Source organism: Embleya sp. NPDC025285 (assembly GCF_055558835.1).
On sequence record NZ_JBVHLU010000004.1, the window covers coordinates 168,804 to 211,385 of the forward strand.

Annotated in this window: 44 protein-coding genes and 1 pseudogene (1 of these 45 cut by a window edge); 22 read left to right on the forward strand and 23 right to left on the reverse strand. The window is 71.3% G+C overall.

The features are described from left to right. From ACZ4FV_RS04580 to ACZ4FV_RS04590, 3 genes are all read right to left on the reverse strand, one after another. Positions 1–239 carry the start of a hypothetical protein gene (locus ACZ4FV_RS04580; protein WP_465321832.1) on the reverse strand. 1,723 nt of this gene lie to the left of the window's left edge, so 239 of the gene's 1,962 nt are visible here — the first part of the coding sequence; it begins with the start codon at positions 237–239; the stop codon falls past the left edge of the window. Positions 240–551: 312 nt separating this feature from the next. After that, positions 552–1,019, reverse strand: coding sequence for a hypothetical protein (locus ACZ4FV_RS04585; protein WP_020554288.1), 468 nt, complete (start codon positions 1,017–1,019; stop codon positions 552–554). A gap of 15 nt (positions 1,020–1,034) precedes the next feature. Beyond that, complete coding sequence (locus tag ACZ4FV_RS04590) at positions 1,035–1,175, reverse strand: hypothetical protein (RefSeq protein WP_465321833.1); 141 nt, start codon at positions 1,173–1,175, stop codon at positions 1,035–1,037. Between the two features lie 987 nt (positions 1,176–2,162). Between ACZ4FV_RS04590 and ACZ4FV_RS04595 the strand changes: the two genes are divergently transcribed. Continuing rightward, on the forward strand, positions 2,163–2,879 hold the full coding sequence (locus ACZ4FV_RS04595; RefSeq protein WP_465321835.1) for an HAD family hydrolase: 717 nt from the start codon (positions 2,163–2,165) through the stop codon (positions 2,877–2,879). Between the two features lie 31 nt (positions 2,880–2,910). Here the strand turns inward: ACZ4FV_RS04595 and dnaN are convergent, their stop codons facing one another. Then, positions 2,911–4,137, reverse strand: coding sequence for a DNA polymerase III subunit beta (gene dnaN / locus ACZ4FV_RS04600; protein ID WP_465321837.1), 1,227 nt, complete (start codon positions 4,135–4,137; stop codon positions 2,911–2,913). A 1,093-nt stretch (positions 4,138–5,230) separates the two neighbouring features. Further along, complete coding sequence (locus ACZ4FV_RS04605) at positions 5,231–6,541, reverse strand: amidohydrolase family protein (RefSeq protein ID WP_465321839.1); 1,311 nt, start codon at positions 6,539–6,541, stop codon at positions 5,231–5,233. A gap of 190 nt (positions 6,542–6,731) precedes the next feature. Here ACZ4FV_RS04605 and ACZ4FV_RS04610 point away from each other — a divergent pair, with 190 nt between their 5' ends. After that, a complete protein-coding gene (locus tag ACZ4FV_RS04610) occupies positions 6,732–7,262 on the forward strand; it encodes a MarR family winged helix-turn-helix transcriptional regulator (protein WP_395859059.1) in 531 nt (176 codons plus the stop codon). A gap of 153 nt (positions 7,263–7,415) precedes the next feature. On the opposite strand, the gene ACZ4FV_RS04615 is transcribed toward ACZ4FV_RS04610, so the two are convergent. Then, the gene (locus ACZ4FV_RS04615; RefSeq protein ID WP_465321840.1) at positions 7,416–8,552 is read right to left on the reverse strand and encodes a DUF4328 domain-containing protein; all 1,137 of its coding nucleotides are present in this window, start codon (positions 8,550–8,552) and stop codon (positions 7,416–7,418) included. Between the two features lie 371 nt (positions 8,553–8,923). Between ACZ4FV_RS04615 and ACZ4FV_RS04620 the strand changes: the two genes are divergently transcribed. Both ACZ4FV_RS04620 and rox read left to right on the forward strand, forming a co-directional pair. After that, positions 8,924–9,709: an isochorismatase family protein gene (locus tag ACZ4FV_RS04620; protein ID WP_395859061.1), complete on the forward strand. Its 786-nt coding sequence runs from the start codon at positions 8,924–8,926 to the stop codon at positions 9,707–9,709. A 40-nt stretch (positions 9,710–9,749) separates the two neighbouring features. Next, a complete protein-coding gene (gene rox, locus ACZ4FV_RS04625; protein WP_465321841.1) occupies positions 9,750–11,192 on the forward strand; it encodes a rifampin monooxygenase in 1,443 nt (480 codons plus the stop codon). Between the two features lie 34 nt (positions 11,193–11,226). Here rox and ACZ4FV_RS04630 read toward each other — a convergent pair whose 3' ends face one another. Then, complete coding sequence (locus ACZ4FV_RS04630) at positions 11,227–11,454, reverse strand: NAD-dependent epimerase/dehydratase family protein (protein ID WP_465321843.1); 228 nt, start codon at positions 11,452–11,454, stop codon at positions 11,227–11,229. 189 nt (positions 11,455–11,643) lie between these two features. Here ACZ4FV_RS04630 and ACZ4FV_RS04635 point away from each other — a divergent pair, with 189 nt between their 5' ends. Beyond that, complete coding sequence (locus tag ACZ4FV_RS04635) at positions 11,644–12,240, forward strand: TetR/AcrR family transcriptional regulator (RefSeq protein WP_395859063.1); 597 nt, start codon at positions 11,644–11,646, stop codon at positions 12,238–12,240. Positions 12,241–12,357: 117 nt separating this feature from the next. Here the strand turns inward: ACZ4FV_RS04635 and ACZ4FV_RS04640 are convergent, their stop codons facing one another. From ACZ4FV_RS04640 to ACZ4FV_RS04650, 3 genes are all read right to left on the reverse strand, one after another. Further along, on the reverse strand, positions 12,358–13,005 hold the full coding sequence (locus ACZ4FV_RS04640) for a formylglycine-generating enzyme family protein (protein WP_395859064.1): 648 nt from the start codon (positions 13,003–13,005) through the stop codon (positions 12,358–12,360). A gap of 151 nt (positions 13,006–13,156) precedes the next feature. Then, a complete protein-coding gene (locus tag ACZ4FV_RS04645; RefSeq protein ID WP_465321845.1) occupies positions 13,157–13,675 on the reverse strand; it encodes a GNAT family N-acetyltransferase in 519 nt (172 codons plus the stop codon). A gap of 357 nt (positions 13,676–14,032) precedes the next feature. Further along, positions 14,033–14,833 (reverse strand): MBL fold metallo-hydrolase, encoded by an 801-nt coding sequence (locus ACZ4FV_RS04650; RefSeq protein ID WP_465321846.1) that lies wholly within the window; start codon positions 14,831–14,833, stop codon positions 14,033–14,035. 86 nt (positions 14,834–14,919) lie between these two features. Between ACZ4FV_RS04650 and ACZ4FV_RS04655 the strand changes: the two genes are divergently transcribed. Both ACZ4FV_RS04655 and ACZ4FV_RS04660 read left to right on the forward strand, forming a co-directional pair. Further along, positions 14,920–15,591: an ABATE domain-containing protein gene (locus tag ACZ4FV_RS04655; RefSeq protein ID WP_465321847.1), complete on the forward strand. Its 672-nt coding sequence runs from the start codon at positions 14,920–14,922 to the stop codon at positions 15,589–15,591. A 58-nt stretch (positions 15,592–15,649) separates the two neighbouring features. Then, complete coding sequence (locus ACZ4FV_RS04660; RefSeq protein WP_395859068.1) at positions 15,650–15,919, forward strand: hypothetical protein; 270 nt, start codon at positions 15,650–15,652, stop codon at positions 15,917–15,919. Positions 15,920–16,127: 208 nt separating this feature from the next. Here ACZ4FV_RS04660 and ACZ4FV_RS04665 read toward each other — a convergent pair whose 3' ends face one another. From ACZ4FV_RS04665 to ACZ4FV_RS04680, 4 genes are all read right to left on the reverse strand, one after another. Then, positions 16,128–17,126 carry an ADP-ribosylglycohydrolase family protein gene (locus tag ACZ4FV_RS04665; RefSeq protein WP_465321849.1) on the reverse strand — a complete coding sequence of 333 codons (999 nt, stop codon included), beginning with the start codon at positions 17,124–17,126 and terminating at the stop codon, positions 16,128–16,130. A gap of 193 nt (positions 17,127–17,319) precedes the next feature. Continuing rightward, positions 17,320–17,997 (reverse strand): haloacid dehalogenase-like hydrolase, encoded by a 678-nt coding sequence (locus tag ACZ4FV_RS04670; protein ID WP_395859070.1) that lies wholly within the window; start codon positions 17,995–17,997, stop codon positions 17,320–17,322. Between the two features lie 173 nt (positions 17,998–18,170). Then, complete coding sequence (locus ACZ4FV_RS04675) at positions 18,171–18,464, reverse strand: NAD(P)-dependent oxidoreductase (RefSeq protein ID WP_465321850.1); 294 nt, start codon at positions 18,462–18,464, stop codon at positions 18,171–18,173. A gap of 47 nt (positions 18,465–18,511) precedes the next feature. Continuing rightward, positions 18,512–18,811: an NAD(P)-dependent oxidoreductase gene (locus tag ACZ4FV_RS04680; RefSeq protein WP_465321852.1), complete on the reverse strand. Its 300-nt coding sequence runs from the start codon at positions 18,809–18,811 to the stop codon at positions 18,512–18,514. Positions 18,812–19,008: 197 nt separating this feature from the next. On the opposite strand from ACZ4FV_RS04680, the gene ACZ4FV_RS04685 reads away from it, so the two are divergent. The 8 genes from ACZ4FV_RS04685 to ACZ4FV_RS04720 all read left to right on the forward strand — a co-directional run bounded on the left by ACZ4FV_RS04685 (position 19,009) and on the right by ACZ4FV_RS04720 (position 28,138). Beyond that, on the forward strand, positions 19,009–19,506 hold the full coding sequence (locus tag ACZ4FV_RS04685) for a MarR family winged helix-turn-helix transcriptional regulator (RefSeq protein ID WP_465321853.1): 498 nt from the start codon (positions 19,009–19,011) through the stop codon (positions 19,504–19,506). 125 nt (positions 19,507–19,631) lie between these two features. Continuing rightward, positions 19,632–20,156 (forward strand): SRPBCC family protein, encoded by a 525-nt coding sequence (locus tag ACZ4FV_RS04690; RefSeq protein ID WP_395859073.1) that lies wholly within the window; start codon positions 19,632–19,634, stop codon positions 20,154–20,156. 256 nt (positions 20,157–20,412) lie between these two features. After that, the gene (locus ACZ4FV_RS04695) at positions 20,413–21,600 is read left to right on the forward strand and encodes an ROK family transcriptional regulator (protein ID WP_395859074.1); all 1,188 of its coding nucleotides are present in this window, start codon (positions 20,413–20,415) and stop codon (positions 21,598–21,600) included. Positions 21,601–21,912: 312 nt separating this feature from the next. After that, complete coding sequence (locus ACZ4FV_RS04700) at positions 21,913–23,415, forward strand: APC family permease (protein ID WP_402231498.1); 1,503 nt, start codon at positions 21,913–21,915, stop codon at positions 23,413–23,415. A gap of 91 nt (positions 23,416–23,506) precedes the next feature. Further along, a complete protein-coding gene (locus ACZ4FV_RS04705) occupies positions 23,507–24,718 on the forward strand; it encodes an alanine racemase (RefSeq protein WP_402231499.1) in 1,212 nt (403 codons plus the stop codon). Beyond that, positions 24,715–25,773 (forward strand): ROK family protein, encoded by a 1,059-nt coding sequence (locus tag ACZ4FV_RS04710; RefSeq protein ID WP_465321854.1) that lies wholly within the window; start codon positions 24,715–24,717, stop codon positions 25,771–25,773. The genes ACZ4FV_RS04705 and ACZ4FV_RS04710 overlap by 4 nt, the downstream gene beginning before the upstream one ends. A 374-nt stretch (positions 25,774–26,147) precedes the next feature. Next, positions 26,148–27,191, forward strand: coding sequence for an SIS domain-containing protein (locus ACZ4FV_RS04715; RefSeq protein WP_465321855.1), 1,044 nt, complete (start codon positions 26,148–26,150; stop codon positions 27,189–27,191). Between the two features lie 452 nt (positions 27,192–27,643). Then, positions 27,644–28,138 carry a metallophosphoesterase family protein gene (locus ACZ4FV_RS04720; RefSeq protein WP_402231504.1) on the forward strand — a complete coding sequence of 165 codons (495 nt, stop codon included), beginning with the start codon at positions 27,644–27,646 and terminating at the stop codon, positions 28,136–28,138. Between the two features lie 111 nt (positions 28,139–28,249). Here the strand turns inward: ACZ4FV_RS04720 and ACZ4FV_RS04725 are convergent, their stop codons facing one another. Then, complete coding sequence (locus ACZ4FV_RS04725; RefSeq protein ID WP_395859080.1) at positions 28,250–28,609, reverse strand: winged helix-turn-helix transcriptional regulator; 360 nt, start codon at positions 28,607–28,609, stop codon at positions 28,250–28,252. Positions 28,610–28,723: 114 nt separating this feature from the next. On the opposite strand from ACZ4FV_RS04725, the gene ACZ4FV_RS04730 reads away from it, so the two are divergent. Next, on the forward strand, positions 28,724–29,275 hold the full coding sequence (locus ACZ4FV_RS04730; protein ID WP_395859081.1) for a carboxymuconolactone decarboxylase family protein: 552 nt from the start codon (positions 28,724–28,726) through the stop codon (positions 29,273–29,275). Here the strand turns inward: ACZ4FV_RS04730 and ACZ4FV_RS04735 are convergent. Next, a complete protein-coding gene (locus tag ACZ4FV_RS04735; protein ID WP_465321857.1) occupies positions 29,260–30,114 on the reverse strand; it encodes an alpha/beta fold hydrolase in 855 nt (284 codons plus the stop codon). The two genes, ACZ4FV_RS04730 and ACZ4FV_RS04735, sit on opposite strands and share 16 nt — an antisense overlap. Positions 30,115–30,213: 99 nt before the next feature. Between ACZ4FV_RS04735 and ACZ4FV_RS04740 the strand changes: the two genes are divergently transcribed. Together ACZ4FV_RS04740 and ACZ4FV_RS04745 are read left to right on the forward strand one after the other, a co-directional pair. After that, positions 30,214–30,816, forward strand: a complete 603-nt coding sequence (locus ACZ4FV_RS04740; RefSeq protein WP_395859083.1) for a TetR/AcrR family transcriptional regulator — start codon at positions 30,214–30,216, stop codon at positions 30,814–30,816. A 286-nt stretch (positions 30,817–31,102) separates the two neighbouring features. Next, a pseudogene (locus ACZ4FV_RS04745) lies at positions 31,103–31,609 on the forward strand (TetR/AcrR family transcriptional regulator); the annotation flags it as partial. A gap of 70 nt (positions 31,610–31,679) precedes the next feature. Here the strand turns inward: ACZ4FV_RS04745 and ACZ4FV_RS04750 are convergent. Together ACZ4FV_RS04750 and ACZ4FV_RS04755 are read right to left on the reverse strand one after the other, a co-directional pair. Beyond that, positions 31,680–32,108 carry a DUF3291 domain-containing protein gene (locus ACZ4FV_RS04750; RefSeq protein WP_465321870.1) on the reverse strand — a complete coding sequence of 143 codons (429 nt, stop codon included), beginning with the start codon at positions 32,106–32,108 and terminating at the stop codon, positions 31,680–31,682. A 152-nt stretch (positions 32,109–32,260) separates the two neighbouring features. Continuing rightward, positions 32,261–33,235, reverse strand: coding sequence for an ArsR/SmtB family transcription factor (locus tag ACZ4FV_RS04755; protein ID WP_465321858.1), 975 nt, complete (start codon positions 33,233–33,235; stop codon positions 32,261–32,263). Between the two features lie 54 nt (positions 33,236–33,289). Here ACZ4FV_RS04755 and ACZ4FV_RS04760 point away from each other — a divergent pair, with 54 nt between their 5' ends. Further along, positions 33,290–34,573, forward strand: a complete 1,284-nt coding sequence (locus ACZ4FV_RS04760; protein ID WP_465321859.1) for an MFS transporter — start codon at positions 33,290–33,292, stop codon at positions 34,571–34,573. A gap of 66 nt (positions 34,574–34,639) precedes the next feature. Here the strand turns inward: ACZ4FV_RS04760 and ACZ4FV_RS04765 are convergent, their stop codons facing one another. Together ACZ4FV_RS04765 and ACZ4FV_RS04770 are read right to left on the reverse strand one after the other, a co-directional pair. After that, entirely contained in the window at positions 34,640–35,128 is a 489-nt protein-coding gene (locus ACZ4FV_RS04765) for a beta-class carbonic anhydrase (protein ID WP_465321860.1), read from the reverse strand. Between the two features lie 280 nt (positions 35,129–35,408). Further along, positions 35,409–36,065, reverse strand: a complete 657-nt coding sequence (locus ACZ4FV_RS04770; protein WP_465321861.1) for a hemerythrin domain-containing protein — start codon at positions 36,063–36,065, stop codon at positions 35,409–35,411. 182 nt (positions 36,066–36,247) lie between these two features. Between ACZ4FV_RS04770 and ACZ4FV_RS04775 the strand changes: the two genes are divergently transcribed. Continuing rightward, complete coding sequence (locus ACZ4FV_RS04775; RefSeq protein ID WP_402231517.1) at positions 36,248–36,925, forward strand: class I SAM-dependent methyltransferase; 678 nt, start codon at positions 36,248–36,250, stop codon at positions 36,923–36,925. Positions 36,926–37,015: 90 nt separating this feature from the next. Here the strand turns inward: ACZ4FV_RS04775 and ACZ4FV_RS04780 are convergent, their stop codons facing one another. The 3 genes from ACZ4FV_RS04780 to ACZ4FV_RS04790 form a co-directional block, all read right to left on the reverse strand. Beyond that, positions 37,016–38,083, reverse strand: coding sequence for a Gfo/Idh/MocA family protein (locus tag ACZ4FV_RS04780; RefSeq protein WP_402231519.1), 1,068 nt, complete (start codon positions 38,081–38,083; stop codon positions 37,016–37,018). Between the two features lie 102 nt (positions 38,084–38,185). Next, positions 38,186–39,166 (reverse strand): AraC family transcriptional regulator, encoded by a 981-nt coding sequence (locus ACZ4FV_RS04785; RefSeq protein ID WP_402231521.1) that lies wholly within the window; start codon positions 39,164–39,166, stop codon positions 38,186–38,188. A gap of 207 nt (positions 39,167–39,373) precedes the next feature. Further along, positions 39,374–39,802, reverse strand: coding sequence for an OsmC family peroxiredoxin (locus ACZ4FV_RS04790; RefSeq protein WP_395859091.1), 429 nt, complete (start codon positions 39,800–39,802; stop codon positions 39,374–39,376). Between the two features lie 311 nt (positions 39,803–40,113). On the opposite strand from ACZ4FV_RS04790, the gene ACZ4FV_RS04795 reads away from it, so the two are divergent. Both ACZ4FV_RS04795 and ACZ4FV_RS04800 read left to right on the forward strand, forming a co-directional pair. Continuing rightward, complete coding sequence (locus ACZ4FV_RS04795) at positions 40,114–40,998, forward strand: sigma-70 family RNA polymerase sigma factor (RefSeq protein WP_402231524.1); 885 nt, start codon at positions 40,114–40,116, stop codon at positions 40,996–40,998. A gap of 115 nt (positions 40,999–41,113) precedes the next feature. After that, a complete protein-coding gene (locus ACZ4FV_RS04800) occupies positions 41,114–42,550 on the forward strand; it encodes a GuaB1 family IMP dehydrogenase-related protein (protein ID WP_395859093.1) in 1,437 nt (478 codons plus the stop codon). Positions 42,551–42,582: the final 32 nt, after the last annotated feature.

Consider the following 42,582-nt stretch of genomic DNA (forward strand, 5'->3'; position numbering starts at 1 on the left):
TAGCGGGCGATGGTGGTCAGGTCGGCGATGCAGCCGGGCTGATTCGGGCCGGCCGCGAGATGGCCGACCTTGGCGGCGAAGACGAAGGCCAGGTCGCTGTACGCCTCGCCGGTCACCACACACAGCGGGACCTTGACGGAGGCGCGGCGGACCGAGTCCGGCATGGTCGGATCGACGCCTCGGGCGCCACCGACGCGAACGCGCGCGGCGCGCAAGGCGGCGCGGACCCGAGCCTGCATCGTGAATCCAGAGGATTCGGGCACACTTGAAGAGGGCAAGGACCTGGCTGAAGACAGCACTGGGCCTGCCTCGGGGATCGCAGGTATGATCTGCTCCTGAAGCTGGTGAAGAGAAAGAGGTATGGCTGACCCGACCGTTCGGCGCGTGGAAGTACCGGAACGGCTGGGTCTCACTGTTCGGTTGTGTAAGCGGCTGACAGGCCTCCTTTCTCCGACGGCGCCCTTAGGGGCGCTGAGCTGCGAGCGAGTGGACTAGGGCTGGACTCCTAGGCCACTCGCTCTGCTTTTGCGGCCGATTCCGCCGCGGGGTGGTCAGGCGGCACCGTGGCGTCGTCCGACCTGCTCCTGTTCGGCGGCGAGGGCCCGCAGAGCCTGCTGAGCCCACGCGCCGAGCGTGAGGTACTGGTAGGGCGTGTTCTCTTCGACGAACCGCAGCGCGAGCGCGGCGTGTTCACTCGGTCGAACGGCCAGGTCGGCACCCGAGGGGTGCACGTAGAGGCCGGTCATCGGGTCGACATCGGCGAGATCGCCCACTCGTGAGTGCTCGATGGCCAGGTGTTCCCACAGGCGCAGACGTTGTGGCGTGTTGCGCGCATAGTTCTCGCCCGGCCAGCTGATCCTTCGCAAAGCCTCGAAGGTGAGCAGGGGCAATACATCGCTGGGCGAGAGCACCGTCGGGTGCAGCACGTTTCGGTCCCGTGCCTCGTAGCCCACCTTGCTGGGCAGACCCGCGATGGCCGCGAGCCTCGCCACGGTCCAACGCTCCCGGGAAGTGGCCATGACCGTCCTTTCGTGTCAACGCCCGAAGCTTATCGCGATCTCCGGCAAATAACTTCCTGTCAGGAGAGTCGGCGTGTCGCGTATCGCGATGACGTCGTCACGAGAACAGCGCAAAAGCCCAGAAAATAAGGCATTGCCGCCGTGTTCGATCTGCATGTTGGAAGATCCGCCCGCACATCCATCCCCTGTCACGCATGAATACCCAGGCGCCGAGTGTGTGCTCCGTCGTCTGTTTCGTCGCGTGTTCGTTCGCGTGAGCCGGTGCTTGATCGACCGTCGGATCCACCGTTCGCCCCATTGCGTGACCGGCCGCCACACCGAGCCGACGCCCCGTCGTGAGACCCGCCGCGAGATCCACCGGCGGCTCCACCGCCCGGGCCGCTGTTCCGCCCGTTGCTCCGACCGGCCGCCCAGGACTCCGCGCGTCCGCCGACCGAGCCGCACAGCCACCCGCACACCCGCCCATACAGCCATGCGGATTGACGAACGGGTTGGGTTATAGAACGTCATACATCTGCACGCACATCGCCACGCACATTTCCACGGACAGACCACCGTGCGGATTGCCGAACCGGTTGCCATGCAAGTTGCAGGTCAAAGGCCATTTCCGGAGTGGCTCGACCCGTCCGTTGGTCGCCGTGCATCAGCGTCCATGCGACGCCCTACGCGGCGCTCTCTCGCGTTTGTCCGGCGTCTCCGTGATGCCCTGCCGGCGCCTTCCCGGGGCCTTCCCAGAGCCTTCCTCGTGCCTCTCCGCAGAGTGGGCGCGGTGGATTCGTGGTGATATCGGGGCCCGCCGGCTCTCGGAAAAGCACGGCGGGCGGCGGTGTGGGGCCGCGAAGCGCCGGTGTCGGGCTTTCCCGGGCATGAGCCGGGCCGCGTGATCGACTGTCGAAATTACCGTAAACAGGCAGGAAATCTACTTTTACGGTTGATAAGGAAGTGCCCTCGGCGTCATCGGCTTGTCTCGGCATCCATCGATCGGGCGTCCCGGGAGTGGCACGATCCGACGAAAAGCACTCCGAGTGCGCATGTCAGCGCTCTCCGTAGCGACTTCGGTGACCCCGTCGTCGATGCGTGGGGCGACGAGTGCGATGCTCTGAGCAACGGCCGCACACGTGGTTGTCGACGATCGGAGTGCGCATGGCGACTGATGAAGCCGGCCCCCGGCTGGTGTTGTGGGACATCGACCACACGCTGATCGACGGCGGAACGGTGTCGAGGCGAGCCTACGCCGCGGCGTTTCGCCAGATTTCCGGGCGTGCGCTGGACCAGCCCTGGCAGTTCGACGGGCGTACCGAGTTGGCTGCGGCGAGCGAGGTGCTACGTGCGCACGGGATGCCCCCGGAGGGCGGCATGCTCGATGCCTTCCTGAACCTGATCGTTGCCGAACTCCGGGTACGTGAAGCCGAGTTGGCTGCGGAAGGGCGTGTCCTGGCAGGTGCGGCGGAGGTACTGACCGCGCTCGGCACGATGCCCGGCATACACCAGTCGGTGCTTACCGGCAACCTCTACTCGCTCGCCGTGTTGAAGATGACGGTCTTCGGCCTCGCCGACCACGTCGACTTCCGGCTCGGTGCGTACGGCGACGACGCCTACGAGCGAACCGACCTGCCCGCGCGGGCGTTCGCACGTACGGAGGAGCACCTGGGTCTGCGGCACGTCGGTGCGGACACCGTGATAGTCGGGGACACCGTGCGCGATGTCGCCACGGCCCGGGCGGCCGGCGCGTGGTGCGTGGCGGTGGCGACCGGTAGGACGAGCATGGCCGCGTTGGCGGAGGCGGGCGCCGATGTTGTGCTCGCGGACCTGGCCGATACGGACGCGGTGTTGAACGCGCTGATGGGCCGCGCGGCGTGAGTCCTGGCGAGTCGTCGGGCCGGCAGGCTGATCAGGTGCCGCGCATCGGCATCAGCAGGTAGCGATAGTCCGGAGGCTCCGAGGCGCTCGGGGCGTCGGCGTCGCGATTCGGGCTGCCGGCGTGCTTGTTCGGATCGGCCGGGGAGTTCGGATCATCGGACCCGTTCGTCCGCTTCGGCTCGTCCGCGTGGGTGTCGTCTGTCAGGACGGTGGGCTTCGTGGGTGCGCTGAACACCAGCCGAGCGGTCGGCGTACGGAGCGCGGCCAAGCCGTCCAGGAGGTGGGTCGGATTGAACGCGACCCTGGTCGGCTCGCCCGTCATCGCGACCGGCACCGTTGCGCGCGCTTCGGCCTGGTCGGTCGTACCGGCCTCGATCCGGAGCGAGTCCCGTGCGAACGACAGCCGGACCGGGGCGTTGCGGGTGACCACCAGGGACACCCGCCGCACGGCCTCGATCAGCGCCGCGGCGTCGATCGTCGCGACGGCGGTGGTCTCGTTGTCGAACAGCCAGTCGTAGCGCGGGAACTCGTGGTCGAGCAGTCGCGTGGTCGCGTGTCGCCCACCCCCGGCCAGCCCGAGCAGGCCGCGGCGACCCGGTTCCGGGCCGAGTGCGAGCCGGAGGTCCTCGCCGGCACCCGGGTGCTTGGTGAGATCGGCGAGTACCCGAGCCGGCACCAGGGCGGTTCGCGCCGGATCCTCGGTGGCCGGGCGCCACGGCAGCCGTCGCACCGCCAGCCGATAACGATCGGTCGCGGCCAGGATCAGCGCGTCGTGGGCCAGGTGCAGCCGGATCGCGGTGAGTACGGGCAGGCTCTCGTCCCGGGCCGCGGCGATCGCGACCTGCGCGACGGCCTCGGCGAATCCGGCCGCGCTCACGGTCCCCGCGGTCTCCGGTAGCGGTGGCGTGGCCGGATAGTCGGCGAGAGCCGGCAGCGGGAGCGCGAAATACGAACCGGCGCAGGTCACCCGGGCTCGCGCCGGGTCCACGCTCAGGTCCACCGGGTGGTCGCGGGGGAGGGCGCGCGCGATGTCGGCGAGCAGCCGACCGGGGACCAGGATCTCTCCGGGCCGGCCGACCTCGGCCGAGACCTCGATACCGGCCGACACCTCGTAGTCGTACGCGGAGATTGTCAGGGCGCCGTCGGCAGCAGTGAGTCGGAACGAGGCGAGAGCGGGAATGACCGGTCGCGCGGGCAGTGCGCGCACGGCCCAGCCGATGCCCTCGACGAGGCGGTCGCGGGATATCCGTACCTTCACAGGGGCCCTTTCCGAGAACTCGACGAGGAGAATGGTCGCTTGTTGATCGAATCCTTGTTCGATTGCCGGGGAAGCGAGACTAACGGAGGGCTCGGACAGAGAGCGGTGTCCCGTCGCGGCGAAGGCTGACCGCAGGGAAGGTCGACCGCAGGGAAGTTTGATTGCGGCGAGGGGCGATCGTAAGGAAGGCCGATTGCGGGGACGGTCGATCGCCGCGCGGGTCGAGCAGTCTCGCCGAAGTGGAAGCGGCGCCGGTTCGGCGAGGCGAGCTTCGCCAGGCGGTGACCGCGGGCCAGGTGTGGGCGCGGATGGTGTGGCGACGGCGTGCGGGCGAGTGTGCCTCGGGGGCCGGGCGGAGGGGGTTCGCTCGCTGAAGCGGTACCCCTATATAGGCGCGTTCCAGCCATGAGCGCGTCCTATATATAGAGGTGTCGTTCTCCGCTGCGGAGGCATCGCCCTCCGCGCGGCTTCGGGCGGACCGGACGGTGACCGTTGCTCCGCCCGAAGCCGCCGTGCGGTGTCGGCTCGGCTGCGGTGTCGGCTCGGCTTCGGTGGGGTCTATCGCGTCGAGTAGTACACGTATGCGGCCACTCCGCCGAGGGCGACCAGGTTGAAGACTTTGGCCTTTATTCGCCCGGCACGCGTGAGTGGGACCTGCGGGGGTGCGTACGCCGGGCCGCCGCCGTCCGCGAATCCCCCTGACCCACCGCATGTCGGGCACGGCACCATCGCCTGCATCCGCCCGGATCCGCCGCATCCCGAGCAGGACCAATTGTTGTCCGAGCCCATTCCGTTCTGGCCGGACCCGCCACAGCCGTTGCAGATCGTGTCCATCGGGACATAGCGCTGTCCGGAACAGCTCCCGCAGTACGTCACCCTGTGCCTCCCCACGATGATCCCCCACATCTGGGACCAGAGCCTGCATGAGGACTGTCCACGGGTCAACGAACGGGGAAGCGGGAGGTGAGTGAACCGGGAGGACATGTGGGGTGCCACCGGCACCGCATGCCGTTTCCCGGCCGGTTGCCGATCGTCGGCTGTCGTTGCCGGCACGCCCGGTCGTATCCGGTCGTGCCGGCTCGTGCTCGATGGGTCAGGGCGTGGTCGCCAGGCGGGCGGCGGAGTTGTGGGCGTCCGCGAGAGCGGTCGACAGGTGCGGGTGGGTGAGTCGGCCCGCGCGCTTGACGGTGCGGCCCGCGACCAGGACGGTGTCGACGTTGCCCGGATGGGCGCACGCCACGACCGCCCCGGCGATGTCGTGCGTGGCGCCGACCAGGTTGACCGCGTCCGCGCGGAGCAGGACCACGTCGGCCTGCTTGCCCACGGCCAGCGATCCGATTCGATCGGCCAGGCCCAGCGCGGCGGCCCCTCCGATGGTGGCCATACGCAGCATGTCGGCTGCGAACAGCCTTGATCCTTCGGCTAGTTGGCTGGTCAGCAGGGTCGCGCGAAGGAGCGAGAACATGTCGCCGGGGCCGCTGGTGACCACGTCGGCCCCGAGACCGGTGACCAGTCCCACGGTGCGGGAGCGGTTGATCATCGGAGCGCCGTGTCCCATCTGTGCCTCGATGTGCGGCGCGATCGACAGCGCGCCGCCGGAGTCGGCGATCATCGCGAGCTCGTCGTCGGGCAGCGAGTTGCCGTGGATGTACAGCGTGCGTGCGTTCAGCAGGCCGCGGTCGCGCAGCGCCTCGATGGGACGTTGGGCGACCGGACCGCTGCCGACGTGTATGGCCAGCGGGATGTCCAACTCCGCGGCCAGGCGCCAGTCCTCCTCGACGACGTCGATCGGTGTGTACGACGGCCCGCCGGGGGCGAGCGCGAGAGTGACCAGCTCGTCGTCGCCGGCGAACAGTCGTGCGCGCAGGTCGCGCACGAGGCGCGGGTCGCGGGCGGCCGGGTCGAACGGCGGGTGGCCGTAGCCGAAGACGGCCCGGATGCCGGCCGCGCGCAGTCCGCTCACCGCCGCGTCGCCGTGTTCGGCGCGGTGTTGCACATGCGAGAAGTCCTGCACCGTGGTGATGCCGGAGTCCAGGCACTCCAGCGCGCCGACGAGGTTGCCGGTGTACACGTCCTCGGGACGCATCGCGGGGGAGAGTCGGCCGAGGACCAACCCGAGGTAGTCGCCGAGGTCGCTGTCCACGGCCACCGCCCGCAGTACCGACTGCCAGACGTGGCGATGGGTGTCGACGAATCCGGGCAGCACGATCCGCTCGCGTGCGTCGACGACCTCGGCTCCCTCGGCGGACAGCCCGGAGCCGACGGCGGCGATCGTGCCGTTCTCGATCAGGACGTCGGTGTTCGGCCGGGCGGTGACATGCGGGTCGGTGTCGACGACGGTGCCGCCGCGCAGGAGCAACCGGTCGGGGGAGTGGGTGCGGGCGTGGGTGGCGGAGGTGGTCACGGGTGTCTCCGGAGGGTGTGTGGAGGTATGGGGGATCGGAGCAGAGCGGATGGGAAGTGGACCGGAGTCGGACCGGGCTTGAACCGGGCTCGCACCGGGCTCGCACCGGTCTCGAACTGACGTCGAACACCAAGAAGCTCACTTGAAAGCTTTTCTGAAAGCTATCAGGTGGTTGTAATACGCTGTCAACATGACTGCCCCCCAGGACCGTGCGAGCGCCCTCATCGGCGCGTGGCAGACCGAACTGCCCGACGTGCTGGACGCGACGACGGAACTGAGCAAGCGGATCATGCTGCTCGCGGCCGACCTGGACGAGGCGACCCGACGCGAGCTACCCGAATTCGGGCTCACCCCGGCCCAGTTCGGCGTCCTGGTCGCGCTGCGTCGGGCCGGCGCGCCCTATCGGCTCAAGCCGACGGAACTCAGCCGCGCGCTGCTGCTCTCCTCGGGCGGTACCAGCAATGTCACCAACCATCTGGTCGCCGAGGGCCTCGCCGAACGTCTTCCGGATCAGGGCGACGGGCGGGGCACGCTGATCAGCCTGACGCCGCGGGGCGTACAGGTCGCCGAGGACGCGGTCCGTGCCAACGCCGCCGCGCACGCCGAGGTCTGGCGCGGCGCACCGGCGGCGGCGATCGAGGCGGCGACGCTGGCCCTGCGCGAGATCGCCGCCGCGACCGAGATGCCTCGATCACGGGGACGGACACGCGACAACGTCTGACAGTGCGACCGCACGACCGCGTCACCACGTGACCGCGGGTGCGGACGCCTGACGCGAGTCGCGGCCTCTCCGTCGCCGTGGAGTTGCCCGTGCCGGCGCCGAATGCCCCTCTGTCCAGGGCAACTTCGCGGGAGGAGGGGGGTCCCGGCTCGGTCAGAACGGGGCCGGCGGGTTCCGGGGGCGGGGCGGGGGCTGGTGGGGGACCGGGGGCGGCTCGTGGCTTCCGGTCGTCCGACCGGCATCGGGCTGCTGCGTCGGGTGGGTCGGCCGGCCCGGGGGCGTCGGGTACGCCGAGGGGGCCGGTTCCATCGAGGGCATCCCCGGCGTGCCCAGCATCCCCGCGATGGGATGCGCGGGGTGCGCCGCCTGCATCGGATACGCGGAGTGCATGGGATGCATCGCGTACATGGGATGCATGGGGTGCATCGTCGGCGGGGTGACGAAGGCACGCTCGTACTCGGACTGGAATGCGGTGATCCGGGCCACGACCGCGATGGCGAGGCCGGCCGCCGCGATGAGGATGAGAAAGGCCCAGCCCGCGGCGGTGTCGGCGGTGCGGTACGACTCGTGGTACTCCCGCCAGGAATCGGTACCCGAAAAGTCGTCGCCGCCATCGTTCTCACGCCCGAAGACACCGAAGAGCATCACGATGTTCGCCGCGACGTAGGTCAACCACCAAGCCGACAGGAGGGGATGCCGGCCCGGGGTGAAGCCGCCTCGCATCGGCGCGCGCGGGTCGCTGGCCTTCCAGATGTCGTGCGCGATCAGCGGCGGGAAGAACAGGTTGGCCACCGGGCAGAACCAGCCGCCGATCGCCCAACCGCTGGAGAAATGTTGGACCGAAGGCGGGAAGAGTTCGACGTTACGGCGTGCGCGGTGGAACCAGATGACGAACATGACCATGACCGCGACGATGGCCAGACTCGCCAAGCCCCACCACACGCCGATGGAATGATTCGCCGCGTCGGGGTCGGCGGACACCCATCCGCCACGCAGGGTCTGGTCGACCAGATTGGCGCGGTGGAACAGTGCGATCGCCGCGAGCAGGGACAAGACGGCGGTGACGCCGAGCAGGATGTAGAGCGCGAGGGCGGGTCCGCGCAGGGAGCGGAAGACCGGGGCGTACCAACCCGGTGGCGGCGTCGCGGCGGGACCGAACCGGGCGAAGCGCTGGTCCAGGGGCGCCGTCGAGTCGGATACCGGGGCGGCGGGCGGGGCGTATTCCTGGTGACCGCAGTTGGTACAGCGGTCCGGCAGCGTCGAGCGGGCGCCGCAGGATGGGCAGAGCACGAGTTCGGATCCCCCGTCGATGGTCGGTGCCGGCCATGCGCACCGGTGGGGGAGAGGTCGCGGTGGGCGGTCCGGCCCTCTGTACCCCACATGGTGTAACCGGCATCATGCCGTGTGTATCCCCCACGCGTCACGGGTGAGTCGACGATGAATACGCAGGGTGATAACGCTCGCCCCTGACCCTCCCTGACCGTGCTCCCGGATCCTGACCCCTGATCCTGACCCCCTGATCCTGGCCCCGACCCGCTGATCCCTGAGCGTGGCAACCCCCAAGGTCGTCGTGCAGGGACATCGACGACGTCGTGTCGCACCGAACACCGAGTCCCCTGGACCGCGAAGGTTCGAGAGGGGCGCGAGGAGGAGTTGGTGTCATGCCCACCTCGAATGACCGGGACCCCGCGCACGCATGGTGTATCCCGGAGCGCGAGTACGAGCGGCACGAGAGGCGGCGAGGGCGGCGTTGGGCGTATCCCCATCTCGATCCGCACCGTACGGCGTTGGTGGTGATCGACATGGTGCCGTTCTTCACTGAAGCCAATCCCTACGCCCGCGGCATCGTGTCCCGCATCCGGAACCTGGCCGCCCACATGCGCAGCGCGGGCGGCACCGTTGCGTGGGTCCTCCCCGAGCCCACACCGAACATCGAGGCGGCTCGGGAGTTCTACGGCCCGACCGTCGCCGCCCTGTACCTGGCCAGTGGCGGGACCGGGCCGGTGGAACAGCGCCTGAGTCCCGGACTGACACCGGTGGTCGGCGACCTGTTCGCGGCAAAGACCGCGCACAGCGCCTTCTTTCCGGGGCGTTGCCCATTGCCCGGCCTTCTGGAAGCGAGAGGGATCACCACCATCCTGATCACGGGCACCACGACCGACGTGTGCTGCGAGTCCAGTGCCCGGGACGCCTTCACCCTCGGCTACCGCGTCATCGTCGTCGCCGACGCCACGGCCACGGGCACCGACCACGCCCACAACGCGAGCCTGCGCACCGTGTACCGATCGCTCGGCGACGTGCGCACCACGCGGGACCTCATCACACTGCTCGCTTGTCCGTATGGGGTGGGAAAAGCGAAAGGCAAGGAGTGTGTTCACTCCTTGCCACTCTCAACTTATAGCGCACCGGGGGGCTTGCGGCAAGGCCCCCGTCGAGCCGCAGAATGATCGACCTCAGCTCGACAACCTGCGGAAATGAGCGTTTTTGATGATTGACGTGATCGTGGTGGGCGGCGGACCGACCGGCTTGATGCTGGCCGGCGAGTTGCGGCTGGCCGGAGTCCACGTGGTCGTGCTGGAGAAGTTGACCGAGCCGACCGGGGAATCCCGCGGGCAGGGCCTGCACACGCGCAGCGTCGAGATGATGGACCAGCGCGGTCTGCTGGACCGGTTCCTTGCGGTGAGTGACAAGTTCCAGGCAGGTGGTCTCTTCGGCGGCATCATGAAGCCGTGGCCGGAGCGGTTGGACACGGCGCACCCGTACGGCCTCGCCACGCCCCAGCCGCTGACCGAGCGGGTGCTCGACGAGCGGGCCCGCGAACTCGGTGCCGAGATCCGGCGCGGCTGCGAAGTGGTCGGGCTGAGCCAGGACGAGGACGGGGTGAGCGTCGAGTTGGCGGACGGTACGCGCCTGCGCTCGCGCTATCTCGTCGGGTGTGACGGCGCCCGCAGTGCGGTGCGCAAGGGGATCGGCGTCGGCTTCCCCGGGGAGCCGGCCAAGGTCGAGACGATGCTGGGTGTCATGGAGGTGACTGCGGATCCGGCGACGATCACCGCCGTCGTCGCGGAAGTCCACAAGACTCAACTGCGGTTCGGCCTCATGCCTCTCCAGGACGAGAACGAGGGGCTGTACCGCATCGTCGTGCCCGCCGACGGGGTGGCCGAGGATCGTTCGACCCCGCCGACCCTCGAGGAGTTCAAGCAGCGGTTGCGGGCCGTCGCGGGCACCGACTTCGGCGTGCACTCGCCGCGCTGGTTGTCCCGGTTCGGCGACGCCACCCGGCAGGCCGAGCGCTATCGGGTCGGCCGGGTGCTGCTGGCCGGCGACGCGGCGCACATCCACCCGCCGACCGGTGGGCAGGGGCTCAACCTCGGCGTGCAGGACGCGTTCAACCTCGGCTGGAAGTTGGGTGCCGCGGTCAACGGTTGGGCACCGGAAGGGCTGCTGGACAGCTATCACGCCGAACGGCACCCGGTGGGCGCCGCCGTGTTGGAGAACACGCGGGCGCAGATCACCCTGCTGGGGACCGATCCGGGAGCGACCGCGCTGCGGGAACTGTTCTCGAAGCTGATGGATTTCGAGGAGGTGAACCGGTACGTCACCGAGATCATCTCCGCGGTCGGGATCCGCTACGACTTCGGCGACGACCAGGGCCATGAACTGCTCGGTCGGCGGATGCGGGACGTGCCGCTGAAGGTGGGGCGTCTGTACGAGCGGATGCACGCCGGCCGCGGACTGCTGCTCGACCGGACCGGCCGGCTTTCGGTGACGGGCTGGGCGGATCGCGTCGACCACGTCGCCGATCTCGGCGAGGAACCGGACGTGTCCGCGATGCTGTTGCGGCCGGACGGCCACGTGGTGTGGGTGGGTGAGGATCAGTCGGAACTGGAAAGCCGGCTGTCCGAGTGGTTCGGCGCCGCGGCCGGCTGAGCGGGCGGGTGCGCCGGCGCGCTCGTGGGTCGCGTCAGGAGGTGGGGTCGTCCCAGTCGAACCGCACGGAATGGGCTCCGTGTACCGGACGGGCGCGCCGACTCGCGGCCTTGACCGGGTGTCCTGCGGCGAGGAGCCGGGCGGCGATGCGGCTGCCGGTGGTGCCGGTGGCTCCGATGACCAGGGTGAACTCCCGGGTCTCGTACGCGAGTCGGCTCTCCTGCACGCCTGCTGTCTCCTGCGCGGGTTGGCTTTCGTTCACGCGTTGCTCCCGGCGACGTCGGCGACGTCCCGGCGGGCGAGCGGGCTCATGGGTATCTCCATCCCGTACGATACGGACCCGGGGTCCGTTTCATAATTCGACAATACGGACCCGGGGTCCGCTTTGCAAGCGAGGGCTGCCCGAGGAAATACGGAGGCGCGTCATGGACGACGAAGACGGAGGAAGCGCATGACCGAACGCAGGCCCCGCGCGGACGCCACGCGCAATCGCGAGGCCGTTCTGGCGGCTGCCGATTCGCTCTTCGCCCATTGCGAGAGCCCGGAGACGGTGACCATGGCCGACATCGCCGCGGCGGCAGGCGTCGGCAAGGCGACGCTCTTCCGCGGCTTCGGCGACCGCACCGGCCTGATTCAAGCGCTGTACGCGATGCGCCTGGCGCCGATCGAGCTCGCCGTCGAATCCGGTCCACCGCCCCTGGGGCCCGACACGCCGCCGCTTCGGCGTGTACCGGCGCTGCTCGACGCCGTCCTGTGCTTCAAGCTGGACCATCGCCACCTGGCCCTGGCGCTGGAGGGGACCGGCGGCGACAGTCCCTACGACGCGGCACACTACGAACGCTGGCACGGCGCGATCCGGGCCGCGTTGGAGCGGATCCCCGGATTCGGCGACGGCGAATTCGCGGCGCATGCCCTGCTCGCCGCCACGCGCGCGGACCTCGTGGAACACCTCGTCGGCGGAGAGCGGATGACGCGGGAGCAAATGCGGGCGGACCTGGCGCGGTTCACGGCCGGGGTGTTGGGAGCGAGCGCGGTGGACGGGGACTGATGCCGCGCCCGGCACTGGGCTGCGACCCGACCGGGAGCAGGCTTCGCACCGGCCCCGGACCGGGCTTCGATCCGTTGTACGCGGCGGGCCCGCCGACCGACCGGGCAGCCGGGCAGGTCAGCGGGGGGTGCGCGCGATGCGGAAGCCCACGTCGTCGACCTTGAAGGTCGGGTGGCTGCGGCGGCGGGCGGAGGCTCGGCAACTCCAGTGTTCGTCGAACCAACCGCCGCCGCGCAGCACCCGGTAGGAGCCGTACACCTCGGCGTCGTAGACGTCCCAGCACCAGTCCCAGACGTTGCCGAGCATGTCGTACAGGCCCCAGGGATTGGGCTGCTTGCCGCCCACGTCGTGGACGCGCTCGCCCGAGTTCGCGCGGTACCAGGCGACTTCGTCCAGAGGGGCGTAATGCGGTCCCGTCGTGCCGGCCCGGCAGGCGTACTCCCACTCGGCCTCGGTCGGCAGCCGGTACCCGTCGGCGGCGGCGTCCCACTCGATGCCCTCGTCGTCCGCGTCGACGCGGTACGCCGGTGTGAACCCGTCGCGCCGGGACAGGGCGTTGCAGAACCGCACCGCGTCCCACCAGGAGACACTCTCGACCGGCAGCCGATCCCCCTGCGGGCCGCTCGGTCGCAGGCCGGTGACCCGCGCGTACAGCGCCCGGGTGACCGGGAACGCGGCGAGCCGGTAGGGCGCCAGCTCGACCGACCAACTGCGTTGCGTCCGGCGGTCGGTCAGGGTCACCCGCCCCGGCGGGATGTCGATCATCGGATCTGTCGTACCGGCGTTCATCGGGTGTTGATCCTACCGGCTCGAACTCCGGCGGCCGTGTGGTCGAACGCGCGGGTGCCCGGGCCGGGTGTGGGCTGCCCGGCCGGTTGTGCGGGGCGAGGTGGCGCGTCCGCCGGTCGGGTGCGGGTCACATCGGGAAGGAGCGCAGGCGTACCGCGCCGTCCGGCCAGGTCGCGGCGTCGTGCAGGGGCGTCCACATGGTGCGCAGCGGCATGAGAACGAGGCCCTCGGGCTGTCGGACGTGTACGTCTCGGTCGAGGGAATGCCACCCGAGCCGCCGGTACAAGGGGACGAGGGGCGGTCGACAGAAGAGAAGGCCGTGTCGTGGCCCCATCGTTCGGGCGTGATCAAGGGCCGCCGCCAAAACCGTCCGGGCCAGTCCGCGTCCGCGCACATCGGGTGCGACGGCCACGCCGCCGATGCCCACCACCTCCGTGTCGACCTCGCCGATCGACACGGGCAATCGCAACAATCCGGCGTGGGCCACGAGACGGCCGGCGTCCCTGATGCCGAAGTGATCCTCCTTGGGCAGCCAGGTCAGGCCGGTGTCCGCGACGCCGAAGGGGTCGGCACCGTCGCCCAGGATCTCGTTCTGCTCGGCCTTCGTGTATCGGGTGAGGCGTTCCGCGGCCGGGTGTCCGCTCATTGCGCTGGGGCTCCGTACATCGTGATCGTTTCGTACTTCGTACTTTGCACTTCGTGCGTTGACGGTGGTCGGAGAGGTGCCCGGTCGTCCCGTTCGACCATCGGTGGGTCGTAGCCGTAGCCGTAGCCGTAGCCGTAGCCGTAGCCGTAGCCGTAGCCGTAGCCGTAGTCGTGGCGCGCGCGGTCGCTGTCGTGGTGCGCGATTCCGCCGGTCCTGTTCGGGGCGGGGCCACGGACGGGCCGCCCGGAGCACGGCGTTCGGGTCCGGTGTGGGAAACGAGCGGGGCGAGGAGGCGACGCCTGCGCGCGGCTCCCGAGGTGGGTGAGGTCTCGGGAGCCGGGGTTCGGGTCGGTGGGGTCAGGCCAATTCCAGGCGGTCGATCAGGCCGGCCGCGGTGAAGGCGTCGATGAGGGCGGTGCGGCCCTCGGTGAAGTGGCCCCAACTGTCGAAGTGCACGGGGACCACGCGCCGTGCGCCGAGGATCGAGGCGGCTTCGGCGGCCTGGGCGCTGTCCAGGGTGAGGAGCGCGCCGTCGAAGAGCGGCGTGCGGGCCGCTCCGGCGAACAGCACGGCGGTGTCGACCGGGCCGACGCGTGCGGCGATCTTCTCGACCACGGTCAGGGAGGCGTTGTCCCCGCTGACGTAGACGGTGGGCAGGTCGGCGGCGGTCAGTACGAAGCCGACGACCTCGCCGGTGATGGGTTCGCAGCCTTCCGGCCCGTGCTGGGCGGGGGTGGCCGTGACGGTGACGGTGCCGCCGCCGGGGCGGGGCAGGTCCACCGATTCCCACGGGGCCAGACCCCGGGACGTGCCGCCGAGGCGGCCCGCGCCGCTGGGGGTGGTGAGTACCAGTGGGACGTCGGCGAGCAGCGCCCGGCCGGAATGGTCGAGGTTGTCCGGGTGCTCGTCGTGGGAGAGCAGGACCGCGTCGATGGGGCCGAGGTCGGCCGGGTCGATGGTGGCGGGGGCGGTCTTGGTCAGGAAACGGTTCTCGCCGATGGGGTACTCGCCGGGCGCGTCGAACGCGGGGTCGGTGAGGAACGTGAGCCCGCCGAACTCGATCAGCGCGGAGGGACCACCGAAGACGCGGACGGCGATCTGCTCGTTCCCCCGCTTGCCCTGGACGTTCTGCGCGTTGGTCGCACTGCTGCCGGTCACTGGACACCTCACGGATAATTGTTGTGTTTGCCGTGAGAAAAGCTAGCCGATCCTCACGGACAACGGCAAGGCTTAACATGAGAGTCATGAAGGAGACCGTGTTGGGCGAGCCTGCTCGTGCCGCCCACGCCGCTCATCCGGTGCTGCCGGCCGCGCCGGGGGCGGAGCGTTATCTCGCGCTCGACCTGGCCAATACCGACCTCGCGCTGCCCGGTGGTCAGGAAGTGGATCTGCTCGGCACGCCCGCGTCCGCGAAGGAGTGGCTGGTGACCCGAGAGCTCGCGCCGCCGGACACCGTGCTGTACGACGTGTGCGCGGGCCGGTTGCGAGCGCTGCGCGACGAAGTGCGAACACTGCTCTCGTCTCGGATCGGTGCTCTCTTGGCGCCCGACGCGTCGGTACGAGCCATCAACGACGCGTTGACCAGTGCCCCGTCGGCCGCGCTGCTGCACTGGGACGAGGTGCGCGGGCCGTACCGCGCCCAGGCGCACCCGGTCGACCAGATCGTCAATCACGCCATCGCGATCCTCGCGGCGGACGCCGCCGACCTACTCACCGGCCCGGACGCCGAGCGCCTGGCCCCGTGCGGCGCCACCCCCTGTAGCCGCTTCCTGGTCCGCACCCACGCCTCCCGTCAGTGGTGCTCGGTCCGCTGCGGCGACCGAGTGCGCGCGGCCCGCGCGTACGCCCGGCGAACACAGACGCTGACGCAGACGCAGACGCAGACGCAGAAGCCACCCACGCAGTCGCCGTCGTAAGCGGAGGGCGAGCGACGGCGCGTGCCGGCATCCTCCCCAGCACTACAGCCGACAGCGCGTGGTCGAGCTCGAGCCGGGCAGTCGCGTGGTCTGGCGGGTCACCGACAGCCACCTGTCCTTCATCCCGGAGCCGGGTGAGTGGACCGGAACCGAGATCGTGTTCGACATCGTCCCGGCCGCCGGCGGCACCGAACTGCGGTTCACCCACGTCGGTTTGGTGCCGGACGTCGAGTGCTTCGGCGCGTGTTCCACGGCCTGGCTGCACTACGTCGACGGCAGTCTGCGCAGCCTGATCACCACGGGAGCGGGCATTCCCGATCCGTGGTGATCGGCGGCCGGTCGACGGCCCCGTCGTCACCGGTCGGCTTCGGTGGCATGGGCCTTCGACCGCCACGACCGGATCGGCTTCGGGTCCCCGCCGTCGGGCCGGCGGTCGGCCCGAGGCCGGGCCACCGTTCCCGAGGTCGTCGGCAGTTCACCGCTACACCGCGCCCTGATCGAGCGTGCCGGCGCAAGCACGACCCCGTAAGGCGAGTTCAGTCGGCGGTGATCGGCTCGGCGGTTTCCGCGGTACGGGTCAGGAGGCGGTTGGTCAGGTGTACGAGGTCGGGCAGGCGTAGCACCTCACCGGCGGATTCGGAACCCGGTATCGGTACGTGGAGGCGGTCCGTCCAGCGAACGGGGATGGCCGGCAGGCCGTAGCGCGCGCCGGCCAGGGCGCCGGTGACCGCGGCGACCGTATCCGTGTCGCCGCCGAGATCGATCGCCGCACGCAGGGCATCCTCGTACGAGCACGTGGTGTTCAGTGCCCAGACCGCCGAGCCGAGGCAGGGCCACACGGCGCCGTTGAACTCCGTGGCGTCGGTGGGATGCCAGGTCGGGGCCAGGACGGTGGCGTAACGCTCACGGTGATCGGGGTGAACCTCGGCGAGCGTCTCGGCGAGCGCGGTCGGCAGGTCGCCGCCGAGCAGCGTCACCCGGAGCAACTCGTGGAAGGTCGCGGTGCCTTCCCACGCCGCGCGGTCGCCGTGGGTCAACGCGGCGATCCGGCGGGCGGCGGCCATGGTGGCCGTCCGGCCGTCCCGGGCGAAGTACACGGCGGGCGTGGTGGCCCGCATCAGCGATCCGTTGCCGGCCGCGCGCCCGGTGGTTTGGAAGTGCACGCCGGCCGCGAGGTCCCAAGGCATGCCGTTGGTGAGTACATCCTCGGTTTGCAGGCCGATGTCCTTGGGCTCGGAGCGGGCCCAGCGCTGGAAGCGGGCGAACATGTCGGGCAGGTCCAGACCGTCCCGCTCCAGCAGCGAGTACGCCACGTGCACGGCCATCTGCGTGTCGTCCGTCGCCTCGCCGGCGTCCCATCCGCCACCACCGCACATCTCGTTCGCGTAGCGCCCCTCGGCACGCGAACTCCCGGGCGGGGCTTCGGGAAACCGGGTACCGAAGCCACCGGCCGACCCGAACTCGAAGGGCGCGCCCAGCGCGTCCCCGACCGCCGAACCGACGACTGCACCGACGGCACGCTCCGTGATCTCCATCGCGACAGGGTAGTGGCGACTCGGGGGCGGGCGAGGCTGCCTGCGGCCACGTCGTTCTCTCGCCGCGGGACAGGGGATCGTGTGCCTCCGTACATCGGCCCTGGTCCAAGGATCCGGATCCGCGGGAGGGCGGGTGTGGCGGTCTTCGCCCGGTGGGGACCGCAGGGGCCTGGGTGTCCCACGCGATCGTCGGCTACCGGGAGTGCAACACCACGTAATCGGCGCCGAGTCGGGCGCGGATCCGGGTCAGGTGGGCGGGGGAGGGGTCGATCAGATAGCGGTGGGTCGCTGCGGCCAGGAGCGGGAGGTCGACGGAACTGTCGGTGTAGGCGTGGGTGATCGGATCGGTGATGCCGGCCGCGCGGATTCGGGCGACCTTGCGAGGGCCTCGGCAGGCGGGTAGCGGTCGCATGCCGGTCCGGCCGGGGGTGACGTGGGAGGCGATCACGTCCGCCGATCCGAGGCCGAGTTCGCGGCAGATGGCGCGGGCCAAGGGGTCGGCGCACGAGGTCGCGACCACGACGCGGTCGCCGGCGGCGAGGTGTGCCCGGGCTCGGGCGAGGGTGATCGTGATCCGGTTGGCCTCCGCCGTACGTTCGGTGGCGAAGTCGTCGGCCAGGGCCTCGAATCGGGGCGCGGGCAGGCCGATGGTGGCGACGCGGAGGAGGATGGCGAAGGCGTGGCGTCGAGTTGCGTGGAAGGCGTACAGCGGGCCGACGACCGGTACGCACAGCGCCGCTGCCACGACGCGCCATCGGGAGCGGCGCAGGAGCGCCCGGTTGAAGTGGCCGAATGAGTCGCCTCGGACGAGGGTGCCGTCGAGGTCGAAGACGGCCAGTGGGCGGCGGGTGCTCGGCGGGATGTGGGTCAAGGGTGGGCCTCTTCCTTTGTGTGCCCTGTTTTCCTCGGGTGCTCGCGTGCCTTGTGTCCTTCGGTGCCTTGTGTCCTTTGGTGCATTGCGCCCTTCGGTGCTTTGTCTTCTTCGCGCGGAGTACCGGGCGCGGAGGGGCGGCGGGTGGTCGCGCGAGGCGCATCGGGACGGCTTCAGTAGGCGACGGTGAAGCGGGAGCGGTGGTGCTTCGGCTGTTCCGCCTCGTCGATGAGGGCGACGGCGAGGTCCTCCATGGATATCGCCGAGACGCCGTCGGCGTCGATCAGGAGTTCGTCGGTGCCTACCCGGAAAGCTCCGGTGCGGGTGCCGGGTTCGAGGTTGGCGGGCGGGCTCAGGTAGGTCCAGTCGACGCCGTCGTCGGCGCGGAACACGTCGAGTTGGGCGTTGCAGGCGAGCGCGATGCCGCGCCATGCCGTCGGCACGAATCTCGGGTCGTCGACGGCCATCGTGTCGACCGCGTCCGGGACGGTCAGGCTGCCCGCTCCGCCGACGGTCAGCAGGCGGATTCCGTTCCGGTGAGGCCGGCCAGCAGCGCCTCGGCGGTGTCGGCCAAGTCCTGCTCGCTGCCGTGGGCCGGCCGCGTGGCGCTGATGACAAGGTCTTGGCCGGTGCTCAGCGCGGCAACGTCCGTGACTCGCGCGGCGTCGCCCACTCGGGCCTCGGCATCGGGGTGCAGCTCCGGGAAGCGGGCCGCGTCCCGGACCACGGCGGTGACCTCGTGGCCCCGGGACAGCGCCTCGGACACGACGCGGCTGCCCACGTTTCCGGCTGCTCCGAACACGGTGATGCGCATGGTGGTGCCCTTCTCTCGGCGGGTTCGATTGCAAGCCCGAGCCGGCCGGGCCGGATGGATCGGATGGATCGGATGGATCGGATGGATCGAACCGAACGGTTGATTCCTTAGTGCTAAGCAAAAGATATCTCAACGCTAAGGTAATTGGGAAGGGGAGGTGACCCGGCTCACCGGATCTCCTCGGCTAACCTGACGCCGTGGCAGATCACGTCGACCTCGTGCTGGAGCAGTGGGGTACACAGCGCCCCGACCTGGACGCGTCACCGATGGCGGTACTTGCCCGGCTGTCCCGCGCCGCGCGACTGGTCGGCGTCGAACTGGCCCGGACCTTCGGTGAACACGGGCTCGACGCCTCGTCGTTCGACGTACTCGCCACGCTGCGCCGGCACCCGCCCCCGCATCGACTGAGCCCCACCGAACTGATGCGGTCCTCCATGGTCACATCGGGCGCCATCACCCAGCGGCTCGATCGCCTGGAGGCGCGCGGCCTGATCTCCCGCACCACCAGCACATCCGACGGCCGCGGCGTCCTCGTCGCGCTCACCGACGAGGGCCGCGACCTGATCGACGGAGTCCTGCCCGCGCACATCGACACCGAACAACGCCTGCTCGCCGACCTCACCCCCAAGCAGCGCGCAGCCCTCGCCGACGGCCTTCGCACCCTCCTGGAATCCCTCGGCGACACCCGAACCTGACCCACCAACCCGAGCCACGCGCGCGAGGGGTCGGCTGCGCACCGGGTGCGGGTCGTCGGGTTTTCCGGGCTCGCCGGGATCGCGATTGCGAATGGAACCGGGCTTGAACGGATAGCAGTACGCGCATGGTTCTTCACACGCGTTCCGTGCAGGTCGCAGCGTCCACCGACCGGGTGTACATGCTCTTGTCCGACACGGACAAGCTCCCCGAATACTTCCCTCCGGTCACCGCTGTCCGGGCCACGTCGGGTCGCGCGGTGGTGGTGACCGCCGGTGAGGCGGCGCACTCCGTCGCGGCCGAGGTCGACTTGGATCGGGACGGTCCCGGTACGCGGATCGAATGGGCCGTGCGGGGTACGCCGTACACCGGCATCGTGATCGTTCAGGACGGTCCGAGCGACGTGGACAGCATCGTCACCGTGGTGGTCGACGACGGTGAGGACCCGCTCGATCTCGGTGCGGTCGAGCGCGAGCGCATCCACGACGCGAGCCAGTTCGGTGGGAAGCAGGGGCGGGAGGCGCTGCCTGTGGACTCCTTCACCCGACACCGCCGAACCGGCACGGACGCCGACTTGGCCGTCGGCGACATCGTCGAACGCGGCCTCGACCACCTCCGCGCCTATGTGGAAACCGGCCGGCGGCAGGGCTGATCCGAACCGCGCACACCCCGACCGATCCGGCGTACGCCGGCGTCGCCGGTCGGGGTGCGCTTGTGTTCGGGAGCGGCGGACGGCCGTATCCGCAGGCTGCCGCACCTCGCTCGCGTGTCGGGCCTGGGGCGTGTGGACTCGGGGCGGGCGTCGGCCCGGGCGGGGATTGGGGTGGGTCTTGACGGACTCTTGACACCCTTTCGTGACGGGCCTAATTTTCTCTCATACTGAAATATTTTCACTATGAGAGGTGAACATGGCGGAGACGGCCGATGCCCGATGGGCCAACCGCTCCAGCCTGCTCGCGGTGCTGCTGGCCGGTGGGCAGCACAGCCGCGCGGGGCTCACCCAGCAGACCGGGCTCAGTGCGGCCACCGTTTCGCGAGTGGTCGAGGGGCTGCTCGACGAGGGTCTGGTCCGCGAGGGCGCCGTCCTCCAGACCGGGCGGCGCGGCCGGCAGGGCGTGGTGATCGAGGTGGCTGCCGAGCGCGGGGTCGCGGTCGGCGTCGACCTCGGTGGCACCACCTGCCGCTTCCTGGCCACCGACCTGCTCGGGCGCTCGCCGCGCTGTCACGAGGAGCCCACGCCCCGGCACCTGGCCGCCGACGACCTCGCGGATTGGCTCGCCGAGCGGGTCCGGGCGCTGTACGCCGACTCGGCCGCGCCCGACGTGCTGCGCGCCGGCGTGATCGGCCTGCCCGGTGCGGTCGCCGCCGACGGGTTGGGCGTGCGTGGCGCGACCAACCTCGCGCAGATCGAGGGCGACCTGTTCACCCGTCGGGTGCGCCGCGCGCTGGAGGGCACCGTCACCTTCGGCAACGACGCCGACCTGGCGTTGGAGGGCGAGTTGCGGCACGGCGCCGCGCGTACCGCCGACACCGCCGTGATGTTCACCGTCGGCGCGGGCTTCGGCGCCGGTGTGGCCGTGGATCGGCACATGCGGGGCGGACCGACCGGTCTGGTCGGCGAGTTCGGCTTCCTGCCGGTGGACTCCGACGACCACACCGTGGAGGAACTGGTAGGCGCCGAGGGCCTGATGCGGGCCGCGCGCGACGCCGGCCTCGATGTGGCCAACGCCGCGGACCTGTTCGTCGAGACCTCGCCGGCCGCGCGGGCCGTGGTCGACCGGTTCGAGCGCGCGCTCGGCGTGGCGCTGATCGCGGTGACGATCGCCTACGAACCCGAACTGGTGGTCCTCGGCGGCCGGGTCTCCGCCTCCATCGACGCCGCGATGACCACCCGGCTGCGCGAGCGGGTACGCCGACGACTGCCCGCGTGCCCCGAGCTCGTGCACTCCGAACTGGCGGACCTCGCAGGCGCGTTGGGTGCTTTGTCGCGCGGACTCACCGCTCTGCGGATCCGCTTCGACGTCGCGGCGGACGCGGCGGCGGCGGTCCGGGCCGATCTGGACCTGGCCGCGCTGCTCAAGCCGGCGGCGCGCTGACGGAGCGCCGCGCCCGCCATCCGGCGGCGCGAGCCCGCGAGATGCGCCACTCGGGCTTCCCTGCCCGCATCCGTGGACGGCCCAACCCTCAGCCCGGCGACCCGGTCACCGACCCGAACAGCCGCAAATCCGAGCCACGTTCCTCGCACAGCGCAGCCGGCACAGCGCAAGGCCGGAGCCGGAGCCGAAGCCGGAATCCAGAGCCCAAGCCAAGGCCAACGCCAACGCCAACGCCAACGCCAACGCCAACGCCAAAGGCAAAGCACCCCCAGGGGCCCGTCCCACCCCACCGAACCGCCTGGAGTACCACCCATGTCCACCCCACAGCCGTCGAAGGGCGGGTCCCTCCGCCGGAACACGTTGTCCGTGTTCGGCGCCGTCGCCATGTGTATGGCCTTCATGGGCCCCGCCACCAGCGTCGCCTTCAACACGCCGCCCGCCGCGGCGGGAGCCGGGTACGCGCTGCCGCTCGCCATCGTGCTGGCCATGGTGGCCAGCCTCCTGGTCGCCAACACGATCGCCGCGTTCGCTCGCAAGCTGCCGGCGGCAGGCTTCGCGTACACCTACAACAGCCACGGCTTCGGCAAGTCCGGCGGCTTCCTCTCCGGATGGCTGCTGCTGCTCACCTACGGCATGGTCGGGCCGATGTTGTTCGCCGCGCTCGGCGGCTACAGCCACGACTTCCTGGACAGCCAGTTCGACGTGCGGGTGCCGTGGCAGGTGATGTCGTTGGCGTTCGCCGCCGTGGTGTGGGGGGTCAACTCGCTCGGTGTGTCCAGTTCGGCCAAGACCGCGTTGATCTTCCTGGTCCTCGAGGTCGGCGTACTGCTCGGCCTGGCGGGGGTGATCCTCGGCGACGGCGGTGACTCGGGTCTGTCGGTGGCGCCGTTCGATCCGGGCAACTCGATCGACGGGTTCAGCGGCCTGGGTACCGGCATGTTGTGGGGCATCCTGATGTTCATCGGCTTCGAGTCGGTGGCCACCCTCGGTGAGGAGGCGCGCGGCGCCAAGCGCAGCATCCCGCTCGCGCTGTTCACCGCGGTCGCGGTGATCGGCACCTTCTACGTGCTGATGGCGTACTCCACCTCGATCGGCTTCGGTTCCGCGCACGGTTCACAACTGGCCGAGGACGCCGCCCCGTTGACCACCCTGGTGGACCGCTACTGGGGCATCACCTGGATCCTCGCCTTGACCGTGATCGTCAGCCAGTTCGCCAACGTGGTCTCCGGCTCGAACGCGGCCGTGCGAGTGCTGTTCTCGATGGGCCGCGAGGGTGTACTCCCGCGTTTCCTCGGCCGAACCAACGAACGCCACGTGCCGCAATCGGCGATCACCGCCTATCTGGGCTTCTCGCTCGTCTTCGCGCTGGCGCTGGGCAGCGGTTTCGGCGGCGATCTGGGTCCGCTGGGCGTGTACGGGTTCGCCGGCACCGTCCTCGGGCTCGGGATGGTGATCATCTACATCCTGATGAGCATCGCGGTGATCCGCTTCTACCTGCGCGAACACCGCGCGGAGTTCTCCGCGTTGCGGCACGGCGTCCTGCCGGGCGCGACCGTGCTGCTCATGCTGCTGCCGATATACGGCCAACTGTGGCCGGTGCCCGACCACCCGAACAACCTCGTGCCGTACGTGATCATCGGCTGGATGCTGCTCGGCACCGCGTATCTGGTCTGGGCGCACCGTTCGCGTCCGCAGGTGCTGGCCGCGATGGGTCGCGTCTTCGAAGACGACTCGGACACGGAGACGACGGACGCGGACACGGGGGAGGGGGCGATACCCGTGCCGGCGAGTGCGACCCGACCCGTCCGCACTTGATCCCTCCGACCGATCCCCGACAATCCCCCCTTCCCACCTCTCCCTTCACCCCACGCCACCCCACCCCCGCCCGTTCCAAGGAGAGCCCGCGATGTTCCTCGATCGACTGCTCGCCCACAACCGTCCCTTGATCGAGGCCGCCGTGACGGCGCATCAGGAGGGCCGTCTGCTCGCCAACACATACGTGGCGGATCTGGACACGATCGCGCGCAACGCGGCCGTGATCGCCGAGGCCGCGCGCTCGCGCGGGCTGTCCACGTACGTGATGGCCAAGCAGTACGGGCGCAACCCCGACGTCACGCGGACCGCGATCGACGCGGGGCTCGGACCGGTGGTCGCGGTGGACACCGCCTGTGTGTCGGCCGCGGTCCGGCACGGCCTGCCGGTCGGGCACGTCGGACACCTGGTGCAACCGCAGCGCGGCAGCGAGGACTTCGTGGTCGGCGCCGACCCCGAGGTGGTCACCGTGTTCTCGGTGGAGACGGCGCGGCGGATCGGGGCGGCCGCGGTACGGCGCGGCGGCGCGCCGGTGTCGGTGCTGCTGCGTGTGCACGGCGACGGCGACCGGTTCTACTTCGGCCACGGCGGCGGCTTCCCGGCCGCCGACGTGGTGGCCGCGGCGCGCGAGGTCGACGCGGTGGAGGGTGTCGCGGTGCACGGCGTGACGACGTTCCCGTGCCTGCTCGCCGATCCGGACCAGCGGCGGATCGTGGCCACGCCCAACCTGGCCACGGTGGTCGCGGCGGCGGAGCGGCTGCGGGCCGCCGGGTTCGACATCCGTCAGGTGAACGCGCCCGGGACCACCTCCGCCCGGTCGCTGACGATCGCCGCCGACGCGGGTGCCACGCATGTCGAGCCGGGCAACGCGATCCACGGGACGACGCCGTTGCATGTGTTCTCGGACGAGGCGCCGGAGCGGCCGGCGATCGTGTACGTGACCGAGGTGTCGCACGTGGACGGGGACGACGCGTACGCGTTCGCCGCCGGGCACTACGTGGACAAGGTCCTGGGCGAGTTTCGACTCACCGCGCTGGTGGGTCGGGACGCGGCGGGCGCGATCGAGCGGGTGGCGCGGGTGGATACCGCGCCGGACGGGGCGATCCACTACTACACCGTGCTGCGGGACGCGCGGCGGCTGGGCATTCGGCCGGGCGACACGGTGGTGATGTGCTTCCGGCCGCAGGCGTTCGTGACCCGCGGGCGGACGCGGTCGGTGGCCGGGCTGCACGGCGCCGATCCGGGCGCGGTGGTGTGGGGGGAGCGGTACGACGCGGAGGCGCGGGTGGTGGGGGATCCGTCGTGACCGAGCCGATTCCGCCGGCCGGCGCCTCGGCCACCACCTCCATTGCCCCACCCGAGGATTGTGACGACGTGTTCGACTCCGCTGACCTGGTCGACCCGCCGCTGCCGCGCGACTCCCTCGGGATAGTCGCGCTCGACATCGGCGGGACGAAGACGGCGATGGCCGCCATTGACGCGGCCGGTACGGTGCTCGCGGGCTGTCGGGTGGCCACCCGCGAGCCGGGCGAGGACATTGCGCACGCGCTGGATCGGCTGTTGCGGCTGGCTCGTGAGCAGGCCGCCGCGGTGACCCGGGACGGCCGCCGCGAGATCGTCGCGGTGGGCTTGGTGTGTCCCGGCACGGTGACCTCGGCCGGGGTGGAGCTGTCGCCGAATCTGCCCGGGATCGAGAACGTGGACGTACTGGGTCTGGCGCGCGCCGCGTTCGGGACGGTGCCGGTCGTGGTGGCCAATGACGTCAAGGCGGCTGGACTGGCCGAGGTGCGCTCGGGCGCGCTGGTCGGGGCCGATCCCGGGTTGTTCGTCAATCTGGGTACGGGCGTGGCCGCCGCGCTCACCGTCGGCGGCCGGATCGTGGGCGGCGCTCGCGGCGTGGCCGGTGAGATCGGCTACTCGCTGGTGCCGGGCAGGCCGGACGAGCCGGACCTGGAATCCCTGATCGGCGGCGGCCCCCTCGTCGCCCGCACGCAGGCCCTGTACGCCCTCGCCGGCAACGGGCCGCCGCCCGACGCGGCGGCGATCCTCACCTCCGCCGACCCCCGGCTGCGGGTCGTTGCCGAACACGCCCTCGACGTGCTGGCCGGCCACGTCCTCAACCTCCACCTCGCCCTCGATCCGACCCGGATCGCGCTGGGCGGCGGGCTGATGGCGGTGTCCGACCGGATCCTGGACGTCCTGCGCGGCTTCCTCGCCAAGCACTCCCCGGGCACGCCCGATCCGGGCGAGGCGATCGTCGCGGCCCGCTACATCCACGACGGCGCGTTGCGCGGAGCCGCCGCTCTCGCGTGGGACGTGGTTCGCGGCGAACGCCCGCGATGGGCGCTGACGACCCGATGAGGCGGATCGGAGGCGGCGGGCGTTCGGGGAGGCACCGAGACACGGCCGAACGGCGGCGTGGCTCGAAACGGCGGTGGTCGTGGGGGAATCACGTGAGTCGCCCGGATCACGTCGATCACGTCGATCACGTGAAGGACGTGGCCGGCGTGGTCCGCGTGGCGCAGGTGGCCCGCGCGACCGACACGGAACGTACGACCCGCGCGACGTGCGCGACCCGGAGGACTCGCGCGATCGGCACCACTCGCGTGACGCACGAGAGCGCACGATTCGCGGGATGCGCAAGACCCGCACGACTCGCCTTCCGCACAAGTCCGCACGGCCCGGAACAGCGTGGTGAAGAAAGTCGTGACCCGAAGTCGAACGATGGGATGAACATGACGAACATCGCTCCCTCCACCCTTCCCGCCCCCGGTTCGGTGATGGCCGCCGAGATGGCCGAACAGCCCGACGTGCTGCGCCGGTTGGTCGCGCGGCTGCCGGAAGTCGGCGCGGCGATTCGGGCCGCGCTCCCGACGCCGCCGCACGGGGCCGTGCTGGTCGCGCGCGGATCCTCGGACAACGCCGCGGTGTTCGGCCGCTACCTGTACGAGATGGCGTCCGGACGTCCCGCCGGCCTCGCCGCGCCGAGCCTGGTCACCCGTTACGACGCGCGCACCGACTACACCGGCTATCTGGTCACCGCGTTGAGCCAGTCCGGTCGTACGCCGGAGATCGTCACCGCCGTCCGGGCCGCGCGCGAACGGGGTGCCCGGGTGGTGGCGGTCACCAACGAGGCGGACAGCGTGCTCGCGGCCGAGGCGCACGTGCTCGTCGCGACCGACGCGGGCACCGAGGTCGCGGTCCCGGCCACGAAGACGGTCACCGCCCAGTTCCTGGCCATGATCGGCATCGCCCTCGCGCTCGGCCCGTTGCCGTCGACGGTCGCGGACCTCGCCGATCTGGGCCGCCTCCCGGAGGCGGTGGGCCGGGTCCTGGCCGGCGCCGCCGAGTGCGAGGTGCTTGCCGCGGACTGGGCGCACCACGACCGCCTGGTGGTGGCCGGCCGCGGCCTCGGCGGCGCGGTGGCGCTGGAGGGCGCGCTCAAGATCCGGGAGACGTCGGGGGTGTTCGCCGAGGGCATCTCGGTCGCCGACCTGCTGCACGGGCCGATCGCGGCGCTCGGCGACCGGGTGCCGGTCCTGCTGGTCGACCTCGGCGGTCCGACCGCCCCGGACATCGCCGCCCTGCGCGCGCGCCTGGTGGCCGACGGCATACCGTACGCGATGGTTTCGCCCGAACTCGCCGACCTGCACTCCGAATCGGCCCGCGCCATCGCCACCACGGCGCACCTGCAATGCCTCGCCCGGACCTTCGCCCTCCACCGCGGCGCCAACCCCGACGCCCCGGTCGGCCTGGCAAAGGTCACACCGACGACCTGATCCCCCGAACCCACCGACGGCCCGCCGCGCACCCGGCTCGTATCGACGCATCGACGGGACTGTGCGGCGGTGCTGCCGGGTGGCGGTGACGATCGTCGGTGTCCGCCGGCAACCGCTCCCAGGCTCTCGCCCGCTCATCGGCGACCCGGACCGCGACCAGGAGGTGTCCCAGGGCGGCCAGTTCCTTTGCCGCGGTACGTGCCGCGGACTCGGAGGGGAGGTTGAGAACGTGCTCCGTGGCCCGATGCGAGTCGGCCGCGGCGTGCGTTGTCGAGGTCATGGGTTCGGAGTGTAGGCAGCAGCGCTACGCAGGTCGCCGACCTGTGCGCGGGCGACCATCGCACGGCTCGCGCGTCGGTCGTCATCCCGAACTCCCGCGCTTCGGCCGGAATTGCGGAGCTTTCCCGCACGGTGGCGTCCTCTACGGCGTCTCGGCTCGTACTGTGGGAGGTATGCGAGTTCTTCTCACGTCCGACACGCACGTGCCCCAACGCGCCAAGGCCGTTCCCGAGCGGTTGCTCGCCGAGATGGCGGCCGTCGACGTCGTGATCCATGCGGGTGATTGGGTCGACGGGGACGCGCTGGACCTGTTCGAGGCGCACTCGCGTCGCGTGATCGGCGTCTACGGCAACAACGACGGGCCGGATCTGCGCAGCCGCTTGCCGGAGGTGGCACGGGTCGAACTGGGCGGCGTACGATTCGCCGTCGTGCACGAGACGGGTCCGGCGGAGGGTCGGGAACGGCGGTGCGCGGCGCGCTATCCCGACGTGGACGTACTCGTGTTCGGGCACAGCCACATTCCGTGGGACACGGTCACCGACACCGGACTGCGCCTGCTCAACCCCGGCTCGCCCACCGACCGACGCCGGCAGCCGCACCACACCTATATGACGCTGACCGCCGACGCGGGCAGGATCAGCGACGTGATGCTGCACGACCTGGACTGAGCCCGGGCGCATCGCAGGACCGGTCGAGGCGACTCGCCCGCCGGTGCGGCGGCACCGCTCGGGTCCGCACGCGCACTCGATCCGCGGTCCTGTCGCGGCCACGGGTCCCTCTCAGTCGTTCCCCAATTCCCGGGCCCAGGTGTTCGACCAGGCCAGGAGGGGGTCCAGGGCTTCGACGAGGTCGGTGCCCAGAGGGGTCAGTCCGTATTGGCCGGCTTCGTCCCGGATGGCGATTCGGGCGTCGACCAGGTCGCGGAGGCGGTTGTCGAGCACGCTGGAGGACATGTCGTCGCAGCGGCGTTGCAGGGCCCGGAAGCCCGCCGGTTCCCGGCTCAGTTCCCAGATCACCCGCAGGATCCAGCGCCGGCCGAGCAGGTCGAGCGCGGCCATCGAAGCCCGCCCGGTGGTCGAGCCCCGGACCGGGGCGCCCGGCCGGGGAACACCCTGTTCGTCGTCGGTATCGCCGCCCATGTGCGCACCCCTGCTCCTTGTGCTTCGCTTTCGAAAGCAGCATAGTGCTTTCGAAAGCGAAGCACCGAGTGGCCATCGTCATCCGAGTGGCCGTCCGAGTGGAGGAGTGCGCCCATGTCGCGGATCACCCCGCTGTCGCCGCCCTATCCCGCCGAGACCGAGGCGGCGTTGTCCCGTTGGATGGGGCCCGCCCGCGAGCGCCAGCCGCTCGCGCTGTTCCGGGTGCTGGAGCACCATCCCGAACTGGCCTCGCGCATGCGCGTTCTCGGCTCCGGGTTGTTGGTACACGGCACGCTGCCCGCCGCCGAGCGCGAGACGCTGGTGCAGCGGGTGTGCGCGCGGGCCGGTTGCGCGTACGAATGGGGCGTGCACGCCGAGGTGTTCGGCGAGCGGGTCGGCCTGACCGCCCGTCAGCTTCGGGCCACGGTGCACGACGACGCCGGCGCCTGGACCGAGCGGCAGGCGATCCTGGTGCGCGTGGTCGACGAACTGCACGACGGAGCGGACCTCACCGACTCGACCTGGGCCGCCCTGCGCGCGCTGTTCGAGGAGCCGCAGATCGTGGAGGTCCTGGTTCTGGCGGGGTGGTACCGCACGATCGCCTACGTGGCCAACGCGCTTCGCCTGCCGGCCGAGGAATGGGCGAGGCCCTATCCGGAGGTGTGACGGCTCGACGCTTCGCGGCGATCACCCGTGATGCCCCCCGCCGCCCCGATCCCATCGAGGAAGTCGACGATCGCGGTCTGCCACTCCGCCGGGCGTTCGGCGAACGGCAGGTGGCCCGTGTCGAGTTCGACCACGCGCGCGTCGCGCAGGCCGGCCGCGACATCCCGATGGTGGTTCGGCTCGACCAGTCGGTCACCCGTCGTGGACACGACCAGGGCCGGTACCTCGATGGCGGTCAGGTCGGCGCGTACGTCCAACCGTTCGACCAGCTCGGTGTGCTCGGGCGTGCCGGGCGGAGGGGTCTCCGAGGTCATCCGCAGGACGGCGGCCAACTCCTCCGGGGAGAGCGCGGCCAGCGCGGCCGGGCCGAGCGCGAGCGGGGTCAGGTACGCGGCCAACGTCGCGCGGTCGCCGGATTCGTACAACCCGCGCCAGACCCGCGCGGCCAGGCGCAGGCGGTGATCGGCGTGCGCGAAGGGCGCGGTGAGCACCAGTGCGGTGACCCGCTCGGGATGGCGCGTCGCGGCGCGTATGGCCACCGCGCTGCCGAGCGAGTAGCCGGAGACCGCGAAGGTGTCCAGGCCCTCGGCCACTCCGGCGGCGACCAACTGGTCGGCGAGGTGGTCCAGTTCGAGGGGTGCGTCGGCGCGCGGGGTCTCGCCGGCGCCGGGGAGGTCGACGCCGACCACGGTGTGGGCCGCGGCCAGGCCGGTCAGGATCGGTCCGTAGTTGGCGGCGATGCCGCCGCCCGCGCCGTGCGCGATCAGCAGGCCGGGGCCCGAGCCCAGGACGGTACGGGCGTAGGTGGGTGTGGGCAGGGCGAGGGTGGGCGTGGACATGCGGGCTCCCCGGCTGGACGTCGATTATGTAGCGGTCGCTACGAATCTGACCGTAACAGAGATCCTCCGGTTTCATAGTGAGCGCTATACAATGGCCGCATGTCCTCTACCAGTGCCCCGGGCCGTCCGCGCGGCTTCGACCGCGAAGCCGCGCTGGACCGCGCGGTGCTCGAGTTCTGGCAACACGGCTACGAGGCGACCTCGGTGGCCGGGCTGACCGCCGCGATGGGCATCAAGCCGCCCAGCCTGTACGCCGCCTTCGGCGACAAGCGCCGACTGTTCAGCGAGGCCATCCAGCGTTACGGGGTCACCTACGGCGCGGTCGCCGGTGACGTGATCGCCGCCGAGCCGGACGCGCGCCTCGCCATGGAACGCCTGCTGTTCGCGCTGGCCGACGCGTATACCGAGCCCGGCCATCCGCCGGGGTGCATGGTGATCACCGCGGCCGTCAACTGCACGTCGGCGGCCGAGGAGGTCAAGGCCGAACTGCGCGGGCTGCGTGAGGCGGCCAAGGCGGGGATGCGTGCCAAGATCAGCACCGACATCACGGCCGGCCGACTGCCCGCCGACACCGACGCCGACGCCCTCGCCACCTACTACGCGGCCGTGATCCAGGGCATGTCCACCCAGGCCGTGGACGGCGTCACCCGGGAGACCCTGGAACACGTCGCCACCCTCGCGATGCGTTGCTGGCCGACCTGACCCGGCCGTCGGCCGCCTGCTTCCGGCGTGCTCGCGGCATGGAACGGGGCGGGATGGGAGGGGACTTGACGGCGGGTGCTCCGGAATGGGGCGCGCAGCGCGTCGTGTCGGGCGACGACGCCGTCGAACGCGGCGTGCGGCTCAGCGCTCAGCGCCGGTCGCCCCACTCGTTGCCGAAGTCCGGTACGCCGGCGGACAGCAGGTGCTCGGCGGCGCCTACGAGGGCCTCGGCCGTCTCGGTGGAGCGGGGGAACATGCTCTTCTCGTAGACGCGGATGGCGTCGTCGACCGTGCCGGCGTTCGCGACGTCGCCGACGCGGCCGACGTGTCCACAACAACGGTGTTCAAGCACTTCAGCGGCAAGGAGGCGCTGGTCTTCGACCGGGCCGAGGACCGGGAATCACAACTGATCGCCGCGGTGCGGCAGCGAGCCGTCGGGCGGAACGTCGTCGACGCCCTGCGGCAGCACTTCCTCGACACCTGGCTGCCGCTCGCGGCGGATCCGCGACTTGCCGATTTCGCCGGCCTGGTGGACTCCACGCCGGTGCTCCGCGCGTATGGCGAACGCATGTGGACCCGGCACACCGACGCCCTCGGCGCGGCCATCGCCGACGAGATCGGCGTGGACCACGACGACGTCGCATGCGTGGCGCTTGCCCGCTTCGTGCTGGAGATCCCGGCACTCATGCGCGCCCGACAGGATCGCCGTGCCGCCGTCGAGGCGATCTTCGACATTCTTGCGCGCGGCTGGGAACCGCCGGCGGGAGAGCAGGCCCCACCCGGCGGTGCCTAGTGCCGCCCCGGGCACCGGGCCCTGCCCAGGGCACCCGCAGGCGCGTTCGTCCGCTTCGGCGCCCGGTCGATCAGGAGCCGGCCGGCCCGACCGCTCCGGTGCCGTTGCGGCGCTCCTGCTCGGCCAGGTGTTCCCGGGCGACCGGCCAGGCGATCGGCAGGTCCTCGACCGGGACTTCCCAGAAGGTGAAGGTCGACGTGCGCATGGTCAGCCGCAGCGTGCCCATGATGCCGCGGTGCGGCTCGGTCCGGACGAAGGTGTCCAGCGCCTCGCGGCTCTCCCAGGCGGACAGCGTGAAGAAGACCCGCTTGAGCGGCTGGGCGATCAGCGAGGCCCCGACGGCTCCCGGCGCGGACTTCACCTGGCGCCAGGCGGACAGCGACTTCAGGAAGAACTTCGGTACGTCCTTGGCCGAGCGGACCTCGAAGCGCGAGGCCATTACGAGTGCCCGGGTCCCGGGGGTGGCCGGATTCGGGGTGGTCCAGGGGAGCGTGGGCACCGTCGGGCTCGCTTTCGACACGGTGGGACGTGAGAAGTGGATCATGGTGACGGCGGACAGCATCGAGAGCGTACGCGGTTGTCCGGGCCTGCGGTGCGGAAAACCCGCCAACGTTTCGAAGACACCGGCCCGGCCCGGTACCCGGCGGACCGTTACGTCGAACGCGCCGCCGCCAGCAGGGTTTCCGCCGCCTGGGTGCGGGCGTACAGCACCACCCGGCCGGCGCGGTGGGCGGCGACCAGGCCGGCCGCGCGCAGCGCGGACAGGTGTTGCGATACGCCGCCCGGGGTCAGGCCGGTACGTCGGGCCAGGTCCGTGGTCGAGGCCGGCGTGACGAGCTCGGCCACGAGCGTGGCGCGGGAGCGGCCCAGGACGCCGGCGAGCGCGTCGGGCGTGACCGGCCGGGCGGGCGTGGACCACAACGTGCCGATGCCGCGCGGCGGATAGCGCAGCGTGGGCTGCCACCGTCCGTCCAGTACCGAGAACACCCTCGGCCAGACGAACGCCGACGGCACCAGCAGCAGCCCCCGCCCGTCCAGCGTGCGCCGACCGCACGCGAAGCGGTTCCGCACCTGGAGCGTGCCCGCGTCCCAGGTGACCTGTGGATCCAGGTCGTTGAACAGGCTGCGCGCGCCGCCCTCGACCAGCCGCCTCGCCCGGAACAGGATGTCCCCCTCCAGGAAGGTCAGGATCCGCGGCCAGTACGGCGCGAGCGCCAACTCCCAGTACGCCTGGATGGTCTCGGCCAACCGCGCCAACTCGCGCTCGGGGTCGGCCCGAAGCGCGGCGATCCGCTCCGGCACGACGTCCGAGGTGGTGCGCAGCAAATCGAGCGGCGTGGCGCGCAGCGTGGCGAGCTCGACCTCCAGCGAGGTCAGCGGCGTGGTCGGCGGCGGGCACAGGAAGCCCGCGAGGGCCCGGGTCGGTACCGGGATCAGATCGGTGAGCGGCGTCAGGTCCACCTTCGCGGTGGCCAGGCGCCCGCGGACCTGATCCGTCCAGGTGCGGTGGATGCCCTGTTCGTCGGCACCCTTGAGCATCCGCACGCTCGCGATCACCTCCCACAGCGGGGAGACGACGAAGCGGGTGCGGGCCACGTCCTCCGGAGTGAACTCGATCTCGATCATTAAGCCCAGGCTAAATCATTAGGTGCGCTCGGTGGGGCGCGCCAAGCTGCCGCAATGAGCCAACCGCACTCCCCCTGGCGCATCGCCGACTTCCGCACACTGTTCACCGCGGCGGCGCTCAGCGAACTGGGCACCAACATGGGTTATGTCGCCATCCCGCTGATCGCCGTCGCGGCCCTGGACGCGAGCCCCGGCCAGGTGGGTGCGCTCGCCGCGCTCGGCACCGTCGCCTTCCTGCTGATCGGCCTGCCCGTGGGCGCGTGGGTGGACCGGATGCGCCGCCGCCGGGTGATGATGTTCGCCGACCTGATCCGCGCCGCGCTGATCGCCTCGATACCGGTGGCCTGGTGGCTGGACGCGTTGACGCTGCCCCAGTTGTACGCGGTGGTCCTGCTCAACGGCTGCGCCACGGTGTTCTTCGACGTCGGATCGCAAAGCTTCCTGCCGCACCTGGTCGGCCGCGAGGCGTTGGTATCGGCCAACGCCGCCATGGTCAGCCTGATGGCGACCGCCAACATCGCCGGCCGCAGCGCGGGCGGCTTCCTGATCCAACTGGTCGCGGCCCCGGCCGCGTTGGTGTGCACCGCCGTCGGCTATCTCGCCTCCGGCCTGGGCCTGACCCGAATCCGCGCGGACGGCGCACCGACCACGACGGGCGGCCCCGAACGCCGACTGCGCACCGAGATCGCCGATGGATTGCGGCATGTGGGTCACAGACCGGAACTGCGTGCCCTCGCCGCCACCGCCGCGCTCACCAACTTCGGCTCGCAACTGGTCAACGTGCTGCTGCCGGTGGTGTTCGTTCGGGAACTGGGGCTGCCCGCGGGTGCCTTGGGCCTGTACCTGGCGCTCGGCGGCCTGGGCATCCTGGTCGGCGCGCGCTGCGCCCGGCCGATCTCGGGCCGGCTCGGGTTCGGCCGCACGCTGGGCCTGGCCGGACTGTGCCTGGCCCCCGCCGGGCTGCTGATCCCGCTGCTCGATCGCGGCCCGTGGCTCGTGGTCGCCGGCCTCGGCTGGTTCCTGGCCACCGCCAAAATGGGCATGGACAACGTCCTCGGGGTCAGCCTGCGCCAGCGCCTGACCCCCGACGCGATGCTCGGCCGGATGAACGCGACCTTCCGCTGCCTGCTCACCGGCGCGTCCGCGATCGGCGCGGTGGCGGCGGCACTGATCGGCCAGTTCGCCGGCGTCCACACCGCGATCTGGGTCGGCGGCGCCTGCCTGTCGGTGGGCTTTCTTCCGGTCTTCTGCTCCCCGATCCGCTCCCTCCGATCGCTCCCGGACGGCCCGACCCGGATGGTGGCCGCCGGCACCCGGGTGCTCGATCCGCAGAACTAGGGCGTGGCTTCCATGCCGCGCCCGTCCGTCGGCACCGCTGCCGACGGACGGGCGTCTCGTGGACTCCTACGCGACCTCGTTCAGCTTGCCGGTGGCCACGTCGAAGACGAAGCCTCGGATCCGGTCCTTGTGCACGATGAACGGGTCGGCCTTGATCCGGCCGATCGACTGGCGTACGTCGGTGTCCAGGTCGGTGAACGCCTCGCTCGCCCAGGCGGGCTTGATGCCGGTCTCGGCCAGGATGGCGCCCTTGAGGCCGTCGTCGTCGAAGGTCGGCATTCCGCAATCGGTGTGGTGGATCAGGATGATCTCCTCGGTGCCGAGCAGTCGCCGGCTGATCGCCGGCGAGCGAAGCCCGTCCTCGGTGACCACGCCGCCCGCGTTGCGGATGACGTGTGCGTCGCCCTCGTTCGGGCCGAGGATCGCGTACACGTTCAGCCGCGCGTCCATGCACGCGACCACGGCGACGTGTTTGGCGGGTGGCAGGGGCAGGGGGCTGGTGAAGCTCTCGACGTAGGCGGCGTTGTCGGCCGGCAGTTCATCGGTGACGGACATGCGGGAGTCCTTCGGCTGATGGTGCGAGGGACCCACCCGGAGCCGGGGTTGCCGCGCGAACCGGGCGGGTTCGGACGCGGGACGGCCACGCACACGGGCGACGACACGCGGGCGTGACCTATCGACACGCCTCGTCGAACAGGCGCACGCGCCGAGTCGGCCAGAAGCCCTCGAGCGAAGTCGCCCCGGCTCCGCTTCTGTTGCCCTTGCAATCAGTGAACTCAGGGCCGGGGCGCCGCGCAAGCGGACAAGCGTTCGCACATTCCGCCGCACGTTCCGCCTACGCGCCCGATCGGCCGCGGGTGCCCCACGCGTCCTGGGCGGCGTAGGCCGGTTGCCACAGGTTCAGGTAGGTCGGGCGGAGGGACTCCGGCAACTGGCCGAGAATGGTCGTGGCATGCTCCGTACTCGCGCCGTCGAGCAGCCACGGCAGGTAGCGGCACGTGCCGGAGCCGATCCGCCGGCCGTGCTCGGCCTCGAAGCGGCGCCACTGCTCGGTGGTGGCGATCGCGTCGACCAGCGGCAGCGCCTCGTCCTCCTCATGCGCCAGATGCCCGCGCAACCCGCCGATCAGCCCGTCGAGCAGATCGCCGAGCCGCTGCCGGCCCCGGTCGTGGTCGGCCAGCGCCGCGTCGATGGCATCCAGGAGCGGGTCGAACGTGGCGTGTTCGGCCTCCATCACTGCGATCGTGCCCAGTTCCGCCGGCCGATCGGCCAAAGCCCTGCGGACCACCGGCCACAGCAGCTCGTCCTCGGCACCGAGATGGACCCGCAGGTACCGGCGGAACAGGTCCCAGCCGGTGGTCACCCGCAGGATGTGCCACGGGTCCTCGTCCGTGCGGGCGGCGATCCGGGCGATCCGCTCCAGGTCGCGGCGCAGCGCGTCGTGGATCGCGAACACCATCGTCATGTCGTGTCGGAAGACCTTGCCGCGCACGGGATTCCTCGCTTCGTCGAGCGTCGTCGTCGGGGACGACAGGGCCGGTGGAAGGGGAGGCCGGCGGGGAAGTGGTGAAGGGGGGAAGCGGCCTCCCGACGCTTTGACGAATTCCGGCGCCGTCGTGTGACTCGGACGCGCCCGTCCGGCGTTGTCGGAGGCCCGCAGTAGAGTGCGCGGCCGTGATCGAACCAGACTTCCTGAGTGCCACCCGCACGTCCTATGACGCCGTCGCCGGCGAGTACACGGACTACGTCCGGACCGAACTCGCGAGCAAGCCCGTGGATCGAGCCCAACTCGCCGCCTTCGCCGAACTCGTGCGGGCGTCGGGCGCCGAGGCCGGACCCGTGGCCGACGTCGGATGCGGACCCGGTCGGGTCACCGCGCACCTGCGCGACCTGGGCGTGGAGGCGTTCGGAATCGACCTGTCGCCGCAGATGATCGCGGTGGCCCGACGCGAGTACCCGGACCTGCGTTTCGAGGTCGGCACGATGACCGACCTGGACCTCCCGGATGCCGGCCTCGGTGGTCTCGTCGCGTGGTATTCGACCATCCACGTCCCGATCGCGGAACTGCCCGCCGTCTTCGCGGGTTTCCATCGCGTGCTCGCCCCAGGCGGCTATCTTCTGCTCGCCTTCCAGGTCGGGGACGAGCCGCTGAGCATGACCGAGGCGTTCGGTCGATCGGTGAACCTCGACTTCCACCGCCGCCGGCCGGACGTCATCGCCGACCTGGTGACCGACGCGGGTTTGGCCATGCAGGCCCGGACCACCCGCGAACCGATCGCCGGCGAGAGCGTACGACCGTGCCCGCAGGCGTTCCTCCTGGCCCGCAAACCCCCGGCCCCCGGCGCCTCCTGACTCCGCCCGGGACAGCCCCGCCACCGGCGCCGGCATGTGCGGCGAGTTCGCGCTTCGGTACGGGACGCCCGTTGTCGTGTGCCACGCGTGTCAGCCCTCGGCGGCGGGGCCGGCGAAGTCGGGCACCGGTTCCGGGCGGGAACCGTTGCGCAGCGACCTGGCGCCGGCCACGCCGACCAGGGAGGCGGCGACAGCCGGGCGGACCGGGATCAACGCCGGCTCGCCCCGCTCCATGGTGGCCCGGAAGCCTTGCAGCAGGAGCACGGTGCCCTCGGCGGAGCGTTCGACGCTGTCGTGGCCGAGCGCGAGAGTGGGCGGGACTCGTTCCTCGTCCCGGGTCCGCCCGTCCGCGGTGGTCCATCCCTCGGAGCGCACCCGCACCGACCAGGCCCGCTCGCCCGGCCCGCGGACGGACTCCGCCATGGCTCGGCTGCCGCGTACCGAGACCCAACTCCAGTGGCTGTCCGGCTCGCCCTGGAGGAAGCCGTGCCGGGTGACCGCCAACGCGCCGCCGGACAGCCGCACCACCATCACCACCGCGCTCCCGGGGTCGGCCTCGTCCGCGACGAACGCCGAGACCTCGACCGGCCATTCGCCGGTGAGCGCGAGCACGGGAGACAGCGTGTGCGTGCAGTACGCGGTCGGCGCGATCCGGCCGCGCCAATGCGCGGGGTCGCCGATCAGCGCGTCCACCGTCTCGGGCGCCATGCCGTGCAGGTAGTCGGCCTCGATCAAGGAGATCCGACCCACCTCGCCGGCCTCGACCACCCGACGCAGCAGGCGAACGTGCGGATGCAGCACATAGTTCTCGGCGAACGAGTAGGTCGCGTCGGAGCGTTCGACCGCGTCGACGAGCCGGCGTCCCTCGTTCTCGCTCACGCACGCGGCCGACTCGGACAGTACGTGCACGCCCCGCTCCAGGAAGGCCATGGCGAGCGGCGCGTGCGCGTCGAAGTCGTTGGCCAGGATCACGCCGTCCAAGCGCCGGTCGAGCAGGTCCCGCCAGTGATCGGTGAGCACGACGCCCGGGAGCCGTGCCTGCGCCTCCGCTCGGCGTTCGGGGTCGCGATCACACGCCGCCACCACGTCCAGCCCCACCCGGCGAGACCAACTCGCCAGGTGGAGACCCATCCTCAGCCCGACCACTCCCACGCGCACCCGGCCATCGTGCCGGCGGTCCGACGCCCGGGCGACCGGGTTTCCACCGCCGGCGCGGCGGCCCGCACGCGCGCGTCGCGCACCGTGGGTCGAACGCACCGCCTAGGCCACGCGGATGCCCGGCTCCCGACGGTAGGCGCCGGGGGCGATCCCGAACTCTCGCCTGAAGGCCGTCGAGAAGGCGAACTCCGAGGCGTAGCCCACGGATTGGGCCACCGCGCTCAGCGGCTCGTCGGTGTCCCGGAGTAGCGCGGCGCCCGCGTTCATCCGGACCAGGGTGAGATGGCCCAGTGGCGGCCGGCCGACCGACTCGGTGAAGCGCCGGGCGAAGGTGGATCGCGGCAGGTCGGCGAGCGCGCCCAGCCGCTCGACGGTCCAGGGCTGTTCGGGGCTGCGGTGCATCGCGCACAGCACCCGGCCGATCGCCGGGTCGTACACCGCCGGACCCCACCCGGTGCGGGCGCCGTGCTCGCGGGACCACGAGCGCAGGACGCACAACAGGAGGGTGTCGAGCAGCGTGCCGGTGACCGCGTCGACCCCCGGGTCCGGTGCGACGCCGTCGCCGGGCCCGGGCCGCGCCGCCTCGTGGCGCAGCAGTTCCACCACGCCGCGTACGGACGCCTCCTGCTCGGGCCCCGCCGCCAGGCGAATCATCTCCGGCAACTCCACCGGCGGCGCGTGCGCGTCCTTGCCGTCGAGCCGGAACACCCCACTGAGCAGCAACGACGTCGGTTCCCGGACGGCGTGCGCGGTCGGGGTCGCGCCCGGGTCCGCCTCCGGCAGCAGCCGGTACGGCCGGTCGCCGAAGTCCAGCGCCGGCCACGACGCGCGACCTCCCACCGTGGTCCCGCCCGACACGAGGTGATCGCCGGCACCGGTCACCAGGGTCACGTCCCCCGCGCCCAGTGTCAGTCGTGCGCCGCCGGCCGTGGTCAGCACGGCGTCGCCGCGCAACACCACGTGGAACGCCGCCTCCCCGGTCTCGGGGCGGACGTACCGTCCCCAGGAGTCCGGCGCCTGGATGCGCACCCAGCGCGGCCGATGCGTGCGCAGCGAGGCGGTGATCCGACCGAGGAAGTCCATCGCGCCAGGATAATCGGGCGTTTCGCGCCGTCGGCCGGCAGCGGCAGGGGTTGACCTCCTGCCACCGGGTGCCCGGCCGGTCGCCCTGCGGGTGCGGCGGTTTGCCGCCGGAGCCGTGACGGCGAGGGAGTCGGGGCACACCTGCGGTCGCGGTGGGGACCGAAGGATCGCCGACGCCCTCGCCGTCCGGGCCGTTCAAGGGTGAGGTCAGCCCAGCGAAGCCGTCAGGGTGATCTCGGCGCCGGGCGAAAGCAGCCGGGAGATGGGGCAGTTCTGCTTGGTGACGTCCGCGATCTTGAGGAACTCCGCCTCGTCGATACCGGCGGCCACGACGGCGGTCTCCAGGTCGATCCGGGTCACCGTCGGGGCACCGTCGACCTGGACCAGGTGCACCTTGGCGGTGGTGTCCACCGAGGTGGCCGGGAAGCCCGCGTCGCCCAGACCCTTGGCCAGGGCCATCGAGAAGCAGCCCGCGAGCGCGGCACCGATCAGTTCCTCGGGGTTGGTGCCCTCACCCTCCTCGAAGCGGGACTTGAACGAATAGGCCCCCTCCAGGCCGCCCTTGCCGGTGCGAATGGTGCCGGCACCCTCGACGAGGGTGCCCTGCCACTGAGCCGTTGCGCTACGAATAGTCATGGCTCGATGCTAGTACCGTGACCGACGCCGACGGCACGGCACACGCCCCGGACACCCCCTGAGCCGCACCGGGCCCGGGCCACGACGCGCGACGCCGCCCCCGGATCGCCCCGCCACGTCGGCCGGATCCGTTCGTCACCGCATCGACGGATCGCGGCGGGAGATGGTGACCGCCGCGCGACCGGTCTTCCCATGCCGCCCCGAGCCCGACTCGGACCCGCCCTCCCCGTCACATCGTCCGCGCTCCGTACGTCATGGAGCCGAGGGCCGGGGCACCGACCCGGACGCGACCGAAGGACTGGGTGGGACCGATGAACGAGCACGACTTTCTCGCGGAACGCTTCGAGACGCACCGCGGTCACCTGCGGGCGGTGGCCTACCGGATGCTCGGCTCGCTGAGCGAGGCGGACGACGCCCTCCAGGAGACCTGGCTCAAGCTCAGCCGCTCCGACCCGGACGAGTTGCACAACCTGGCGGGCTGGCTGACCACCGTGGTCGGCCGGGTCTGCCTGGACATGCTGCGCTCGCGACGATCACGCGGGGAGGAACCGCTGGACGCGCGGGTGCACATGCCCGACCCGATCGTCACCGGCGTGTCCGACGCCGACCCCGAGCACGCGGTACTCCTGGCCGACTCGGTCGGCCTGGCCCTGCTGGTGGTCCTGGAAACCCTCGCTCCCGCCGAACGCCTTGCCTTCGTCCTGCACGACCTGTTCGCGGTGCCGTTCGACGAGATCGCGCCGATCGTGGACCGTACGCCGGCCGCGGCCCGGCAACTCGCCAGCCGCGCGCGTCGACGCGTGCAAGGGGCGGCTCCCGCGCCGGACGGCGATCTCGCCGTACAGCGCGAGGTGGTCGACGCGTTCCTGGCCGCCGCCCGCAGCGGTGACTTCGACGCACTGGTCGCCGTGCTCGACCCCGACGTGGTGGCCCGCTCCGACGGCGGCGGCCTGCGTGCCGGCGGGGTGAGCCGAGGCGCGGCGCAGGTGGCCGGCGGTGCGCTCACCTTCGCGCGACTGGCCGCCACCGCCCGACCCGCGCTGGTCAACGGCGCGGCCGGCTTCGTGGCCACCGCCGCCGGTCAGCCGATGTCGGTGGTGGCCTTCGCCATCGTCCGGCGCCGGATCGTCACCATCGACATCGTCGCCGACCCCGAACGCCTGAGTCGGCTCGACCTGACCGTGCTCGCGAGCTGACCCCCGGTGACCGAGACCGGGTCCGGCGTCGCCGGACCCGGCCGGCCGCCGGCCCAACTCGCCGCAACGCTGCCGAAGATCGATATCCACCTGCCGGCTGGGTACGTACCGCGACATGAGATTCCTCCACGATCAGGTACCGCCGCACGACCTCACCTACAGCGATGTCTTCCTCGTACCGTCGCGCTCGGGCGTGGGTTCCCGCCTCGACGTGGACCTGACCACCTCCGACGGCACCGGCACCACCATCCCGGTGGTGGTGGCCAACATGACCGCCGTCGCCGGGCGCCGGATGGCCGAGACCATCGCCCGGCGCGGCGGGCTCGCGGTGATCCCGCAGGACATCCCGGTCGACGTGGTCGCCGAGGTGACCTCCTGGGTCAAACGGCGTCACCTCGTCTACGACACCCCGATCACGATGGCCCCCACCGACACCGTCGGCGAGGCGCTGAACCTGCTGCCCAAGCGCGCCCACGGCGCGGTGGTGGTGACCGAGGGCGGGCGCCCGGTCGGCATCGTCGCCGAGGCCGACTGCCTGGGTGTGGACCGCTTCGCGCAACTGGCGCGGGTGATGTCCACCGAACTGCTCACCCTGCCGGACGGCGTCGACCCACGCGAGGCGTTCGACCGGCTGTACGAGGGCCGACACAAACTCGCGCCGATCGTGGACTCCGACGGCCGACTGGTGGCCGTACTGACCCGCACCGGCGCGCTGCGCTCGACCCTGTACACGCCGGCCGTGGACGCGTCCGGGCACCTGCGCCTGGCTGCGGCGATCGGCATCACCAACGACGTCGCGCACAAGGCGAAGGGCCTGATCGAGGCGGGCGTGGACACCCTGGTCCTGGACACCGCGCACGGCCACCAGGAACAGATGATCAAGGCGCTGCGCGCGGTCCGGGCGCTCGACCCGCCCGTACCGGTCGTGGCGGGCAACGTGGTCACCGTGCAGGGCGTGCGCGACCTGATCGAGGCGGGCGCGGACATCGTCAAGGTCGGCGTCGGCCCCGGCGCGATGTGCACGACCCGGATGATGACCGGCGTCGGGCGCCCGCAGTTCTCGGCCGTCGCGGAGTGCGCGGCCGAGGCGACCCGGCTGGGTCGACACGTGTGGGCCGACGGCGGTGTTCGGCATCCGCGCGACGTCGCGCTCGCGCTGGCCGCCGGAGCGTCGAACGTGATGGTCGGCTCGTGGTTCGCGGCCACCTACGAGTCGCCCGGCGACGCGTACCGCGACGGCGAGGGCCGGTTGTACAAGGAGAGCTTCGGCATGGCCTCCGCACGCGCGGTCCGGCTGCGCACGGCCACCGAATCCGCCTTCGACCGGGCCCGCAAGTCGCTGTTCGAGGAGGGCATCTCGTCCTCGCGGATGTACCTGGACCCGAACCGCCCCGGCGTCGAGGACCTGTTGGACTCGATCGGCGCCGGCGTGCGCAGCGCGTGCACCTACACCGGCGCCCGCACCCTGACCGAGTTCCACGAACGCGCAGTGCTGGGCATCCAGAGCTCGGCCGGCTACGCGGAGGGCAAGCCGCTGCCCGAGAGCTGGTGAGCGTCCGGCGGCGCGGCCCCACGAGGGCCGCG

Bases quoted from the DNA above. Each gene is read 5' to 3' on its own strand.
- ACZ4FV_RS04765 (WP_465321860.1), bottom strand. From the start codon at position 35,128: ATGTCCGTCACCGATGAACTGCCGGCCGACAACGCCGCCTACGTCGAG.
- ACZ4FV_RS04695 (WP_395859074.1), top strand. From the start codon at position 20,413: ATGGCGGAGACGGCCGATGCCCGATGGGCCAACCGCTCCAGCCTGCTC.
- ACZ4FV_RS04585 (WP_020554288.1), bottom strand. From the start codon at position 1,019: ATGGCCACTTCCCGGGAGCGTTGGACCGTGGCGAGGCTCGCGGCCATC.
- ACZ4FV_RS04730 (WP_395859081.1), top strand. From the start codon at position 28,724: ATGTCGCGGATCACCCCGCTGTCGCCGCCCTATCCCGCCGAGACCGAG.
- ACZ4FV_RS04735 (WP_465321857.1), bottom strand. From the start codon at position 30,114: ATGTCCACGCCCACCCTCGCCCTGCCCACACCCACCTACGCCCGTACC.
- ACZ4FV_RS04800 (WP_395859093.1), top strand. From the start codon at position 41,114: ATGAGATTCCTCCACGATCAGGTACCGCCGCACGACCTCACCTACAGC.
- ACZ4FV_RS04680 (WP_465321852.1), bottom strand. From the start codon at position 18,811: ATGCGCATCACCGTGTTCGGAGCAGCCGGAAACGTGGGCAGCCGCGTC.
- ACZ4FV_RS04795 (WP_402231524.1), top strand. From the start codon at position 40,114: ATGAACGAGCACGACTTTCTCGCGGAACGCTTCGAGACGCACCGCGGT.
- ACZ4FV_RS04755 (WP_465321858.1), bottom strand. From the start codon at position 33,235: ATGATCGAGATCGAGTTCACTCCGGAGGACGTGGCCCGCACCCGCTTC.
- ACZ4FV_RS04760 (WP_465321859.1), top strand. From the start codon at position 33,290: ATGAGCCAACCGCACTCCCCCTGGCGCATCGCCGACTTCCGCACACTG.
- ACZ4FV_RS04690 (WP_395859073.1), top strand. From the start codon at position 19,632: ATGGTTCTTCACACGCGTTCCGTGCAGGTCGCAGCGTCCACCGACCGG.
- rox (WP_465321841.1), top strand. From the start codon at position 9,750: ATGATTGACGTGATCGTGGTGGGCGGCGGACCGACCGGCTTGATGCTG.
- ACZ4FV_RS04590 (WP_465321833.1), bottom strand. From the start codon at position 1,175: ATGCAGATCGAACACGGCGGCAATGCCTTATTTTCTGGGCTTTTGCGC.
- ACZ4FV_RS04700 (WP_402231498.1), top strand. From the start codon at position 21,913: ATGTCCACCCCACAGCCGTCGAAGGGCGGGTCCCTCCGCCGGAACACG.
- ACZ4FV_RS04705 (WP_402231499.1), top strand. From the start codon at position 23,507: ATGTTCCTCGATCGACTGCTCGCCCACAACCGTCCCTTGATCGAGGCC.
- ACZ4FV_RS04635 (WP_395859063.1), top strand. From the start codon at position 11,644: ATGACCGAACGCAGGCCCCGCGCGGACGCCACGCGCAATCGCGAGGCC.
- ACZ4FV_RS04645 (WP_465321845.1), bottom strand. From the start codon at position 13,675: ATGAGCGGACACCCGGCCGCGGAACGCCTCACCCGATACACGAAGGCC.
- ACZ4FV_RS04740 (WP_395859083.1), top strand. From the start codon at position 30,214: ATGTCCTCTACCAGTGCCCCGGGCCGTCCGCGCGGCTTCGACCGCGAA.
- ACZ4FV_RS04675 (WP_465321850.1), bottom strand. From the start codon at position 18,464: ATGGCCGTCGACGACCCGAGATTCGTGCCGACGGCATGGCGCGGCATC.
- ACZ4FV_RS04655 (WP_465321847.1), top strand. From the start codon at position 14,920: ATGAAGGAGACCGTGTTGGGCGAGCCTGCTCGTGCCGCCCACGCCGCT.
- ACZ4FV_RS04785 (WP_402231521.1), bottom strand. From the start codon at position 39,166: ATGGACTTCCTCGGTCGGATCACCGCCTCGCTGCGCACGCATCGGCCG.
- ACZ4FV_RS04640 (WP_395859064.1), bottom strand. From the start codon at position 13,005: ATGATCGACATCCCGCCGGGGCGGGTGACCCTGACCGACCGCCGGACG.
- ACZ4FV_RS04715 (WP_465321855.1), top strand. From the start codon at position 26,148: ATGACGAACATCGCTCCCTCCACCCTTCCCGCCCCCGGTTCGGTGATG.
- ACZ4FV_RS04720 (WP_402231504.1), top strand. From the start codon at position 27,644: ATGCGAGTTCTTCTCACGTCCGACACGCACGTGCCCCAACGCGCCAAG.
- ACZ4FV_RS04790 (WP_395859091.1), bottom strand. From the start codon at position 39,802: ATGACTATTCGTAGCGCAACGGCTCAGTGGCAGGGCACCCTCGTCGAG.
- ACZ4FV_RS04610 (WP_395859059.1), top strand. From the start codon at position 6,732: ATGACTGCCCCCCAGGACCGTGCGAGCGCCCTCATCGGCGCGTGGCAG.
- ACZ4FV_RS04725 (WP_395859080.1), bottom strand. From the start codon at position 28,609: ATGGGCGGCGATACCGACGACGAACAGGGTGTTCCCCGGCCGGGCGCC.
- ACZ4FV_RS04620 (WP_395859061.1), top strand. From the start codon at position 8,924: ATGCCCACCTCGAATGACCGGGACCCCGCGCACGCATGGTGTATCCCG.
- ACZ4FV_RS04665 (WP_465321849.1), bottom strand. From the start codon at position 17,126: ATGGAGATCACGGAGCGTGCCGTCGGTGCAGTCGTCGGTTCGGCGGTC.
- ACZ4FV_RS04595 (WP_465321835.1), top strand. From the start codon at position 2,163: ATGGCGACTGATGAAGCCGGCCCCCGGCTGGTGTTGTGGGACATCGAC.